Source organism: Arthrobacter sp. S2(2024) (assembly GCF_036662515.1).
Classification (GTDB): Bacteria; Actinomycetota; Actinomycetes; order Actinomycetales; family Micrococcaceae; genus Arthrobacter.
Window position 1 is genome coordinate 344402 of record NZ_JAYKZI010000002.1, and the last position, 56121, is coordinate 400522.

At 64.1% G+C, this 56121-nt stretch carries 58 protein-coding genes and 1 riboswitch (2 of these 59 only partly in view); of the genes, 27 read left to right on the top strand and 31 right to left on the bottom strand.

What is annotated here, in order from left to right:
* Positions 1 to 30, top strand: the end of a protein-coding gene (locus VLA65_RS05210; protein ID WP_059387509.1) for an amino acid ABC transporter permease. 744 nt of this gene lie to the left of the window's left edge; the window shows 30 of its 774 coding nt (coding positions 745-774); the start codon falls outside the window, past its left edge; the stop codon is at positions 28 to 30.
* Positions 27 to 764, top strand: coding sequence for an amino acid ABC transporter ATP-binding protein (locus VLA65_RS05215; protein WP_306964309.1), 738 nt, complete (start codon positions 27 to 29; stop codon positions 762 to 764). Before VLA65_RS05210 ends, VLA65_RS05215 begins: the two co-directional genes overlap by 4 nt.
* A gap of 87 nt (positions 765 to 851) precedes the next feature.
* On the opposite strand, the gene VLA65_RS05220 is transcribed toward VLA65_RS05215, so the two are convergent.
* The 10 genes from VLA65_RS05220 to hemE all read right to left on the bottom strand — a co-directional run bounded on the left by VLA65_RS05220 (position 852) and on the right by hemE (position 12209).
* On the bottom strand, positions 852 to 2162 hold the full coding sequence (locus VLA65_RS05220) for a glycoside hydrolase family 3 N-terminal domain-containing protein (protein ID WP_332601957.1): 1311 nt from the start codon (positions 2160 to 2162) through the stop codon (positions 852 to 854).
* 66 nt (positions 2163 to 2228) lie between these two features.
* Complete coding sequence (hemL, locus tag VLA65_RS05225; protein ID WP_284991495.1) at positions 2229 to 3548, bottom strand: glutamate-1-semialdehyde 2,1-aminomutase; 1320 nt, start codon at positions 3546 to 3548, stop codon at positions 2229 to 2231.
* A gap of 52 nt (positions 3549 to 3600) precedes the next feature.
* Positions 3601 to 4677 (bottom strand): LLM class flavin-dependent oxidoreductase, encoded by a 1077-nt coding sequence (locus tag VLA65_RS05230; protein WP_059387508.1) that lies wholly within the window; start codon positions 4675 to 4677, stop codon positions 3601 to 3603.
* On the bottom strand, positions 4677 to 5657 hold the full coding sequence (gene hemB / locus VLA65_RS05235) for a porphobilinogen synthase (RefSeq protein WP_284751590.1): 981 nt from the start codon (positions 5655 to 5657) through the stop codon (positions 4677 to 4679). The genes VLA65_RS05230 and hemB overlap by 1 nt, the downstream gene beginning before the upstream one ends.
* Positions 5654 to 6544 carry a uroporphyrinogen-III synthase gene (locus tag VLA65_RS05240; RefSeq protein ID WP_284991491.1) on the bottom strand — a complete coding sequence of 297 codons (891 nt, stop codon included), beginning with the start codon at positions 6542 to 6544 and terminating at the stop codon, positions 5654 to 5656. The genes hemB and VLA65_RS05240 overlap by 4 nt, the downstream gene beginning before the upstream one ends.
* 19 nt (positions 6545 to 6563) lie before the next feature.
* Positions 6564 to 7550, bottom strand: a complete 987-nt coding sequence (hemC, locus tag VLA65_RS05245; RefSeq protein ID WP_332601958.1) for a hydroxymethylbilane synthase — start codon at positions 7548 to 7550, stop codon at positions 6564 to 6566.
* Positions 7547 to 8722 carry a ferrochelatase gene (locus tag VLA65_RS05250; protein ID WP_284991564.1) on the bottom strand — a complete coding sequence of 392 codons (1176 nt, stop codon included), beginning with the start codon at positions 8720 to 8722 and terminating at the stop codon, positions 7547 to 7549. Before VLA65_RS05250 ends, hemC begins: the two co-directional genes overlap by 4 nt.
* A 65-nt stretch (positions 8723 to 8787) precedes the next feature.
* On the bottom strand, positions 8788 to 9489 hold the full coding sequence (gene hemQ / locus VLA65_RS05255; protein WP_059387506.1) for a hydrogen peroxide-dependent heme synthase: 702 nt from the start codon (positions 9487 to 9489) through the stop codon (positions 8788 to 8790).
* 72 nt (positions 9490 to 9561) lie between these two features.
* Positions 9562 to 11076, bottom strand: coding sequence for a protoporphyrinogen oxidase (hemG, locus tag VLA65_RS05260; RefSeq protein WP_332601959.1), 1515 nt, complete (start codon positions 11074 to 11076; stop codon positions 9562 to 9564).
* A 5-nt stretch (positions 11077 to 11081) separates the two neighbouring features.
* Positions 11082 to 12209, bottom strand: a complete 1128-nt coding sequence (gene hemE / locus VLA65_RS05265) for a uroporphyrinogen decarboxylase (protein WP_332601960.1) — start codon at positions 12207 to 12209, stop codon at positions 11082 to 11084.
* Positions 12210 to 12357: 148 nt separating this feature from the next.
* Here hemE and VLA65_RS05270 point away from each other — a divergent pair, with 148 nt between their 5' ends.
* Positions 12358 to 13683, top strand: coding sequence for a glutamyl-tRNA reductase (locus tag VLA65_RS05270; RefSeq protein WP_332601961.1), 1326 nt, complete (start codon positions 12358 to 12360; stop codon positions 13681 to 13683).
* A 16-nt stretch (positions 13684 to 13699) separates the two neighbouring features.
* Here the strand turns inward: VLA65_RS05270 and VLA65_RS05275 are convergent, their stop codons facing one another.
* Positions 13700 to 14686, bottom strand: a complete 987-nt coding sequence (locus VLA65_RS05275) for an SDR family NAD(P)-dependent oxidoreductase (protein WP_332601962.1) — start codon at positions 14684 to 14686, stop codon at positions 13700 to 13702.
* A 34-nt stretch (positions 14687 to 14720) separates the two neighbouring features.
* Positions 14721 to 15920 (bottom strand): molybdopterin-synthase adenylyltransferase MoeB, encoded by a 1200-nt coding sequence (gene moeB, locus VLA65_RS05280; protein ID WP_284991478.1) that lies wholly within the window; start codon positions 15918 to 15920, stop codon positions 14721 to 14723.
* A 203-nt stretch (positions 15921 to 16123) separates the two neighbouring features.
* Between moeB and VLA65_RS05285 the strand changes: the two genes are divergently transcribed.
* Genes VLA65_RS05285 through VLA65_RS05295 form a run of 3 tightly spaced genes read left to right on the top strand, consistent with a single transcriptional unit; the run spans position 16124 to position 17277 of the window.
* Positions 16124 to 16663, top strand: a complete 540-nt coding sequence (locus tag VLA65_RS05285; protein ID WP_441432517.1) for a TetR/AcrR family transcriptional regulator — start codon at positions 16124 to 16126, stop codon at positions 16661 to 16663.
* Positions 16664 to 16713: 50 nt separating this feature from the next.
* Positions 16714 to 16938, top strand: coding sequence for a DUF3107 domain-containing protein (locus tag VLA65_RS05290; protein ID WP_059387503.1), 225 nt, complete (start codon positions 16714 to 16716; stop codon positions 16936 to 16938).
* Between the two features lie 36 nt (positions 16939 to 16974).
* A complete protein-coding gene (locus VLA65_RS05295) occupies positions 16975 to 17277 on the top strand; it encodes a hypothetical protein (protein WP_306964293.1) in 303 nt (100 codons plus the stop codon).
* A 31-nt stretch (positions 17278 to 17308) separates the two neighbouring features.
* On the opposite strand, the gene VLA65_RS05300 is transcribed toward VLA65_RS05295, so the two are convergent.
* The 4 genes from VLA65_RS05300 to thiO form a co-directional block, all read right to left on the bottom strand.
* On the bottom strand, positions 17309 to 17641 hold the full coding sequence (locus VLA65_RS05300) for a 4a-hydroxytetrahydrobiopterin dehydratase (RefSeq protein ID WP_332601963.1): 333 nt from the start codon (positions 17639 to 17641) through the stop codon (positions 17309 to 17311).
* A gap of 62 nt (positions 17642 to 17703) precedes the next feature.
* Positions 17704 to 18510 (bottom strand): thiazole synthase, encoded by an 807-nt coding sequence (locus VLA65_RS05305; RefSeq protein WP_284991470.1) that lies wholly within the window; start codon positions 18508 to 18510, stop codon positions 17704 to 17706.
* A gap of 3 nt (positions 18511 to 18513) precedes the next feature.
* Complete coding sequence (thiS, locus tag VLA65_RS05310) at positions 18514 to 18750, bottom strand: sulfur carrier protein ThiS (RefSeq protein WP_269992862.1); 237 nt, start codon at positions 18748 to 18750, stop codon at positions 18514 to 18516.
* Positions 18747 to 20054 (bottom strand): glycine oxidase ThiO, encoded by a 1308-nt coding sequence (gene thiO, locus VLA65_RS05315; RefSeq protein ID WP_332601964.1) that lies wholly within the window; start codon positions 20052 to 20054, stop codon positions 18747 to 18749. The genes thiS and thiO overlap by 4 nt, the downstream gene beginning before the upstream one ends.
* A riboswitch (TPP riboswitch) is annotated at positions 20046 to 20165 on the bottom strand. It overlaps the preceding gene by 9 nt.
* A gap of 26 nt (positions 20166 to 20191) precedes the next feature.
* Here thiO and thiE point away from each other — a divergent pair.
* The 4 genes from thiE (at position 20192) to VLA65_RS05335 (ending at position 25288) form a co-directional block, all read left to right on the top strand.
* Positions 20192 to 20881 (top strand): thiamine phosphate synthase, encoded by a 690-nt coding sequence (gene thiE / locus VLA65_RS05320; protein WP_332601965.1) that lies wholly within the window; start codon positions 20192 to 20194, stop codon positions 20879 to 20881.
* Positions 20882 to 20918: 37 nt separating this feature from the next.
* Positions 20919 to 22433, top strand: a complete 1515-nt coding sequence (locus VLA65_RS05325) for an RNB domain-containing ribonuclease (protein ID WP_332601966.1) — start codon at positions 20919 to 20921, stop codon at positions 22431 to 22433.
* 288 nt (positions 22434 to 22721) lie between these two features.
* Positions 22722 to 24416, top strand: coding sequence for a DEAD/DEAH box helicase (locus VLA65_RS05330; RefSeq protein ID WP_284991460.1), 1695 nt, complete (start codon positions 22722 to 22724; stop codon positions 24414 to 24416).
* An 8-nt stretch (positions 24417 to 24424) separates the two neighbouring features.
* On the top strand, positions 24425 to 25288 hold the full coding sequence (locus VLA65_RS05335) for a DNA-methyltransferase (RefSeq protein WP_284991457.1): 864 nt from the start codon (positions 24425 to 24427) through the stop codon (positions 25286 to 25288).
* On the opposite strand, the gene VLA65_RS05340 is transcribed toward VLA65_RS05335, so the two are convergent.
* The gene (locus VLA65_RS05340) at positions 25285 to 26130 is read right to left on the bottom strand and encodes a PHP domain-containing protein (RefSeq protein ID WP_306964279.1); all 846 of its coding nucleotides are present in this window, start codon (positions 26128 to 26130) and stop codon (positions 25285 to 25287) included. The two genes, VLA65_RS05335 and VLA65_RS05340, sit on opposite strands and share 4 nt — an antisense overlap.
* Positions 26131 to 26210: 80 nt before the next feature.
* Here VLA65_RS05340 and VLA65_RS05345 point away from each other — a divergent pair, with 80 nt between their 5' ends.
* The 5 genes from VLA65_RS05345 to VLA65_RS05365 all read left to right on the top strand — a co-directional run bounded on the left by VLA65_RS05345 (position 26211) and on the right by VLA65_RS05365 (position 33526).
* Positions 26211 to 27794, top strand: coding sequence for an aminopeptidase P family protein (locus VLA65_RS05345; RefSeq protein WP_332601967.1), 1584 nt, complete (start codon positions 26211 to 26213; stop codon positions 27792 to 27794).
* A 468-nt stretch (positions 27795 to 28262) separates the two neighbouring features.
* Positions 28263 to 29201, top strand: a complete 939-nt coding sequence (locus VLA65_RS05350) for a lysophospholipid acyltransferase family protein (protein ID WP_059387498.1) — start codon at positions 28263 to 28265, stop codon at positions 29199 to 29201.
* On the top strand, positions 29198 to 29980 hold the full coding sequence (locus VLA65_RS05355; RefSeq protein ID WP_332601968.1) for an ABC transporter ATP-binding protein: 783 nt from the start codon (positions 29198 to 29200) through the stop codon (positions 29978 to 29980). The genes VLA65_RS05350 and VLA65_RS05355 overlap by 4 nt, the downstream gene beginning before the upstream one ends.
* Positions 29981 to 30011: 31 nt before the next feature.
* Positions 30012 to 32420 (top strand): FtsX-like permease family protein, encoded by a 2409-nt coding sequence (locus VLA65_RS05360; protein ID WP_332601969.1) that lies wholly within the window; start codon positions 30012 to 30014, stop codon positions 32418 to 32420.
* Positions 32421 to 32521: 101 nt separating this feature from the next.
* Positions 32522 to 33526: a HesA/MoeB/ThiF family protein gene (locus VLA65_RS05365; protein ID WP_172465471.1), complete on the top strand. Its 1005-nt coding sequence runs from the start codon at positions 32522 to 32524 to the stop codon at positions 33524 to 33526.
* Here VLA65_RS05365 and VLA65_RS05370 read toward each other — a convergent pair whose 3' ends face one another.
* Entirely contained in the window at positions 33527 to 34354 is an 828-nt protein-coding gene (locus VLA65_RS05370) for a general stress protein (protein ID WP_332601970.1), read from the bottom strand.
* 76 nt (positions 34355 to 34430) lie between these two features.
* On the opposite strand from VLA65_RS05370, the gene VLA65_RS05375 reads away from it, so the two are divergent.
* The 3 genes from VLA65_RS05375 to VLA65_RS05385 are packed head-to-tail and all read left to right on the top strand — an operon-like array spanning position 34431 to position 37547.
* On the top strand, positions 34431 to 35714 hold the full coding sequence (locus VLA65_RS05375; RefSeq protein ID WP_236812034.1) for a magnesium transporter MgtE N-terminal domain-containing protein: 1284 nt from the start codon (positions 34431 to 34433) through the stop codon (positions 35712 to 35714).
* Between the two features lie 49 nt (positions 35715 to 35763).
* On the top strand, positions 35764 to 36408 hold the full coding sequence (locus VLA65_RS05380) for a DUF1003 domain-containing protein (protein WP_307055270.1): 645 nt from the start codon (positions 35764 to 35766) through the stop codon (positions 36406 to 36408).
* Positions 36409 to 36419: 11 nt separating this feature from the next.
* Complete coding sequence (locus VLA65_RS05385) at positions 36420 to 37547, top strand: Mrp/NBP35 family ATP-binding protein (RefSeq protein ID WP_284991441.1); 1128 nt, start codon at positions 36420 to 36422, stop codon at positions 37545 to 37547.
* 5 nt (positions 37548 to 37552) lie between these two features.
* Here the strand turns inward: VLA65_RS05385 and VLA65_RS05390 are convergent, their stop codons facing one another.
* Genes VLA65_RS05390 through sigE form a run of 3 tightly spaced genes read right to left on the bottom strand, consistent with a single transcriptional unit; the run spans position 37553 to position 39530 of the window.
* Positions 37553 to 37936 (bottom strand): twin-arginine translocase TatA/TatE family subunit, encoded by a 384-nt coding sequence (locus VLA65_RS05390; RefSeq protein WP_059387493.1) that lies wholly within the window; start codon positions 37934 to 37936, stop codon positions 37553 to 37555.
* A 31-nt stretch (positions 37937 to 37967) separates the two neighbouring features.
* A complete protein-coding gene (locus tag VLA65_RS05395) occupies positions 37968 to 38849 on the bottom strand; it encodes a hypothetical protein (RefSeq protein ID WP_332601971.1) in 882 nt (293 codons plus the stop codon).
* Between the two features lie 36 nt (positions 38850 to 38885).
* Positions 38886 to 39530 carry an RNA polymerase sigma factor SigE gene (gene sigE / locus VLA65_RS05400; protein ID WP_059387491.1) on the bottom strand — a complete coding sequence of 215 codons (645 nt, stop codon included), beginning with the start codon at positions 39528 to 39530 and terminating at the stop codon, positions 38886 to 38888.
* A gap of 258 nt (positions 39531 to 39788) precedes the next feature.
* Between sigE and VLA65_RS05405 the strand changes: the two genes are divergently transcribed.
* Entirely contained in the window at positions 39789 to 40421 is a 633-nt protein-coding gene (locus tag VLA65_RS05405) for an O-methyltransferase (protein ID WP_059387489.1), read from the top strand.
* Between the two features lie 76 nt (positions 40422 to 40497).
* On the opposite strand, the gene VLA65_RS05410 is transcribed toward VLA65_RS05405, so the two are convergent.
* The 4 genes from VLA65_RS05410 to VLA65_RS05425 all read right to left on the bottom strand — a co-directional run bounded on the left by VLA65_RS05410 (position 40498) and on the right by VLA65_RS05425 (position 43504).
* Complete coding sequence (locus VLA65_RS05410; RefSeq protein ID WP_009357720.1) at positions 40498 to 40665, bottom strand: DUF3117 domain-containing protein; 168 nt, start codon at positions 40663 to 40665, stop codon at positions 40498 to 40500.
* A gap of 373 nt (positions 40666 to 41038) precedes the next feature.
* The gene (locus VLA65_RS05415; protein ID WP_442880186.1) at positions 41039 to 42334 is read right to left on the bottom strand and encodes a hypothetical protein; all 1296 of its coding nucleotides are present in this window, start codon (positions 42332 to 42334) and stop codon (positions 41039 to 41041) included.
* A complete protein-coding gene (locus tag VLA65_RS05420; protein ID WP_332601972.1) occupies positions 42331 to 42666 on the bottom strand; it encodes a DivIVA domain-containing protein in 336 nt (111 codons plus the stop codon). Before VLA65_RS05420 ends, VLA65_RS05415 begins: the two co-directional genes overlap by 4 nt.
* Before the next feature lie 37 nt (positions 42667 to 42703).
* The gene (locus VLA65_RS05425) at positions 42704 to 43504 is read right to left on the bottom strand and encodes a TIGR00730 family Rossman fold protein (RefSeq protein ID WP_059387487.1); all 801 of its coding nucleotides are present in this window, start codon (positions 43502 to 43504) and stop codon (positions 42704 to 42706) included.
* Between the two features lie 234 nt (positions 43505 to 43738).
* On the opposite strand from VLA65_RS05425, the gene VLA65_RS05430 reads away from it, so the two are divergent.
* The 4 genes from VLA65_RS05430 to VLA65_RS05445 all read left to right on the top strand — a co-directional run bounded on the left by VLA65_RS05430 (position 43739) and on the right by VLA65_RS05445 (position 47005).
* The gene (locus VLA65_RS05430) at positions 43739 to 44494 is read left to right on the top strand and encodes an amino acid ABC transporter ATP-binding protein (protein WP_059387486.1); all 756 of its coding nucleotides are present in this window, start codon (positions 43739 to 43741) and stop codon (positions 44492 to 44494) included.
* Positions 44495 to 44544: 50 nt separating this feature from the next.
* Positions 44545 to 45444 (top strand): glutamate ABC transporter substrate-binding protein, encoded by a 900-nt coding sequence (locus VLA65_RS05435; RefSeq protein ID WP_059387485.1) that lies wholly within the window; start codon positions 44545 to 44547, stop codon positions 45442 to 45444.
* A 62-nt stretch (positions 45445 to 45506) separates the two neighbouring features.
* Complete coding sequence (locus tag VLA65_RS05440; RefSeq protein WP_059387484.1) at positions 45507 to 46154, top strand: amino acid ABC transporter permease; 648 nt, start codon at positions 45507 to 45509, stop codon at positions 46152 to 46154.
* Positions 46151 to 47005 carry an amino acid ABC transporter permease gene (locus VLA65_RS05445; RefSeq protein ID WP_332601973.1) on the top strand — a complete coding sequence of 285 codons (855 nt, stop codon included), beginning with the start codon at positions 46151 to 46153 and terminating at the stop codon, positions 47003 to 47005. Before VLA65_RS05440 ends, VLA65_RS05445 begins: the two co-directional genes overlap by 4 nt.
* Before the next feature lie 150 nt (positions 47006 to 47155).
* Here VLA65_RS05445 and dapE read toward each other — a convergent pair whose 3' ends face one another.
* Positions 47156 to 48280 carry a succinyl-diaminopimelate desuccinylase gene (gene dapE / locus VLA65_RS05450; protein ID WP_332601974.1) on the bottom strand — a complete coding sequence of 375 codons (1125 nt, stop codon included), beginning with the start codon at positions 48278 to 48280 and terminating at the stop codon, positions 47156 to 47158.
* Between the two features lie 85 nt (positions 48281 to 48365).
* Here dapE and dapD point away from each other — a divergent pair, with 85 nt between their 5' ends.
* Positions 48366 to 49391 (top strand): 2,3,4,5-tetrahydropyridine-2,6-dicarboxylate N-succinyltransferase, encoded by a 1026-nt coding sequence (gene dapD / locus VLA65_RS05455; protein WP_306958658.1) that lies wholly within the window; start codon positions 48366 to 48368, stop codon positions 49389 to 49391.
* Between the two features lie 11 nt (positions 49392 to 49402).
* The gene (locus VLA65_RS05460) at positions 49403 to 50245 is read left to right on the top strand and encodes a hypothetical protein (RefSeq protein ID WP_332601975.1); all 843 of its coding nucleotides are present in this window, start codon (positions 49403 to 49405) and stop codon (positions 50243 to 50245) included.
* Between the two features lie 43 nt (positions 50246 to 50288).
* Here the strand turns inward: VLA65_RS05460 and VLA65_RS05465 are convergent, their stop codons facing one another.
* Together VLA65_RS05465 and VLA65_RS05470 are read right to left on the bottom strand one after the other, a co-directional pair.
* On the bottom strand, positions 50289 to 50900 hold the full coding sequence (locus VLA65_RS05465; RefSeq protein ID WP_332601976.1) for a hypothetical protein: 612 nt from the start codon (positions 50898 to 50900) through the stop codon (positions 50289 to 50291).
* Positions 50901 to 50963: 63 nt separating this feature from the next.
* Positions 50964 to 51590: a TetR/AcrR family transcriptional regulator gene (locus VLA65_RS05470; RefSeq protein WP_307052564.1), complete on the bottom strand. Its 627-nt coding sequence runs from the start codon at positions 51588 to 51590 to the stop codon at positions 50964 to 50966.
* A 114-nt stretch (positions 51591 to 51704) separates the two neighbouring features.
* Between VLA65_RS05470 and galE the strand changes: the two genes are divergently transcribed.
* Positions 51705 to 52718, top strand: coding sequence for a UDP-glucose 4-epimerase GalE (gene galE, locus VLA65_RS05475; RefSeq protein ID WP_284991428.1), 1014 nt, complete (start codon positions 51705 to 51707; stop codon positions 52716 to 52718).
* An 87-nt stretch (positions 52719 to 52805) separates the two neighbouring features.
* On the opposite strand, the gene VLA65_RS05480 is transcribed toward galE, so the two are convergent.
* The 3 genes from VLA65_RS05480 to fdxA all read right to left on the bottom strand — a co-directional run bounded on the left by VLA65_RS05480 (position 52806) and on the right by fdxA (position 55810).
* Positions 52806 to 54089: a citrate synthase gene (locus VLA65_RS05480; RefSeq protein ID WP_059387479.1), complete on the bottom strand. Its 1284-nt coding sequence runs from the start codon at positions 54087 to 54089 to the stop codon at positions 52806 to 52808.
* Between the two features lie 230 nt (positions 54090 to 54319).
* Complete coding sequence (gene dapC / locus VLA65_RS05485) at positions 54320 to 55468, bottom strand: succinyldiaminopimelate transaminase (protein ID WP_332602061.1); 1149 nt, start codon at positions 55466 to 55468, stop codon at positions 54320 to 54322.
* Positions 55469 to 55483: 15 nt separating this feature from the next.
* Complete coding sequence (gene fdxA, locus VLA65_RS05490; RefSeq protein WP_018776555.1) at positions 55484 to 55810, bottom strand: ferredoxin; 327 nt, start codon at positions 55808 to 55810, stop codon at positions 55484 to 55486.
* Between the two features lie 134 nt (positions 55811 to 55944).
* On the opposite strand from fdxA, the gene VLA65_RS05495 reads away from it, so the two are divergent.
* On the top strand, positions 55945 to 56121 hold the 5' portion of the coding sequence (locus tag VLA65_RS05495; RefSeq protein WP_332601977.1) for a putative acetyltransferase. Its footprint extends 66 nt past the window's final position; the window shows 177 of its 243 coding nt (coding positions 1-177); its start codon is at positions 55945 to 55947; its stop codon lies off the right edge, out of view.

Below are 56121 nucleotides of genomic sequence, written 5' to 3' on the forward strand. Positions count from 1 at the left end.
GCCGTCGTCGGGAAGGGAGCCCAGGCATGAGCGAATTCGCTTCAGGAACACTGACGGCCAAGAACATCCACTTGTCCTTCGGGTCGAACCATGTCCTGCGGGGCATCGACCTGCACGTCGAGAAGGGCACCACGGCTTCCGTGATCGGCCCTTCCGGCTCAGGGAAATCCACGCTCCTGCGCGTTATGAACCGGCTCATCGAACCCGAGCAGGGCGACATTTTGCTCGATGGCCGTTCGGTACTCAAGGACAACCCGGATGAACTGCGCCGGCGGATCGGCATGGTCTTCCAGCAGTTCAACCTGTTCCCGCACAAAACGGTGGCGGAGAACGTCTCCTTGGCCTTGCGGAAGCTCCGTGGCATGTCCAAGGAGCAGGCACGGGAAGACGCCTTGGCCCAACTGGACCTCGTAGGGCTCAAGCACAAAGCCGACGTCCGGCCAGCCAACCTCTCCGGCGGACAACAGCAGCGAGTGGCCATTGCCCGCGCGCTTGCCATGAAGCCCGAGGTGATGTTCTTCGACGAGGCAACATCGGCCCTGGACCCTGAACTGGTCAAGGGCGTGCTCGCGCTCATGACCGATCTGGCCAAGGGCGGCATGACCATGGTGGTGGTAACCCATGAGATGGGCTTCTCAAGGAACGTCTCCGACACCGTGACGTTCATGGACGCAGGCGTCGTCGTAGAGACCGGTTCGCCGGAACAACTCTTCACCGAGCCGCGGACCGAGCGCCTGAAGGGCTTCCTTTCGGACGTGCTCTAGGCCTTAGCAACGGGGAATCCCCGGCTTTCAGACGAAACACCCCTCGTGGTGAGCCGTCCGGTAGCCGGGGATTTTTCGTGGCCGGAGCTACTTCCCGGCCTTCACCTGAAGGACAGTCAAGGCCGCGGCATCCACTGAGTCGCGGAATCCAGGATCGGTCTGCGCCCGTTGCAGCACCTGGGCATACATCGCCGGAACTGAAGCAGTGTCCGCGCACAGAACCATGGTGCCGCCCGCCCCGATGAAATTCGTTGCCCTGTCCCCCATGCTCCAGGGCGACAGCTGCACGGCATTGCACAGATCATCGGACACGATGACGCCGGTGAACGCTGCGTCCGTCCGCAACATGGTGCGCATGATCACCGATGAAAACGGCGCCACATGGTCGGGATCGATCTTGTCGTAGTAGGCGTTCGAAATCATGACCCACCGGAGTCCCCGGTCGATCGCTGCCTTGAACGGCATCAGGTAGGGATCCGTCCGGGTGGTTTCGGTGTCGTGGACGTTCGCGCTGACGTCGGTGTTCAGGCTGACGCGCCCCATTCCCGGAAAATGCTTGACCACCGGCGCCACCCCTGCGTCCCGCAATCCGTCCGCCATCGCGTTCCCATGCTCGGACACCGCCGCCGGATTGAAGCCGTATTCGCGCTTGAACGCCCCAATGGGCTTATTCGAGGGTGCAAATTCGGGGCTGGGCACCGTATCCAGTACGGGTGCCAAATCAACATTCACTCCGGCCTGCAAAAGTTGGGACCCCCAGTTCCGGGCGTCGGCGCGAAGTTGTTCCGGGCTCGAATTCGCTTGGTCCAAGGCTGCGGGAATAGGCAGGAACCCGGGTCCCCGGAGCACTTGAACGGAGCCGCCTTCCTGGTCCGTCGCGACGGACAGCGGCAACCCACGGCTTGCGGCCGGCGAAATGGCCGCCCTCAGCTTTGCCACAACTGATGCCGTCGCCGCGACGCCAGCCTGGCTTCGTCCGGCCAGATATATATTGCCCACGTGGTTGTTCAGGAGGTCGGTCACCGCGCTCGAATCGCTTCCGTCGGCCTTGGCCGCCACCATGAACAACTGCCCTACCCTTTGTTCCAGGGTCAGGCCCGCGAGCCGCTGTTCCGGCGTCGGGTGTGGAGGCGGCGGCAACTCAGTGGGCCCGGCAGGAGTAGCAGAAGCAGGCGGCGATCCCGCAGGCGGCGAGCTGGAAAAACCAGGCGTCGGGACGGCCCGTGGGGCAGTTGGCGTGGCGGGCGGGTCCCCGGCTGCCACCAAACCGCCGTCAGCGGTATCGGCATGCGCAATTCCGGCGAATGCCCCGGCCATCAGGGCGAAAAAGATGAACAGTGGAATTCTGGACGGCTTGAGCAGATGAATCATCGCCTTGTCGATTCGATCGTTGCCCACAGCCTGCTCCCCGGCCGGCAGTGGGCGCAAGGAACAGGCTGCAAAGCATCGGAAAAGCGCCGTAGGTCAGGCTGCGGCCTCCGCGGCCGCCTTGGCCGCAGCGGGAAGGGCGTCGAAAATCCGGTTCATCGCGGCATCGTCGTGGGCAGCGGAAAGGAACCACGCCTCGAAGACCGACGGCGGCAGGTAGACACCGGAGTCCAGCATGGAGTGGAAGAACGGTGCGTAGCGGAAGACGTCCTGGGCCTGGGCGTCGGCGTAGTTGTGGACTCCGTTGACCGACGTACCGAAGGCCACCGAGAAAAGGTTCCCTGCGCGCTGGATCGAGTGGTCCACGCCTGCGGTGTCCAGCGCCGATGAGAGTGCCGCCGAGAGTTCCAGCGAGCGGGCATCCACGAAGCTGTAGACCTCCGGCGTCGCGAGCGTCAGGGTGGCGACGCCGGCGGCCATTGCCACAGGGTTCCCGGACAAGGTTCCTGCCTGGTACACCGGGCCAAGGGGCGCAAGGTAATCCATGACGTCGGCACGTCCGCCGAGCGCCGCCGTCGGCATCCCGCCGCCGATGACTTTGCCGAAGGTCAGCAGGTCCGGCGTCCAGCCTTCCTGGCGGCCTGTGAGGCCCCAGTAGCCCGCGTAGCCGGTGCGGAAGCCGGTGAGCACTTCGTCCAGGATCAACAGCGCGCCGTGTTCGCGGGTGATGCGGGACAGGCCTGCGTTGAAGCCGTCGTTCGGCGTTACCACGCCCATGTTGGCGGGAGCGGCTTCGGTGATGACGGCAGCGATGTTGTTGCCGTGCGCAGCAAAAGCGGCTTCCACCGCACCGAGGTCGTTGTACGGCAGGACGAGGGTTTCAGCGGCGGCAGCTTCGGTGACACCGGCTGAACCGGGCAGAGCCATGGTCGCAAGGCCCGAGCCAGCCGCGGCGAGCAGCCCATCGAGGTGACCGTGGTAGCAGCCGGCGAACTTGACGATCAGGTTGCGGCCAGTGAACCCACGGGCCAAGCGAACGGCGGTCATGGTGGCCTCGGTGCCCGTGGACACCATGCGGATGCGTTCGACGGCGGAGACGCGTTCCTTGACGATCGCGGCGAGGTTTGCCTCATCGGGCGTCGAGGCACCAAAGGACAAACCGCGGTCGACGGCGGCATGGACGGCGTCGAGGACTGCCGGATGTGCGTGACCCAGGAGCGCCGGACCCCATGAGCAGACGAGATCGACGTATTCGCGGCCATCTGCGTCGGTGAGGTAGGGACCCTTCGCCGAAACCATGAACTTCGGGGTGCCGCCGACGGAGCCGAAGGCGCGCACCGGAGAGTTGACGCCGCCGGGCATCAGGGATCGGGCGCGGTCGAACAGCTGGTCGGAGACAGGGGTGTTTGAAGTCATGGTGTCCATTCTTTCAGGGATTCGGGACGGTTCAGGCACCGAAAAAGTGGGCTCAGGCGTCGGCAAGCTGCTCGGCCACCAGTGGGGCCACCACAGTGCCGAAGAGTTCGATGCAACGCATCATGGATTCGTGGGGCAGGGTTCCGTTGCTGTATTTGAGGTCGAAACGGTCAACGCCGAGGTTCCGCTTCAGCAGGACGATCTTCCGGGCGACCGTTTCCGGGGAACCGACATACAGGGCTCCTTCGGGTCCGCACATGGCGTCGAACTCGCCCCGGCTTGCCGGTCCCCAGCCGCGTTCCGCGCCGATGCGGTTTCGCTGGGCCAGCCAATGCGGGAAGAGTTCCTCCCGGGCTTGCTCGTCGGTTGGGGCAACATAGCCAGGCGAGTGCGTGGCAATTTGCTGCATGGGGTGCCCGTATTTTTCCATTGCCTCGCGGTAGAGCTCCACGAGCGGGGCAAAGCGGCGCGGTTCCCCGCCGATGATGGCGAAAATGATGGGGTAGCCGTATTGCGCGCAGCGCAACACTGATTCTGGAGTACCGCCCACACCGATCCACGTTGGCAGCAAGTGGTGTTCCAGCGGCGGAAAGACGCTCATTCCGTTCACGTTCGGCCGGGTGCGGCCTTCCCAATGCACCGGCTTCTGCGCCCGGACCTTGTCGAAGAGTTCCAGCTTCTCCTCGAACAGGACTTCGTAGTCGGCCAGATCCAGGCCGAACAGCGGGAACGATTCCACGAACGAGCCGCGGCCCAGCATCACCTCCGCACGACCATTGGAGAGCGCGTCAACGGTGGAGAAGCGCTGGAAGACCCTGATGGGGTCGTCGGAGCTGAGCACGGTGACGGCCGAACCGAGCTTGATCTGCGATGTCCGGGCTGCCGCGGCCGCGAGGAAAACTTCGGGCGCCGAGACGGCGAAGTCGCGCCGGTGGTGCTCCCCCACCCCAAAGGCGTGAAGCCCGACGGCGTCCGCCAGCTCCGCTTCCGCCAGCAGCTCCCGCAAGACCTGGGCATGCTGTTTCGGGTTGCCGTCGGCGTCCACCCCGGCGTCACCGAAAGTATTCAGCCCGAGGAGGATCTCCGCGGCTCCGACAGGGGCCGTGGGAGTGGAAGCGGTATCGGTCATCAGGACTCCTTAAGCCAGCCGGCAAGTTCGGAGGCCCAGTACGTCAGCACCATGTCGGCGCCGGCCCGCTTGATGCCGAGCACGGATTCTGTGATGGCGCCGCGGCGATCGATCCAGCCGTTCGCGGCGGCCGCTTCGATCATGGCGTATTCACCGGAGATTTGGTAGGCCGCCACGGGTACCGGGCTCATGGCTGCGACGTCGGCGAGGATGTCCAGGTAGCTCATGGCCGGCTTGACCATCACCATGTCAGCGCCTTCTTCGAGGTCGAGTTCCACCTCGATGATGGCTTCCCGGCGGTTGGCGGCATCCATCTGGTAGGTCCGGCGGTCACCCTTGAGCTGCGAGTCCACGGCTTCGCGGAAGGGGCCGTAGAAAGCGGAGGCGTACTTCGCCGCGTAGGCCAGGAGCGCGGTGTTCTGATGTCCGGCCTCTTCAAGGGCCTGGCGAATCACGGCGATCTGGCCATCCATCATCCCGGACGGCCCTAGGACGTGGGCACCGGCGTCGGCCTGCGCTACTGCCATTTGGGCGTAGATTTCGAGGGTGGCGTCGTTGTCCACGTAGCCGTTGGCGTCCAGGACACCGCAGTGGCCGTGATCGGTGAATTCGTCGAGGCATACATCGCCCATGACCACCAGGTCATCGCCGACTTCTGCGCGGACGTCGCGGATGGCCTTGTTCAGCACGCCGTCGGGATCCAGGGAAGCTGTGCCGCGGGCATCGCGGACTGCCGGAACACCGAACAGCATGATTCCGCTGACACCCAATTCCACGGCTTCGGCAGCGGCGCGTTTGAGCGAGTCCGTGGTGTGCTGCACGACGCCGGGCATGGAACTGATCGGAGCCGGTTCGCTGAGTCCTTCGCGAATGAAGGCGGGCAGGATGAGGTCGGCGGGAGCCAGCCGGTGTTCGGCAGTCATCCGGCGCATGGCGGGGGTGGTGCGGAGCCGGCGGGGCCGGTGGTTTGGAAAGCTCAACTTTCGTTCCCTTCGGTGTCGAATACGGTGCGTAGGGCGGCCACGATGCCGGCGGGTGTGGGTTCCTTGGCGGTTGCCGCGACCGGGATGCCGAGGGCGGCCGCCTCTGCCGCCGTCGAGCGCCCGATCGCAATGAAGCGGCAATCCCGCAGCGGCGCCAATGAGGCGTGGATGCGGCGGGCAGCGCTGGGTGAAGCGGCGACGACGGCGTGGAGCCGTCCGCCGGAAAGCTCGGCCTTCGCGGCTTCCGGGGTGAGCTCCGGCGCCCCGGCCCCGCCCGCGTGCCAGCCGTTCGCTGCTGCCAAGGCGGCAGTCAGCCGGCGTTCGGGGGCCGCAGGGTAGTCCACGGTGTGGTAGGCCGTCACTGCCTGGACCGAGGCCCCCTTGGCTTCGATACCGTCCAACAACATCGCGTCGGCAATGTCCGCTTGGGGCAACAGAACGTTGGCCGGGCCTGTCGGCCAGGCGGAGACGAGTCCTGCGGCCGACTGGACGTCCTCCGGCGCGAGGTCCACCGGAATGCCTTCCGCCTCGAGGACCCGCCTGCTCGACGGACCGATCGTCGCGATCCGGACGGACTCCGGAATCAGCTCCTTCAGCTCCAAGCGCCGCTCTGCTGCCTTTTCCTTCAGGGCACGCACCGTGGTGATGCTGCTGACCACCAGCCAGCTGTACGCTCCCGCACGGAGGGCGTCCAAGGCGACCTCAAGGGAATGCTGGTCGCGGGCACGCTCGAAGTCGATCAACGGCAACAGGAGCGGCTCCGCGCCGGCTTCGCGCAGGGCGCTGACCAGCGGGGCGGCACGATCCGGGCTGCGCGTCACAAGAATCCGGGCGCCTTCAAGGACCCGGGCCTCTCCCGACTTCACCGCGCTGTGCCGTCCCATGGTCTCCTGTTGGCTCCGGTTATCGGGAAGCTGCAAGATCTGTGATGTCCGCGGCACCCGCGGCAAGCAGGAGCTCGGCGACTTCGATTCCCAGCAACGTGGCGCCCACCTCAGTGAGCCCGTCCGTGGCTTTTTTCTCACGCACCGACTTACTCCCGTCCACAGCGCAGACGACCGCTTCCAGGTAGAGCATGCTGCCCTTGCGGTAAGCGTAGGCGCCCACGGGCGCAGCACAGCCGGCTTCGAGGCGGGCCAGGACGGCCCTCTCCGCGGTGACGGCAAGCCGGGTGTCTTCGTCGTTGAGCGCGGCCAGGGCCTGGGCGAGTGCCCCCAGGGAACCTTCAGCCGAGTCGGACTGTCTCGGTGCATCGGCCGTGCGGCACTCGATCGCGAGCGAGCCCTGTCCGGGGGCAGGAAGCATGACGTCGGTCTCAAAGAACTCCGTCACGACGTCGAGCCTGCTGATCCGTTCCAGTCCCGCGGCGGCGAGGACGACGGCGTCGAGGTCGCCGGGTGCGTCTTCTGCATTCCCGGCGAGCCCCGGAACGCGGCCCAGCCGGGTGTCCACGTTGCCGCGGATGTCCACGACGTCGAGATCCGGGCGGGCGGCGCGCAACTGGGCAGCGCGGCGCGGCGATCCGGTGCCGACCCTTGCGCCTGCTGGAAGATCCACCAGTTTGAGCCCGTCACGGGCGCACAAGGCGTCCCTGACGTCGACGCGCTTGGGCGTTGCGGCGATGGTGAGTCCGAGTGCCGCGCCCGTGGGGAGATCCTTCAAGGAGTGAACAGCAACGTCGCACGCGTTCTCCAACAGCGCGTCGCGAAGCGCGGCGACGAACACTCCGGTGCCGCCCATCTGGGACAGGGAACCCGTCCGGACATCGCCTTCGGTCTTGATGCGCACTAGTTCAACGGGAAAGCCACCGACGGCGGCCAGCTGGTCCGCGGCCTGCTGGCTCTGGGTGAGCGCGAGTTTGCTCGCGCGGGTACCGATCCGAACGGTCATTTCGCGCTTTCTCCTGCGGGGTAGGCATCGTGTCCGGTGCCGACTGTGGTGTCCGCACCCGCAATCGTGGGCTTCTCCCCGCGGAAGTTGGCGCAGCAGCCCGGACGGCAGATGTCGTACCACGGGCCCAGCCCGGTCATGGCGGGGCGATCGGCGATGTTGTTGGCCACCGTCCGCTCGCAAATGAGGTCCACCAGGCCGGAAACGAACTTGCGGTGGGTTCCAGGCGTGGGAACCCGTGTTGCGGCGAGTCCGAGGTTCTTGCACGTTTCCAGGGCCTCGGTGTCGAGGTCCCAGGCCACTTCCATGTGGTCGGAGACGAAGCCAAGGGGTACGATCACGACGCCCTTGATCCCTTGGCCAGCCAGTTCCTCGATGGCATCATTGATGTCCGGTTCAAGCCACGGAACGTGCGGGGCGCCCGAGCGGGACTGGTACACCAAGGACCACGGCGCGGTGAGCCCGGATTCGGATTCAACCCGCCGGACAACTTCGGCGCCGGCAGCCAGGTGCTGTGCCACGTAGGCCGAGTCCTGCTCGAAGTCGCGGGGCTCGCCGTCCGAACGTCCGGCGGCCTCGGCGTCACGGGTCGGAATGGAGTGCGTCGCGAACAGGATGTGCACCGGCGCGCCCTGGAGGCCGTCCGCTGCCAGTTTCTCCTGGACCTCAGCAAGTCCTGCAGCCGTTCCTTCCACGAAGGGCTCGACGAAACCTGGGTGGTCGAAGTACTGGCGTACCTTGTCCACTTCGAGTTTGCCGTCGAGGCCGGTCTCGGTCAGCGCGATGCCGATGTCCTCGCGGTACTGGCGGCAGCTGGAGTAACAGGAGTAGGCGCTCGTGGTGACCATCAGCAGCTTGCGGTGGCCGGCGTCGTAGGCTTCCTGGAGCGTTTGCGGGATGTAGGGGTCCCAGTTGCGGTTGCCCCACAGCACGGGCAGGCTGATGCCGCGCGATGCCAACTCCGCTTCGAGGGCGGCCTTGAGGTTCCTGTTTTGCTGGTTGATGGGGCTGATGCCACCAAAAGCGCGGTAGTGGTGGGACACCTCTTCGAGGCGCTCATCCGGGATGCCGCGGCCACGGGTCACATTGCGAAGGAAGGGAATGACGTCGTCCTGGCCTTCCGGCCCGCCGAAGGAGGCGAGGAGGACGGCGTCGTACTCTTTGGGAGCCATGCGTCCGGCCTCGGTGACGTCATTGACCTCGGTGAGGCTGGCCGGGCCCGCGGAGTGGCGGCCGCTCACGCGAGGACCTCGGCGATCTCCGCGGCGGTGATGCGGCGGCCGGTGTAGAACGGGATTTCCTCGCGAACGTGGTTGCGGGCGTCGGTGGCCCTCAGGTGGCGCATGAGGTCCACCAGGTCAACGAGTTCGGGTGCTTCCAGGCCGAGGATCCACTCCCAGTCGCCCAAGGCGAAGGAGGACACGGTGTTGGAGATGACCTGGGGGAAGTCGCGGCCCAGCATGCCGTGATCGCGCAGCATCTTTCCACGCTCTTCGGCCGGCAGGATGTACCACTCGTAGGAGCGGACGAAGGGGTAGACGCAGAGCCAGGTGCTGGGCTCGACGCCGCGGGCGTAGGCCGGAACGTGGTTCTTGGCGAATTCGGCTTCGCGGTGGACGCCCATGGCGGACCAGACGATCTCGGTGCCTGCGAAGAGCGCGCTGCGGCGGATGTCGCGGACGGCCTGCTGCAGGGCCTCAGGCTTGGCGCCGTGGAGCCACACCATGATGTCGGCGTCAGAGCGCATGGCGGAGACGTCGTAGCTTCCGCGGAGGACCACGCCGTCCTCGGCGAGCTTGGCAGCCAGCTGCTCGAAATCCTGCACAGCGTCGGCGCTGCGCAGGACATCGCCCGACCGCTTGAACACGGTCCACAGCGTAAAGAACTGCTCTTCGGATTCGGCAGTTTTAGTGACAGATTCGGCAGAAGTGTGGCTCATGGTACAAGTCTGCCCCGTCGATGCCGCTAAGTCGAAATGCATCACTTCTACAAGACGTAGAAGTGATGCATTTCACAAAACTGCGTCGATTTGCGCGGAGGTGTCCGCAACCACGGCGGCCAGGCCGTTTCCGGCGAGCCAGCCTCCCACCACGGTCAAGCCGTCGGCTCCGGAGCAGATGCGGCGCACCTCGGCAACGCGCTGTTTGTGACCGACGGCGGCGAACGGCAAGGCCCCCGCCCAACGGACGACGTCCCAATCGAGCACGTCTTCGCGGACAATCGGCACGGTCAGCAAGGTCGAGGCGTCGCGGAGCGCAGCGTCGAGCAGAGCATCGTCATTGAGTGAGGCGACGGATTGCGCGGCCGCCGATCCAGGGGCGTCCGCCCCTTCGGCGCGCCCATAGGACAGGCGCAGCACGTGCGTACCGGGTCCGGCTTCTTCCGCCAGCCAATCCCATTTTGCCGTGGCATGCGTGAGCGCCTTCGCCTCGATCCCGGCGGTCTGCGGGGCGACGAGAATGCCGGTGCCGCGGGGACGACGGTCCAGTTCAGGCACGTCCACCACCAAGGTCACCAGGCTCACCAAGGGACCCGCGGCGGGGCGCAGCGCGGACAGCTCCGGAAGCGCCCCCTCCAGCAACCCGACGGCGGCCGGACCGTCGAGCGCCACCACCAGCCGCACGGCGTCGTACGTTGTGCCCGCAGCGCTGGCCTGCCAACCGCTTTCAGTGCGGCTGATCGCATCCACGCGGGCGCCGGAAACGAGGGCGACGCCCTGCGAACGCAGCTCCGCCACGAGGGCGGAGACCAAGGTGTTCATTCCGCCTTTCAAGCCGCCGACGGCGGATCCGGCCTTCGCCGTTCCGGTCCCGTTTTGCTTTGAAGCAGTTTGTCCTGAACCGGCTGCGCGCTGGCTGGCCACGGCCGCGGCCAACGATCCGTGCTTCCGCAATGCCGCACGCAGGCCGGGGGCCACCATGTCGACATCGAGCAGTCCCGGATCGGCGGAGTGCACTCCCCCGACGACGGGTGCGACGAGCCGTTCGAGCACCCGCTTGCCCATCCGCGCCCGCACCAAGGTTGCGACGCTGGTGACGTCGGCAGAGCTGCCCACCGATGTGGGCAAGTAGCGGTCAAGCGAGGCCCGCAAGGAGCCTGCGAAGCCCAAGGAGCGGCGGACCTCGGGGTCCCACGGATTCGCGGGAATTCCGAGCACCCCGGTCTTGGGGAGCTCTTGCGGGCCATCCGGCAACTGCACCCAGGCACCCCCAGGATGCGGCGCCACGATGTTGCCACTGAGCCCAAGATCGCGGGCGAGATCGGCCACGGCCGTGGAGCGCGTGGCGAATGACTCGGCTCCGCTGTCCAGCCCAAGGCCGCCAACGGTGTGGCTTCCCACGCAACCGCCCCACGCGTCGCTCGCTTCGAGCACGGTGACACCGAATCCGGCCTTGGCCAGTCCCCGGGCAGCGAGCAGGCCGGAAATGCCGCCGCCCACCACGACGGCGGGGAGGCCGGCTGCCGAATGCCCGGGAAGTGCGTGTTCGGACCGTGTTTGCTCGGACTGCGCGTGCCCGCGGCTCATGCTCGCTATCCTGCCGGGATCGAGTGGATGAGTTCCACTACCCGGGTCAGGACCGCGGGGTCCGTCTCCGGGGGCACGCCATGGCCGAGGTTCAGGACGTGGCCCGGGGCCGCGGATCCGGCTGCGATCACCTCGCGGACATGGGCTTCCAGGACCTCCCAAGGCGCGGAGAGCAGCGCGGGGTCGATGTTGCCTTGCAAGGGCACGGTGCCGCCGAGCCGCCGGTTTGCCTCGTCAAGGGGCAGCCGGTAGTCCACGCCGACGACGTCCACGCCGACATCGCGCATCGCGACGAGCAACTCGGACGTTCCCGTACCGAAATGGACCAGCGGCGCGCCGAGGTGGCGGACGTGGTCAAGGGCGCGGGTCGAGGCGGGTGCAACGTACTTGGCGTAGTCGGCCAGGCCAAGGGAACCTGCCCAGGAGTCGAACAGTTGCCCTGCGGAGGCGCCGGCTTCCAGTTGCGCGCGCAGGAACATGCCGGAGGCGTCGGCTGCCCAATTGGCCAGGGCGGTCCAGGTTTCCGGATCGGCGTGCATCATGGTGCGCGGACCGAGGTGGTCGCGGGAAGGCTTGCCTTCCACCATGTATGCGGCGAGCGTGAACGGCGCGCCGGCGAAGCCGATCAGGGGCGTGGTGCCGAGCTCAGCGACCGTCAGGCGCACGGCCTCGCGGATCGGTTCGAGGGCTTCCCAGGTCAGCTGCGGCAGGGCTGCTACGTCGGCAGCGGTGCGGACGGGCTTGTCCAGGACAGGACCGATGCCGGGGACAATGTCCACGCCGACCCCCGCCAGCTTGAGGGGGATGACGATGTCGGAGAAGAAGATTGCCGCGTCGACGTCGTGGCGGCGAACCGGCTGCAAAGTGATCTCGGAGGCGAGTTCGGGACGCAGGCAGGAGTCCAGCATCGCCACGCCTTCACGGACTTTGAGGTATTCCGGCAACGAGCGGCCTGCCTGTCGCATGAACCACACCGGACGGCGGGACGGCTTGCCTCCGCGGTACGCCTGGATCAGCGGGGAGTCTGCGGTGCGGCCATCCATCAGCGGGTGGCTTGCATCAAGGCTTGAGGCGGCGGTGCCGGAAGTGCCGTTGGCCGGCACAGAATGAGGCAGTGCGGAGCTGGAAGTCATGCCTTCGATTGTGCCGAAGATCGGGGCCAAAAGATAACGACAGCCTGTCCCCCACCATCCGTGGTGACGGGCATCACTCCCGGCAGTGCGGAGAACCACTGACCCACGTTGTTCTACATGGCGCCGAAAAAGCTATGATTGCTTTGCTGTGGTTCTTTTCTCATTGGTGGCTACACACGCCGACATCGATCTTGAGACCGTCGCTCAGTTGAGCAACGGTTCATCCGAGGTTGCCTCGTCCGCCTTGGCCGATTCCCAACTTGTCTCCGGCGCCGTGGTCCTGGCCACCTGCAACCGCTACGAAATCTACGGCGAAACGCCGCACGCAGAGAATCTCGAAGCGGCCCGCTCGGCGCTCGTCTCGCAGATCAGTGGCCTGAGCGGACTCAACGAGCAACTCGTCTCGCGCGCCTTCAGCACCCGCACCGGCCCTGAGGTCAGCAGGCACCTCTTCGCCGTCAGCGCCGGACTGGACTCCGCCGTCGTCGGCGAACGCGAAATCGCCGGCCAGGTGCGTCGCGCCCTCATCACTGCCCAGCACGAAGGAACCGCGAGTTCCGGACTGGTCCGCTTGTTCCAGGCCGCTTCCAAGACGGCCAAGGACGTCGGAGCCCAGACCGCACTCGGTTCGCGGGGCCTGTCCATCGTTTCAGTTGCGCTGGACCTCGCCACCGACCTCTCCGAGAATGCCGACTGGAGCACCAAGAAGGTAGTTGTCTTCGGTACCGGGGCCTACGCCGGAGCCACGATGTCGCTGCTTCGCGATCGCGGCTGCACCGACGTCTCCGTCTACTCGTCTTCCGGCCGTGCCGAGGCCTTCGTGGCAACTCGCGGCGGAACCGCGCTCGACGCCGAAACCCTCCCTGCCGCCGTCGCTGCCGCCGATGTCATGATCGGTTGCAGCGGATCGGACACCCGCATTGAGGCCGAAGAGCTCGCCAAGGTCCGCGCTTTGTCCACCCAGACCCTCATCGCGATCGACCTCGCCCTCACCCACGACTTCGACCCCGCAGTGGGCGAGCTCGACGGCGTCGAGCTCCTGACGCTCGAATCCGTGCGGCTCGCGGCGCCCCAGGAACAAGCGGAGTCGCTGGCACAAGCGAGCACCATTGTTTCCGGCGCGGCAGAAGCCTTCGAGCAGGAGCGCGAAGCCCGGTCCGTCGATTCGGCCATTGTGGCGCTGCGCCGACACACCATGAACGTGCTCGACGCCGAGATGGAGAAAGTCCGGGCCCGGCACGGCTGCACCGCCGCGGCCGAAGAGGTCGAGTTCGCGCTCCGCCGCATGGTCAAGCAATTGCTCCACATCCCCACGGTCCGCGCACGCGAACTCGCCGCAAACGGCCAGCAAGACGAGTACGTGGCCGCGCTCGAGGCCTTGTATGGCATCCAGGTGGAGCAGCCGGCTGCGTCACCCGCAGCAGAGTGCCCCGTGGACCACCGCCAAGCACCTCAGCAGGCTGAAAGCGCCTAGCTTCCGCGACCCCGCCCTAGGCGAACGCGTTGACGCCCGTCATTTCGGCAGACACGGCCCACAGCTTCGTTGCGGCTTCCGGGTCCACTGCGTGCGCATCCACTCCCTGGTACCGGGCGAGCGGCGAAGCCGGGTCCGTGGGCTTGGCAATGTCGCAGTCTTCGCAATACACCCCGCCCATGCCTGCCAGGGCCGGGGACGTGGCTGCCCAGGTGGACGTGGCGGCTCCCTGCTCCGGAGTCTTGAAACCCTCCCTGACGTTGCCCGCGTCGTCCATCCAGCCCGCCGCGACCATCTCTTCGCGGGGCAGGTAGCGCTGGAGCTCGGTCATGATGCCGCCGGGGTGGACCGCGAAGGCCCGCACCCCGGAGGAGCGCCCCAGACGGTCAAGCTCGACGGCGAACAGTGCGTTGGCCGTCTTCGCCTGGCCGTAAGCCTTCCATTTGTCGTAGCCGTTCTCGAAGTTGAGGTCCTCGAAACGGATGGGCGAGAGTTTGTGCCCCGTGGAGGACAAGGACACGACGCGGGCCGAGCCGGCAGCTGCCAACGCGGGCCACAACGTGTTGAGAAGCGTGAAATGGCCCAAGTGGTTGGTGGTGAATTGCGATTCCCAGCCCGGACCCACACGTTGTTCCGGGCTGGCCATGATCGCCGCGTTGTTGATCAGGATGTCCAGCGTTGGGTTCGATTCCAGGAAGCGTGCCGCAAAATCCTTCACTGCTTGCTGATCGGAGAGATCCAGGCCCTCCACGGTCACTTTCGCCAGGCCGGCCGCGTCGAGGACCTCCTTGGCATGTTCGGGACGCCGGGCGGGAACCGTGACCCGGGCGCCAGCGGAGGACAACGCCCTCACCGTCTCCAGGCCGAGCCCGGAATAGCCGCCCGTGACAATTGCCGTCTTACCGTGAAGGTCCAACCCCGCCACAACGTCAGATGCCGTGGAGCCATGGCCGAAGCCCGATCCGATGGGATATTGCGGTGTGGTCATGGATTCCTCGCTCATATCGGGACCTTTCGTGTTCACGGGCGTTGTGGGGTCAGTAAACCGGCTTGTTTGGCTCGACGTCGTGCACCCACGCCAGGATCCCGCCGTCGAGGTGGCTCACGCGTGTGTAGCCGGCACGCTGTGCAGCCGCGAGCACAGCCGCGGAACGGGTACCTCCCTTGCAGTGGAAGACGATCTCTTTGTCCTGCGGGAGTTCCGTCCAGGCCTCTCCCGCCAGGATGCGTCCCTGCGGGATGAGCACCGAACCGTCGATGCTCACAATCTCGTGTTCACCGATCTCGCGGACATCCACCAGTTCGAAGTCGCGTTCCCCCGCTGCGCGGGCTTCGAGCATTCCGGAAAGTTCAGTGGCCGTGACGGTCGGAACCGAGTCGCTTGCGGGCGCAGGGGTGATGCCACAGAAAGCCTCATAATCGGTCAATTCGGTGATCGGCTCGGCCTCCGGGTCTTTCGAAACCTTGATTTCGCGCCAGCTGCCGCCGAGCGCGTCGAAGAGCGCCACGCGCCCCAGCATGGAGCGCCCGACGCCGGTGATCAGCTTGACTGCCTCGGTCACCATGAGCGAGCCGACAGCGGCGCACAGCATGCCGAATACGCCGCCTTCGCCGCAGGACGGGACCGAGCCGGCGGGAGGGGCCTCCGGGTAGAGATCGCGGTAGCTGGGTCCGTGCTTCTCCCAGAACACACTGACCTGGCCGTCGAAGCGGAAAATGGATCCCCAGACGTACGGTTTGCCGAGAATCGCGGCAGCATCGTTGACCAGGTACCGGGTGGCGAAGTTGTCCGCGCCGTCCAGGATGAGGTCGTAGCCCGAGAAAATCTCCAAAGCGTTGGAGGAGTCCAAGCGCACGTTGTGCAGCTGCACGCTGACGAGCGGGTTGAGTTCCTTGATGGCGTCACGCGCCGATTCGATTTTCGGCCGTCCCACATCGCCCACGCGGTGGATGATCTGGCGTTGCAGGTTGCTGAGGTCGACGTCGTCGTCGTCCACGATTCCGAGCGTCCCCACCCCGGCGGCGGCGAGGTACAGCAACGCCGGAGAGCCCAGTCCGCCGGCTCCGATCACGAGGACTTTGGCATTCTTGAGCCGACGCTGACCGGCCGCTCCAATTTCGGGAATAATGAGGTGGCGCGAGTAGCGTTCCACCTCTTCGGTGGTCAGTCCCGCGGCCGGTTCCACGAGTGGCGGCAGCGAAGACGGCAACGTTTGGGCAGCAAAAGTAGTGGCCATACTTCAAAGTATCCCCGCAGGTGCCGCCCGGTCATATTACTGCGCAGTATTGTGGTCATAACTGCAAGGGGAAAGGCGGCAGACAAGTGGCCGAGAGTGCACGTATTAAACAAGAGGCGCAGGTCAGGCAAGATCGGACCGGTTCGCCGCGTTCGGCCAGGTTGCCACGCGATGAGCGCCGGGCCCAGCTCTTGAATGCCGCCTTGGAAGTTTTCGTTGCCAACGGCTTCCACGGTGCGGCGATGGACGAAATCGCCGAGACCGCCCATGTCAGCAAGCCGGTGCTGTACCAACACTTCCCGTCGAAACGGGAGCTCTACATGGCCCTCCTCGACAGCCACCTGGCCACGCTCACGGACCAGATGCTCACGGCGCTGAATTCGACGTCGGACAACAAGGAGCGCGTCCAGGCCGTCATGCGCGCCTACTACCGTTTCATCGCGGGCGATGACCAAGCCCACCGGCTCGTCTTCGAATCCGATCTCATCAATGACCCGGACGTCAGCTCCCGGCTGGAGACTTTCAACCGCACCTTCGCCGACGCCGTCGCCAAGGTCATCGCCGAAGACACTAAGCTGCCCCCGCTGGAGGCCCAGCTGCTGGGCCGGGGCTTGGCGGGAATGGCGCAGGTCAGCGCGCGGTATTGGCTCGAAACCGACGGCGATTTGGACCTCGATGTCGCCAGCGACCTGATCTACCGTTTAGCTTGGCGCGGAATCAGTCGCTTCCCGAAAGAGTCCTAGACTACAAATAGAGGACTGAGTATTTTTTTGATTGGCTGGGAGGCCCCGCTGTGGAAGTAAAGATCGGCATTCAGAATGTTGGCCGTGAGATCGCGCTTGAGTCCGCTCTCGACGCCGAGGCTGTTGCCAAGATCGTGAGCGAGGCCATTGCCAACGGCACGGACCTGCGCCTGACCGACGAAAAGGGCCGACAGGTCATCGTTCCCGGCAATGTCCTCGGATACGTGGAGATCGGCGCCGAAGAAGTACGCCGGGTCGGCTTCGGCGCCCTCTAAGCAACAGGCAAGAACACCAGCGAGCCAGGAGTCCGCATGCTCTCACTTGTCATCGTGGCGCTAGCCACCATCGCTTCAGGCTTCATTGTCTGGGGAACTGACAAACACCGTGGAACGTACGGAATCACCCTGCCCGCCGGCGTTTCGGTCGCCGTCGCCATGCTGAGTTGGATGATCTTCATCCAACTTGGCTTTGGCTACCAGCCTGGCGTGACGTGGATCCCGTGGGTCCTGCCCATCATTCTGGGGACCGTGGCGGCCGCCGTGGCGTCCCACTTCCTGGGCCGCCATCGGAAGCGGCACGACACCGCCCAGCTGACCGCGGCGCTGAGGCTCTAACCAGCGCTGCGGCTCTAGCTACGGATCCGGCTCATGGCGTGGCTTCCGGTTTGGCAACTGCCCCGGCTTCCGCGGCCGCTTCGCTGACGCTCTTAGCCGCCCCGACGTCGCGCTGCGTTACCTCGCTCCCGGCATCGTGGGACGTGTAGCGGATGAACACCCGGTTGTAGCGCCAGTCCAGGTCCGGGTGGTGGTTCTGCTGTTCGGCAATGCGCCCGACGGCGGCAATCAACTCGAGTGCGGCAGCCGACGTCGGGCACTTGTAGGCGGTGACGAGGGCGCCCTGGCGATACCGCCAGTCCGGCAGCTCCGCCAGGGCGTCGTCAATAGCGGACCTGGAAAGAATGTCGTCCTTGCCGGCCATTCGGGGCTCCTTCACAGACGCGGAATCTTCGCAGGAATCCCCGGAGCGGCCAGCGTCGGCCGCTAGAGGAACTCGGCCCGGCCTTCCATGGCCGAGGAGGCCAGGGCGTGTTCCCTGCGCGGGATGCGGCCCGCCTGCTTCGCCAGCCTACCGGCGATGACCGCGTGTTTGAAGGCCTCGCCCATCTGCACCGGATTCTGCGCGCGGGTCACCGCGGTGGCCAGCAGCACGGCGTCGCAGCCGAGCTCCATGGCCAGTGCGGCGTCGGACGCGGTGCCGATGCCGGCGTCGAGCACTACCGGCACCGAAGCGCGGGACACAATCAGCTCGATGTTGTGGGGATTCAGGATGCCCAGGCCGGTGCCGATAGGCGCGCCCAACGGCATCACCGCAGTTGCCCCGAGGTTCTCCAGGCGAAGCGCAAGTACGGGGTCGTCGTTGGTGTAGGCGAAGACCTTGAAGCCGCGGTCCACCAGCTTCTCCGTCGCATCCACCAACTCCACGGCGTCAGGCAGCAGCGTCTGTTCGTCGGCGATGACCTCGAGCTTCACCCAATCCGTTTCCAATGCCTCCCGGGCTAGCTCGGCTGTCATGACGGCATCCTTGGCGGTAAAACAGCCGGCGGTGTTGGGCAGGACACGGATGCCGTGGTCTACGAGCAATTGGAACAGCGAACCGGTTTCCGTCGGTGAGTAGCGCCGCATGGCGACGGTAGTGAGTTCGGTGCCGGAAGCCAGCAAGGCTGCCCCGAGGCCGTCGAGGCTCGGAGCTCCGCCGGTTCCCATGATAAGGCGCGAGCCGAACTCAACACCGTCGATCACCAGGGCATCGGTTCGGGTGCCTGCTTCGTGAGTGCTTGCTGTGGTCATGGTTCAGCCTCCCTGTACTGCGGTAACGATTTCGAGTTCATCGCCCTCTGCGAGCGCGGTAGCAGCCCACTGGCTGCGCGGCACCACTTCGGAATTGCGTGCGACGGCGACGCCGATCTTGCGTCCGTCGGCCGCTTGGCCGCTGGAATCCACAACGCGTCCGGTGATGTGGCTGACGAGGGTGGTGACGGAAGCGTCGTCGCTCAGCGTGTGGTCTGCGCCGTTCAATTTGATGTTCATGCGTGGTCCTTCAGAAGGGGATTTAAGGTATCGGCGGATGGGCCGTCTGCGGAAGCCCTTGCTGCTGAGTGCGGGCGGGAGAAGCGGTCCGGGCGGAATTTGTTCCACCGGGGATCGGCGGTGCCATCCATGAGTCCAACGCAGATTTTCGCCGCTGCCGGAGTGAGGAGCACGCCATGGCGGAAGAAGCCGCTGGCCACGATGAGGCCGGGCACGGTTCCTTCCCGACCTTCGACGCGGCCCAGCAGCGGTGCGTTGTCCGGGGTGCCCGGACGGGCCCGGGCAGTTGCTTCGAGGAGTTCCAGCTCGGCAACGGCCGGAACCAATACCTGGGCGTCGCGGAGCAATTGGTAGACGCCGCCGGCTGACACCGGGTTGGCCGATCCCCCGGACGACGACAATCCGTCCTCACGTTGCGTCGCGCCGATCACGACGGTCCCGTCATCGCGGGGAACGATGTAGACGGGCACTCCGCGCACCATTCCCCGGACCGTGGCGGTGACCAGCGGTTGCAGGTGGTCCGGGACGCGCAGCCGCAGTATGTCGCCGTAGACGGGACGCAACGGGAGCGACAATCCATCCGGCAGTCCTTTCACGCGGGCGGCATCGAGTCCGTTGGCTACCACCGTTTCCGTGGCAAGCACATTGATGCCTGAGCCGAGCACGGCCCCGACGGCGCGCCCGTCCTCCTCCCACAGGAGGCCCGCCGCAGTGTCCCGGACCGCGAAACCGCCTTCGGCCCCCGGAATCCAACTGGAGCTACCGGGCTCGTGGTCTGCCAAAGCGCCTAGAATCGCGGCCGAAAGCCGGCGAGGATCCACTTGGTGGTCGCCCGGGATGTCGAAGGCACAGGAAATCTGCGGGCTCAAGAGCGGCTCACGCTCCCGTGCTTCGCGCAACGGCACGGATTCCACCACCAGGCCATGGGCCAGCTGGACGTCCCGAAGATCGGCGAGCGCCCGGCGGTCCGCTGCGTCCGCACCCACGGCGAGGGTCGGCGTCGTCCGGTAACCCGTGCTGCGTCCGGTTCGTGAGCCGGTCACATTGTGTTCGAAGTCCGGCCACAACGCCGACGATTCGAGCATGAGCTCCAGGAGGTCCTCTTCCTGGTAGTGCAGTTCACTGACTGGTGCCAACATCCCCGCCGCCGCGAAAGTAGCGCCGCTGGCCGGCGCGGGATCGATCAGGGCAACCGAGCGGCCCGACCTTCGGGCTTCCCACGCGATGCCCAGGCCAATGACGCCGCCCCCGATCACCGCCACGTCTGCACGCAGGGGCCCGTGCTGGGTGTTTACTTCGTCCATGGAGTCCTTCCCTACGCCGGTACTAGCCGGATCAGGTCAAGCGGTCGGCGCTGAAGCCCTCTCAGCCGCGCGGCGATTGTGACTGCCGCCGCGGCTCCCGCGGTACCAGCCCAGTTTAGAGGAACTACTCTGTTTCCATGACCCCGCACGATGTCCACACCACCGCCCGCCTGTACCTCTGCACCGACGCCCGCAAGCAACAGGGTGATTTTGAGCAGTTTGTCGATGCCGCATTCGAAGGCGGCGTGGACATCATCCAGCTGCGCGACAAGACCATTGAAGCGGCCGAGGAACTGGAACTCCTGGAGATCCTGCAATCCGTGGCGCAGCGTCACGGGCGCCTCTGGGCAGTCAACGACCGCGCGGACGTAGCGTCCCTCGCCGGCGCACCGGTGTTCCATATCGGCCAAAAGGACATTTCGCTGCGCTCGGCCCGGAAGCTGCTCCACGACCCCACCATCATCGGCCTCTCCACGCACACGCCGGAGCAGATTGACGCAGCCATCGCCGCGTCGCCTGGCCGCAGCGGCTTGGACTACTTCTGCGTCGGGCCTGTGTGGGCCACGCCCACCAAGCCTGGACGCTCCGCCGTCGGGCTCGATCTGGTGAAGTACGCTGCCAATGCGGTGAAGCAGGCAGACGAAGAGACCGTCGGCGGCGTAGTGCTTCCTTGGTTTGCGATCGGCGGCATCGATCTCAGCAACGTGGAAGACGTAGTGAGGGCCGGCGCCAGCCGCATTGTTGTGGTCCGCGCCATCACCGAGGCCGGGGATCCGACGGCGGCAGCCCAGGCACTCCTGGCCGCACTGGACGCAGCGGCGGCCTAGCGAGACGCCGGGAGATTTTGGAGTTACCCTGACTTTCGTGTCACATCAGCGCATAGCCCCGAACGTCTCTGAAACGTCGAACCAGCTCGCGGAAGCACTGGCGGCGCTTCGGACCGAACTCGAGCTGCCCGCGGGTTATCCCGCTGAAGCACTGCGCGACGCGGAGGCCGCGGTTTCAAGACACAGGCTGCCGGCGCAGGACCTCACGGACGTTCCGTTCATCACGATCGACCCGGCCTCTTCCACGGATCTCGACCAGGCCCTCTTCATTGAGCGGTCCGGGAATGGTTACAGGGTTCTCTACGCCATCTCCGATGTGCCCTCCTTTGTGCCACCGGGAGGAGCGCTCGACGCCGAGACCCGCCACCGGGGACAGACGTACTATGCGCCGGACGGCCGCATACCGCTGCACCCCGAGATCATCAGCGAGCACGCCGGAAGCCTGCTGGCGGGCCAGGACTGCGGAGCGTTCGTGTGGGACTTCGAACTCGATGCCGAAGCAGAGTTCCGCACCGTCTCAGTTCGCCGGGCAAGCGTACGCAGCCGCGCCAAGCTCAACTACAAGGGCGTCCAGTCCGCGATCGATTCCGGGACAGCTGATCCCGTCCTGCAGTTGCTCAAGGAGGTCGGGCTCAAACGGGTGGAACTCGAACGCCGCCGCGGCGGAGCGAGCCTGAACATGCCTGAACAAGAAATCGTCCAACTGCCCGACGGCGGGGGGTACAGGATCGTCGCAGCTCCCTCGCTGCCCGTCGAGGACTGGAACGCCCAGATTTCGCTCATGACCGGGATGGCGGCGGCCCAGCTGATGCTAGACGGCAAGGTTGGAATCCTGCGCACCATGCCCGCTCCCGATGAGCGCTCGCTGCTCCATTTCAAACGGCAGGCCGGGGCGCTCGGCAAGCCTTGGACCGAGGGGACCAGCTACGGCGAGTACCTGCGGACCCTCGACGGCAAAGACCCCCGGCAATTGGCCATTCTCCATTCCGCGGGGCTGCTTTTCCGGGGCGCCGGCTACACGCCTTTCGACGGCGAAGTACCGGGCAGCGTCATGCAGTCAGCCATCGGCGCACCATATGCCCACACCACTGCGCCTTTGCGCCGGCTGGTCGATCGTTTTGTCCTGGTCATCTGCGAAGCACTGAGCAACGGAACGGAGATCCCTGCATGGGCCCGGGATGCTTTGCCGAGCCTGCCGGAGATCATGGCGTCATCCGACCAGCTTGCCGCCAAAATGGAGCGCCTCGCCTTGGACACGGTGGAGGCCGCACTCCTGGTGAACCACGTCGGACAGGAATTCGACGCCGTGGTGATTTCCGGATCGAAGCCTGCCAAGAACAACGGAAACGGGAACGGGAACAGCACCAACGGCCACAACGGGAATGGGAATGGGAACGGCAACTCCCACGGCCCCTCCGGCATCGTCCAGATCGCCGAGCCGGCGGTCACCGCTCGTTGCGATGGCGAAATGGAGTCCGGTACGAAGGTCCGCGTGAAACTGCTTGACGCGGACATTGCCACCCGCCAAATCACCTTCGAACTGCTCCAGTAGCGCAATCAGTTCACAGGACCGCGGCCGCGATCCGGGGTTTATTGCACCCAGACGCTAGACTGTGTGAGTAGTAATGGATGCCCGGTCGTTGATTCAGTTAATTTTTTGACATCAACAAGCCCGCCCCTACGCGATCTTGAGATACACCAGCTGGTCCCCAGTGCCAGTATTTAGATAGCCCGCGATCGGCTTCCACTGGATTTGCTTGCGCCCGTCCGTGCTCCGGAACGGCCCTGCCACAACCGTTGAGCACGCAGCGCAGCCCAAATGAATAAGGAAAACTCCACTGTGAGTGAATTGCACACCCATGAAGTTCTGACAGACGGAACCGAAACGATCGAACCCGAGGAAACCATTTCCTCGGACGAAACACCCCACGAGATCGCGGAAAAGTCCTTCGCCGACTACAACGTCCGCGCCGACATCGTCGAGTCCCTCGCCGACGCCGGAATCACCCATCCCTTCCCCATCCAGGCCATGACCCTCCCGGTGGCCCTGGGCGGTCACGACATCATCGGCCAGGCCAAGACCGGTACCGGAAAGACCCTCGGCTTCGGCATTCCTGCGCTGCAGCGCGTCGTCGGACCGGGCGACGCCGGTCACGACAAGCTCGCTGTCCCGGGTGCACCCCAGGCCCTCGTGATTGTTCCGACCCGCGAACTCGCGGTCCAGGTGGCCAACGACCTCCAGACGGCATCCCGGAAGCGCAACGCCCGTATCGCCACCATCTATGGCGGCCGCGCTTACGAGCCCCAGATCGAAGCCCTGCAGAAGGGCGTCGAGGTTGTTGTCGGCACGCCCGGCCGTTTGATCGACCTCTACAAGCAGAAGCACCTGAACCTCAAGAACGTTCGCATGGTCATCCTCGACGAAGCGGACGAGATGCTTGACCTCGGCTTCCTTCCGGACGTCGAGACTTTGATTGCCGGCACTCCCGCCGTCCGCCAGACGCTTCTCTTCTCGGCCACCATGCCCGGACCGGTCATTGCCATGGCCCGCCGCTACATGACGCAGCCCACCCACATCCGTGCCGCAGACCCGAATGACGAAGGCCTGACCAAGCGCGACATCCGCCAGCTCATCTACCGTGCCCACAGCATGGACAAGATCGAGGTTGTCGCCCGCATCCTGCAGTCCCGCGGCCGCGGCCGGACCATCATCTTCACCAAGACCAAGCGCACCGCCGCCAAGGTAGCCGAGGAACTCGTCGATCGCGGCTTCGCTGCCGCGGCCATCCACGGCGACCTCGGCCAGGGTGCCCGCGAGCAGGCCCTGCGCGCCTTCCGCAACAACAAGGTAGACGTCCTGGTGGCCACGGACGTCGCCGCCCGTGGCATCGACGTGGACGACGTCACGCACGTCATCAACTACCAGTGTGTCGAAGACGAAAAGATCTATTTGCACCGCGTTGGCCGCACCGGCCGTGCCGGCAACAAGGGCACCGCGGTCACATTCGTCGATTGGGACGACGTCCCCCGCTGGGCCCTCATCAACAAGGCCCTGGGCCTGAGCTCTCCCGAGCCCGTGGAGACGTATTCTTCGTCCCCGCACCTGTTCGCCGACCTGGATATTCCGGAAGGCACCAAGGGCCGCCTGCCCCGCAACCAGCGCACGCTTGCGGGCGTCGACGCCGAGGTCCTGGAGGACCTGGGCGAGACCGGCAAGAAGAACTCCCGTTCCGGCGGCGATTCCGGTCGTGGACGCTCCGGCCGTGACAGTGGCCGGGAGGGTGCACGCCGCGGTCCCAAGTCCGCTGAGACTCCGGCCCGCGACGGCGACGGTGAGGGCGGCCGCAACCGCACGCGCCGCCGTCGTACGTCTGAAGGCGAAGCAGCCCCCGCTGAGGCAACGGCCCAGTCTGCCGAGCCGCAGTCCGGCGAGGGCTCGGACAAGCCCGCCCGCGCACGCCGTTCCCGCACCCGCCGCCGCAACGGCGAAGTGGTCTCGGCTTCCGGTGCCTCCGGCGAGAGCACCGAGGCTTAACGGCCTCAATGACTGACACTGTTTGGGCGCCGGACGGCAGCAACTTGGTGGTTCACGCGGACAACGCGGATTTCCTCCCGACGCTGCCGGACGGCGCCTTCACACTGATTTACGTGGACCCGCCCTTCAATACGGGCCGGGTCCAGAGCCGCCAGGAAACGCGCATGGTCCGCAACGCCGACGGCGACGGCGACCGCGTCGGCTTCAAGGGACGCTCGTATGACACCATCAAGGGCGCCCTGCACCGCTACGACGACGCGTTCAGCGACTACTGGTCCTTCCTGGAACCCCGGCTTGTGGAGGCCTGGCGCCTCCTCGCCGACGACGGCACTTTGTACCTGCATCTGGACTACCGCGAAGTCCACTATGCCAAGGTCATGCTGGACTCGATCTTCGGCCGGGAGTGCTTCCTGAACGAGATCATCTGGGCCTACGACTACGGCGCACGCGCCAAGAACCGCTGGCCCACCAAGCACGACAACATCCTCGTGTACGTCAAGAACCCCGCGAAGTACCACTTCGACAACGCCGAGGTCGACCGCGAGCCGTACATGGCGCCGGGCCTCGTGACTCCGGCCAAACGCGAACTGGGGAAGCTTCCCACGGACGTTTGGTGGCACACCATCGTTTCCCCGACCGGCAAGGAAAAGACCGGCTACCCGACGCAAAAGCCGGAAGGCCTGGTCCGGCGGATCGTCACGGCATCGAGCCGGCCAGGAGACTGGTGCCTCGACTTCTTCGCGGGTTCCGGCACGCTTGGTTCAGTCGCGGCGAAACTCGACCGCAGGTTCGTGTGCGTGGACCAGAACGCCCCGGCCATCGATGTGATGCGCAAGCGCCTGGACGGCAAGGCCACCTTCTACCCCGTCTAGCGGACTACCGAACTACCCGTACCTAGCTCCTCGATGCGGGCCAGGACGTCGGGGGACGTCAGGTTCTCCCCGAGCAGGTTGGGTTTGCCGGTTCCGTGGTAGTCGGACGATCCGGTCATGAACAAACCGTGTTCGGCAGCCAGTCGCCGCAGGAACACGCGGCCTTCCTCAGGATTGTCGCGGTGCTCCACTTCCAGCCCCAAGAGGCCGGCGTCGATCATTTCCCGGTAGGTCCGTTCCCCGACCACCCGGCCGCGGGCCGAGGCCACCGGATGCGCGAAGACGGGGACACCGCCCGCCGCGCGGACGAGCTCGACGGCGAGCGCCGGGTCCGGTGCGTAGTGCTGCACGAAATAGCGCGAGTGCGAGGTCAGGATGGCAGTGAACGCTTCGGAGCGGCTCGCCACCGCACCGGCGGCGACGAGGGCGTCGGCAATGTGGGGCCGGCCCACGGTGGCGCCCGGAGCCACATGATGGATGACATCGTCCCAGCTCAGGGGGTAGTCCTCTGCCAGGAGCGTGACCATGCGTTTGGCACGGGTGAGCCTCGCGTCCTTCGCCTTGGTGATCTCCTCAAGCAAGCCGGGGTGCGCGGGATCGTGGAGGTAGCTGAGCAGATGGACGCTGATCCCCTCCCGGGTGCGGCACGAGATCTCTATCCCCGGCACAAAGGCCACCCCGAATTCCAGTGCCGCGACGGAGGCCTGCTCCCATCCGTCGGTGGAGTCGTGGTCGGTCAGGGCCACCACGTCCAGACCCGCCGCGGACGCTGAAGCGATCACTCCCGCGGGAGCCTCGGTCCCGTCGGAAACATTGGAGTGCGCGTGCAGGTCGATCTTCACTTTCCAAGCGTATTTGATTGGGGACGGCTTGGACCGTTTCGGCGTTGGCCTAGTGTCGGCCTTGATGGGACGATGGGACGGTGAACGATGCAGAAAACACCCAAAACGGTGAACCCACAGCCTCCCAGCCACTGGAGGAGCGCGTCAACAACCGCTCCCAGCGGCCCACATCCGATGCCTTCAAGGCGTTCATGGCCAGCAATTGGGCGCCCGCGCCGCAGGTGACCCCTGCACGTGACGCTGTCGCAGACCACGCCGCCAGACGTCGTCGGGCCATCTCCGACAAGTTCGCGGGCTTGCGCCTCGTCCTACCGGCCGGCCCGCTCAAGGTCCGCTCGAACGATTGCGACTACCGCTTCCGCCCCCACTCCGGCTTCGCCCACCTCACGGGCTTGGGCCTGGACCACGAGCCCGATGCCGTGCTGGTCCTGGAACCTGTCGAGGAAGGAACCGGCGACGACGGCGGCAACCACCTCGCGACGCTCTACTTCCGTCCGCTGGCCGGCCGGGACACGGAACAGTTCTACGCCGACTCGCGCTCCGGTGAGTTCTGGATCGGCGCGCGTCCGACGCTCGAAGAATTCGAAGCGCGCCTCGGACTCAGGACGGCGCACCTCGACGAACTCGAGATGGCCATCACCAAGAACGTGGGTGCCCCGGAAATCGGTGGCATCTCCATCCGCTTGGTCCGCAAAGTCGACGAGAACATTGATGCCCTCGTGGACACGGCCCGCTACAACACCGCCAAAGATCCGGAGAACCTGGACCTCGGCGAACTCGATGCACTGGACGAACTGCTCAGCGAGGCGCTCTCGGAGCTGCGCTTGCTCAAGGACGACTGGGAAATCGCGCAGATGAAGATCGCCGTGGCCGCGACCGTGGAGGGTTTCGCCGACGTCGTCCGCGCCCTCCCCCGCGCCATGACCCACCACCGCGGCGAACGCGTCATCGAAGGCGCTTTCTTCGCGCGTGCCCGTGAGGAAGGGAACGAGCTCGGCTACGACACCATCGCGGCCGCCGGAAACAACGCCACGGTGCTGCACTGGACCCGGAACACGGGCAAGGTCAACGCAGGGGAACTCGTGCTGCTCGACGCCGGTGTGGAGGCAGATTCGCTCTACACCGCCGACGTCACGCGTACCATTCCGGTCAACGGAAAGTTCTCGGACGTCCAGCGCAAGGTCTATGAAGCTGTCCTCGACGCCGCCGACGCCGGATTCGCCGCGGCCCAGCCGGGCGTGAAGTTCCGCGACATCCACACCGCCGCAACCACGGTCCTCGCCGAACGCCTTGCCGAGTGGGGCCTGCTGCCGGTCTCCGTGGAGGAAGCCATCAGTACCGAAGGCCAGCAGCACCGCCGCTGGATGCCGCACGGCACCAGCCACCACCTTGGCCTGGACGTCCACGACTGTGCCCAGGCCAAGCGTGATCTCTACTTGGACGGCGTACTCACCGAGGGCATGGTGTTCACCATCGAACCCGGGCTCTACTTCAAGGCAGAGGACCTCGCCATTCCCGAGGAATACCGTGGAATCGGCGTCCGGATCGAGGACGACATCCTGATGACGGCAGACGGTCCCGTCAATCTCAGCGCCGCCCTCCCCCGCAAGGCCGACGACGTCGAATCCTGGATGGCGGGCATCTACCAGGACGCCGAAGCTTAACCACCGAGGCAAAACGCACGAGGAGGGCTACCGGATTTTGATGATCCGGTAGCCCTCCTCTTTCGTTAAAACACGTAGACGCCGGCTTCCGTCCACTTAATTTCGGGTTTTTTACACTGAGATTTGCCGTTTTGACCACTGAGATTGACGAAATCCACACGGAGACGCCCCGAGGCACTTGTACCCTCCTCCTAGGCGCAGCACCGATAGACGATCCCCCCGTTTGGTGCCGTTGCCATACCACAAAGTGGTATTTCTCTATCTTCGAATCGGTCAAAAGGAGGAGGTGAACACAATGGAGATGGTCTCAGAAGATGTGCTGGAGGCGGGAGCCACCCTGGCCTGTAGCAGCGGGTGCATGTGCACCTGATTTAGCGCTCGGTTCGTTGGTGGCGACGCTTGTGCTTCGCCACCAACGAGCCAAGTGAGATAGCAAGGATACGAACAACACTGAATTTGGGGGGCAGCGTGCGCTTGCCACTGTTCAATATTTTCGACTTTCCAAAGCACAAGAATTTCTATGAGGCTATTCATGCTGCGGGGCCAGTTGGCGCGTGGAACCTTATGAAGGTGCTCGACGCCCTCGATCGACCCATCTACCGGGCAAACCAACCAGACGTAGATAATTTCGACGTCTTGAAGGCCCGGGCCCTGGATTTCATGAATGCAGTCCCTGGGCTTGATGGCTTCGACAAGGAATTGCACGCCAGGAGCTTTGCTGGGTACGGACCGAAGCTGCAGTTTGAATCGACCTTCATCAATCTGTGGATGAAGGACACTGAGACGCTGTTTCGGGACGTTGTGGCTGTCGATGGGCCCCGCCACCTTCACGAGGCGGCGTCCAGTGGCCGAGGGGTAATCGCTCTCCCGCTCCATCTCGGACCCTCATATGCTGCCATTCCCATGCTCGCTTATGAAATGCCGACGACGACGCTCTACAACCGGATGAATTTTGACGAGATCCGCGCAGCGTCCTTTCCTGATTTAGACTTCCGTGGGATCCGGCTCGGGAGCACATCGGCGATGCGCTCTGGCCTGACCGCCCTGCGTGAGGGCAGGATCTTCTCCATGTTCCCTGAACTGGACCCTCGTGGAGTGGATGAGCACCATGCCCGAATTCCCTTCTTAGGGACAACCATCATGGTTCCCACCGGTCCGGTTGTCCTGAGCCATGTTTCCGGCGCCCCTATGGTCCCACTCACGCTCAGGGCCGTCGGCGACGGCCGCTTTCGACTCAAATACCACCCTGCGATACCACCGCCGGTATCTCCCGGTGAACGCCGCCGCTCCCTGCTGGCCGTTTGGGATGTCATTGAGTCAGAGCTTCTCGCCGGCGACGTCGGAGAATGGGAAATGTGGTTCGAATTTGACCGGATGCTCCCCCAGGTCTGGGCTATCGAGTCATGACCGTCGCCCCTCTTCCCGCCATTTCCCTTAAAGGCGTTCGTCGCCACTATGACGACGGTGCCGGAAACGAGAAAGCTGCACTAGACATTGATGAACTCGAGATCCAGCCGGGTGAACTTGTTGCCGTCATTGGCCCATCTGGATCCGGTAAGTCAACCCTGCTCCAATTGGTCGGTGGAATCGATTCGCCGACTGCAGGGTGTATAGACGTAGCAGGACTCCGGGTCTCCGAGATGGATGAAAAACAGACGACAATCTTCCGGCGGGAGAATATTGGATTCATTTTCCAGGCATTTCATCTTGTTCCAAGCATGACGGTGGTGGAGAACGTCGGGTTGTCATCGATTGTTTCCGGTCAAAGAGGCTTTCGTTGGCGATCAGATGCTCTGGTGCTGCTCGATCAGCTCGGGTTGTTTGAATATGCCGAGAGGTTTCCCGATCAATTGTCAGGCGGGCAACGTCAGCGGGTCGCCGTAGCTCGAGCGGTATTCGGGGCTCCTAGCGTCGTCCTAGCCGATGAGCCGACAGGAAGCCTCGACTCCGGGAATAGGGATATTGTTCTCCGTCTGATTCGCGACGCGATCGGAGACGGTCGTCGCACGACCGGGCTGATGGTCACCCATGATCCATATGCTGCGAGTTACGCCGACCGGATCATCGCCCTGCGGGACGGGAAGATCGTTGATCAGCTTGACCTGACCCTCAATGAACCAGATCGGGAGGGGGATTCTCACCATGATGAGCGCGTTCGCTCGTGGTTTGCGGCAACTTCGCTTTGATTTTCCCCGATATGGAGTCGCAGCGGTTGCATTGGTCTTCGGCGTTGCGCTCATTTTCGGCACCCTGCTCACATCGAAGAGCATCAACGACCAGCTGTCGCAAGGAGCCGGCTCGCTGTCAGGCATAGGCGACGTCGCGGTCGTGCCTGCTATTCCCGGAACCACAGTCCCGGAGAGCGCAGTCAAGGCCGTGGCGGATCTCCCTGGCGTTGCGACGCCGATCCCGACTCTGGCACGGAATTCGAGCGTCCGGTCTGCGGGAACCGTTGGAACAGGCCGCCCGCTGACGGTTACGGGTTACCCCACGACGTTCAACACTGAGCTTCAACTCATGAGGCTTGAGCTTCGGGGCGGGCTCCCTACCGTAAACAACCCTGAGGCACTGGTTCCGTCTGATGTGGCTTCGCGCTTAGGGGTGGACATAGGCGATTCCCTGGTGGTCGCGTCGAGCGACGCTACCACGCAGCTGCGCGTCGTAGGGGTGTTCAATGGCAAGGTTCTTGGTCCGTTGGCGTACGACAACATTTTTGTCGATTTGTCCTACGCCCAGACGATATTCAACCAGCAGGGCCAAGTATCAAGGGTTGACATCCAGCTGTCGGCCGGGAACTCCGCTGAACGCTGGCAGAGCGAGTATTCGTCCAGCCTGCCTCCTCAGTTCAAAGTACAAGACACTTCTGCCTTCAATTCGACCCTCGGTCCCCTCATCGCGGTTGTTTCACTCATCTTGATGATCGCCTCCGGCACCGTACTGGGCATCTCGATCCTCCTATCGGCGACGGCCTTCCAGTCAGTCGTGAATGCCCGCCGGCTGACTTATGGTGTCATGCGCGCTGTCGGCGCGCGCGGTTCCTGGCTGGCGGCCACCGTCCTTTATGAGGCACTGATGCTCGCGTTCGCGTGCTCGATGGTCGGGCTTGGGCTCGGGTTTGGTGTCAGCTGGATCCTCAACCAAGGGCTATCGTCGATGGGGAACATACCTCCAGCCACCGTGGCGGTCGAACTTTGGCAAGTTCTGCTTGCCATCCTGAGCGGGGTCGCCGCGGGCTGCGCCGGGGCGGCCCGGGCCATCATGAAAGTGCTGCGCCAGGCCCCTCTTACGGCTATCTCGCCTGAAGGCGCAGAGCGCAGGTCTTCAAACAGATTCCGCGTCGCCCTCAGCATCATGCTCCTCATATTCGGAGCAGGCAGCTACTGGTTCGACTCGCTCGTCGTCAAGCTCGTTGGCTTCGTCCTATCGCTGGCCGCCGCGGGCTTCCTCGCTCCGTCAATTCTCATCGCATGCACCAGGCTACAGATCTTCGCAGGATGGACAGGGAAGGCTGCGGCTCAGCGCCTGCGCAGACACGCATCGCTCGACTCCACGACGGCCATCATGGGGATTGTCGTCTGCCTGGGTGCGGCCCTTGTCATCGGGGTCGGCTCCGTACGGAGCGCCTTGATGGACCAGATTGGCCGTCAATTCGGGGCCGACATTCAAATATCGTCCACGACGCCCATCGTTGAGAAATTAGACGAACGTCTGGCGTCAATTCAAATGATCAACCGGGTTTCGGACACAGTTTGGGATCACGCGGCATTGCAGTTCCAAGGCACCACGAGCCAGGTTGCAATCCTTGCTGTCGATCCAAAGAGCTACTTCGCCACTGCTCAGCTTCCATGGCGCCACGGAAGTGACGGATCTGCACCAGCCGCCCTGGAAAAGGGAGGCGCGGTCATCATTCCTGAAGCTCTCGCCGCCAGCCGCGATATTTCCTTGGGCGACTACGTCAGATTAAATCGGGCAGGCAAGACCCTCTCGCTTCGCATCGTCGGGACGTATGCGTCCTTGGCAACAGGGAATCAGGTGGTGATGAGTCGCGACGCGGCAGCCGAGCTCGGAATTACCGGATCCAACGGCTGGAATGTAGAAGCGAGGCCGGGTGTCGACGTCACAGCGCTCCGGGACACGATCGCTGATTCAGTTGCCGACATCCCTGGCGTCTCGGTGATCACGGCCGCAAAAATGAAAGAGCGCGCAGAATCAGAGCTCGGCTCCTACGCCGGAGCCGCCTTCGGCATCGTTGTGCTTGCGCTCAGTCTCGGCGCAGTCGGCGCGGCCGGCCTGTTCTCAGTCGGCGTCGCTCGTCGGGAGAAAGAGTTCGGGATGTTGCGCGCGATTGGTGCCACCCGGGGCGACATAACGAGGCTCGTTGCGGTTGACGCGATCTTGATCGGAATTGCGGCGCTTGCTTCGGGACTTCTCGTTGGTCAGTTGGCTGGGTGGGTACTAACCCGGCTTGTCGCCGGGGCACTCGGAGTGACGCTGAGCACGACTGTTTCCGTCCTGGCATTCAGTGGAATCGCAATTGTCACCTTGACTGCATTGTGCTTGGCGGCGATAGGACCGAGCCGCAGGGCGGCTCGAATAGAGCCCGCAGCGGCCCTGAGGGCCGAGTGATGGCCGATAGAGGAGGAGCGAAGATGGGCTGCCGCCCGTTGAGACTGCGGGACAGCGTGCTCGTATTCAACCGCGATTGTCGAATGCAGTTCATTTGCACCATGGAACTCAGGGTCCTTGAATTCGACGTATCCCCGTTTGTGATCGAGTTGATCCCCTTGCTTGACGGGTCGAATTCCATCGAAAGGATCGAATCGATCCTCGAGGGAAGTGCCGGGTTCAGTTGCAAATCGCTTGAAAACGTCCTGGCCATCATGGAAACTGAGCGCCTCTTTGATACGTACCCGCAGCCGGAGCACCCGAGCGCAAACAAGTTCGAACGTCAAGAGAGGCTGTTCCAGGAGTTCGCATCCACGTTTTCCCTTACTAACTCGCCAACTCAACTGCAGGAGAAACTCCGCACTTCAAAAGTGGTGGTCGTTGGAGTCGGCGGAACCGGGACCTGGCTACTGCAATCCCTCGTCGCGGCAGGCATCGGCAGAATTGAGATTTTCGATCCGGACATTGTAGAACTCACAAATTTGAACCGGCAGATCCTATTTCAGCCTGGCGACCTGGGCTTGGCTAAGGTGGACGTCGCCGCCGAACGGTTCACGTCGATCGACGAGAACCTTCAGGTCACGGCGAACCGTCGCCGAGTGGTTGCCGCAGCAGATCTCGAATCGGCGTTAAGGGATGCCAGCCTGGTGGTCGGATGCGCCGATGAGCCGGACGTCGTCGTCCTCTCAGATATCATCGCTGAAGCCGCGACGGAAGCGCGCGTTCCTCACATCGTTGGTGGGGCGTATGGCGGGAACCTGGGCGTGCCCGGCACCAGCATCATCCCCGGTCAGACAGTGTGCTGGCAGTGCATCCGTTCACAGACCATGAATGATCACAACCGCGCCGACTTCCTCCCGCTCAAAGGACGAACGAGGAGCGGGGGGAGCATCGCAGCTATTTCGGGCTTGGTGGCGAATCTGGCGGCGTGGGAGGCTATGAAGATCCTGCTCGGGTTGCCGCTTGCCTTGTCTGGGCAGGTACGGGAACTCGACCTATTCACCTTGGACTGGCGCGTCCGGAAGCTCGCACGCCTTCCAGATTGCAGCTGTGAGGCCCCGCAATAACTACTGCTTCGCCTGATCCTCACCGGTGGCAGCTTGCTCGCCGTTTCCTGGTTCGTTCACCCGCACGCCGTATTGCGGACGGCCGTCGGGAAGGTCCGGGTAGCGCACGCCGGCGGTCGGCCGCGCGGCCGCAGCCGGGGCCGCGGCGTCCGCAGCAGGCTGGGCGGGCTCGCCGGCGGTTGCCTGTCCGGCTTCCGGTCCACGCTGGCCATACGGATCCTGCCAAGACGCCGGGCGCTCCGGGGCCGGACCCTGCGGTGCACCGGGATGCGCCGGCGGGTTCCGGTAGTCCTGCGGCGTGTAGGCCTGCGGCGGCCGCCCGAAGGCTGCCTCGGAAGGATTCATCGGCAACTGGTGAAGGAGACGGCGGGCTTCGTGGGATGCCTCCAAGGCGACAATGACGTCATAGTTCGTCGCCACTACCTGGCTGGTGGAGGTGAAGTCCCGCTTCCCGCGCTGTGCTGCGTAGGTGACGATCCCAAAGAGCATGAAGAATGCAGCACCCATGAGGACCGACGTCACAATCGAGAAGGGGCCACCGGCCGGGGTGAAGAACGAAAGCATGACGCCCACGAACAGGCCGAACCACATACCGCTCAGGGCTCCGGACAAGGCGACCCTGGGGTAACTGAGCCGTCCCGTAACCCGCTCCACCATTTTGAGGTCGTTTCCGACAATGGAGACATGCTGGACGGGGAACTGCTGGTCGGCAAGATAATCCACCGCCTTCTGGGCATCGAGATAGGAAGTGTAAGAGCCCACGGTGTCGCCTTTAGGGACGCTGCGGGATTCCTCCGTGGCCTTAGGGGCACCGAAAATGTTCGCCATACCCCCATTCTGTCCCATACACATGTGAACCGGCTGAAATTCAGCTAAAAGAGAGCAGACTCGGTAGCCTGTAAGGGTGAGCACAAATCCTTCACGCATCTTTGTTGCGCGCTTGCTCGGCCTCGACGTTTTCGACCCCCTCGGCGATCGCCTGGGCCGGCTGCGCGACGTCGTGGTGCTCTCGCGCGGATTGCGCGGGGCCCCGCACGCAGTGGGTATCGTCGTCGAAGTTCCGGGCAAGAAGCGCGTCTTCGTTCCCATGACCAGGCTGACGTCCATGGACCAGAGCCAGATCATCTGTACCGGACTGGTCAATCTGCGGCGCTTCCAGCAACGCGGTGCCGAGCAACTGGTGGTCGGCGAGCTCTTTGACCGCAAGGTGACCCTCAAGGACGGCAGCGGCGACGCCATCATCGAAGACATCGCCATGGACCAGCAGCGCAACGGTGACTGGCTCGTCTCCAAGCTTTTCATTCGACGCGGCACGTCTACGTCCAGGCTCCGGGGGTTGCGCCGCGGTCATACCCTCCTGGTGGACTGGGCGGACACGCTGCAGGGCTCCGAGAACGATCCCCAAGGTGCAAGCCACTTCGTCGCCACGCACGAGGACCTCAAGCCGGCCGACTTCGCCGACGCACTCCAGGAGATGTCGGACAAACGACGGATCGAAGTGGCCAGCGAGCTGCAGGACGAACGCCTCGCCGATGTGCTCCAGGAGTTGCCGGAAGAAGACCAGGTCACGCTGTTGTCCGCTTTGGACAACGAACGCGCAGCCGACGTCCTGGAAGAAATGGACCCGGACGACGCCGCAGACCTGTTGGCTGACCTGCCTTCCGCCAAGGCCGAGGAACTACTGCTCCTGATGGAGCCCGACGAGGCTGACGATGTCCGCAGGCTCCTGCAGTACGACGAGGACACCGCCGGCGGCCTCATGACCCCGGTTCCCGTCATCCTTCCACCGGAAGCCACGGTGGCCGAGGCACTTGCCCATGTGCGCAGCGAGGAGCTCTCCCCCGCCCTGGCCTCGGCCATCTTCATTTGCCGCCCTCCGTTGGAGACACCCACGGGACGATTCCTCGGCGTCGTGCATATCCAGCAATTGCTCCGCAGCGCCCCGCCCGAACAGCTCGGCAGCATCGTGGACAAGAACCTGGAGCCGGTTTCCGATCACGCCAGCGTCAGCGAGGTCAGCCACACCATGGCCTCCTACAACCTGAACTCCCTCCCGGTCGTAAATAGCGCCGGCCGCCTCGTAGGGGCGGTGACTGTTGATGACCTCCTAGACCATTTGCTCCCGGACGACTGGCGAACCCACGAAGACGGAGCCCCGATCAGGAAACTAGGAGGCCGAATTGGCTGAGAAGCCCACCAGCGGAGGATTGGACACCCCGCTCGAGCTGCGTTCCCGCATGCTGCCGAATTTCGGCAGCGATCCCGATGCCTTCGGCCGGTTTGCCGAACGCTTCGCCCGTTACATGGGTACGGCGAATTTCCTGTTCTACATGACGATCTTCGTGATCGTCTGGATCGCGTTCAACGTTATTGGCTTGTTCGGCTTCCAGTGGGATCCCTACCCGTTCATCCTCCTCAATCTCTTCTTCTCCACACAGGCCTCCTACGCCGCGCCCCTGATCCTGTTGGCCCAGAACCGCCAGGACGACAGAGACCGCGTGACAATCGAACAGGACCGGGCCCGTGACGAGCGCAATCTGGCTGACACCGAATACTTGACCCGTGAGGTCGCGGCTCTCCGCATCGCCCTGCGCGAGGTCGCTACCAGGGATTACGTGCGCGCCGAACTCCGCTCGCTGCTGTCGGATCTGCTCGAAGCGCAGGAAGAGTTGGGGCCGAACAATTCCGGCGGCTCCAACAACGGCGAGAAAGCCAAGGACAAAATCAAGGACAAGCGCAACAAACAGCGCAATCCTCCCACCCAGCAGATCCCCAAGATCCATCCGGCGCATTCCAGCGCCAGCCAATCCGAACCCGACCTCTCGGCCGTCGGCACGTCGCCAACGCGGAACCCGGGTCCCCCCGCCCAGCCCGAAAGCTGAACACCCACCCCATGAGCACACCATCCGTCGAGGCCCTCAACGCTGCCTTGGCAACCGTCATCGATCCCGAACTCCGCCGGCCCATCACGGAATTGGGGATGCTGGATTCGGTAGAGGCCAGTCCGGACGGAACCGTCCGGGTTGCGGTGCTGCTGACCATCGCCGGCTGCCCGCTGCGGGAAACCATAACGGCCGACGCCACCGCGGCCCTGACGCGGGTTCCCGGCGTGACCGCCGTCGATGTCGAGCTCAAGGTCATGACACAAGCGCAACGCGATGCCCTCAAGGAACAGTTGCGAGGCGCAGGCGGGCAACGCGGAATACCTTTCAACGAGCCGGGCTCCCTGACGAAGGTCTTCGCCGTGGCCAGCGGCAAGGGCGGTGTAGGCAAGTCCTCCGTGACGGTCAACCTTGCGTGCGCCCTTGCAGCGCAGGGGCTGCGCGTGGGAATCGTCGATGCCGATGTCCACGGCTTCTCCGTTCCGGCGCTCATGGGAATCACGCAGCAGCCCACCCGGGTGGACGACATGATCCTCCCGCCCGTGGCCTTCGGCGTGAAGGTGATCTCCATTGGCATGTTCGTTTCCGGGAACAAAGCGGTGGCCTGGCGGGGGCCCATGCTGCACCGCGCCCTGGAGCAATTCCTCACGGATGTCTATTTCGGCGATCTGGATGCCTTGTTCCTGGACCTTCCACCGGGCACGGGCGACATCGCGATCTCGGTGGCACAGTTGCTTCCCAACGCCGAAATCCTCGTGGTGACCACCCCGCAGGCCGCGGCAGCCGACGTTGCCGAGCGGGCCGGAACCATCGCAACGCAGACGGGCCAGAAGCTTGCCGGCGTCGTGGAGAACATGTCCTTCCTGGAGATGCCCGACGGCGGCAGGATGGAATTGTTCGGAAGCGGCGGCGGGCGGGTGCTGGCTGAGCGGCTGAGCGCCGCCGTCGGGACCGACGTTCCGCTTTTGGGACAGATCCCCTTGGACATCCGTCTGCGCGAAGGCGGCGACGCTGGCCGCCCCGTGGTGCTGACGGCTCCGGAGACGGCCGCTGCACAGGCACTTCAGGCCATCGCGGGAAAGCTCAATGCCAAGCCCCGCGGCCTGGCCGGAATGTCCCTCGGGATCCAGCCGAAATAGCCTTCTTAGGTGGCTTCAGCGTCGAAGGGCGCTTTTTCACCGACGGAAAGCCGTTCGACAACCCGTTCGGGAGCTTTCGTCGGAGTGTCCACTGCTGCCACAGCGACAGGCGCACCGTCGCTGACGGGCTTCGTGTCGTCGTCGAGCAGCGCTTCCTTGATGATCCGGCGCGGATCGTACTGGCGCGGGTCATACTTCTTCCAGTCGACTTCATCTATGTCGATGCCGACTTCTTCCTTGATCTGCTCACGCGCGCCGGACGCCATGCGCCGCAGCTCCTTGACCAGATTCGTCAGCTTCCGCGTGTATTCAGGCAAACGGCTGGGGCCGATCACGATGACGCCGATGATCAGCAGGATGAGAAACTCCGAGCCATTGATTCCAAACACGTATCGAAGATTACCCTGTCCGTTGGTCCGCTCAGAAACCTGCGAGGCCCGCCAGGGTATGGAGTCCCCGTTCCAGCCGATCGTTCCAGGTCCCTGTGCTGTTTTCGGCGGGCCGGGAAACCACCAGCGAGTCGCCCGCTTTCACGAGCTCCGGAACGGCTCCGGCGGCCTGGCTGGCAGGCATGTCGGAGGAATAACGCAGCACTGCCACCGGCGAGGAGTAGACGGCCTGCCACGGGGCCCCCTGGGTAATGGACAATTGGGTCCCCGAAGCGCCGCTGCCCTCCAAGTGCTGCTCCACCAGCGTGGCGTGGTGGTCACCGTCACTGAGGTGCAGCTCAACGGCAGGGTGCCCGTCCTGCATCAGGGCCCGGGCGGAAACCACGTGGTAACCCATGCTTGCCATTTCGGGACATGCCCAGCCGTCCCTCCGCAGTTCGGACAATTGCTGCTCGCTCAGGTTCACCGTCCCGGCAACGCCGACGGGCAGGCTCAACTGCGAACCCGTCACGGGGAGTTGCTCTGCGGCGTTTCCGGGCACGGTGGAACTGACCAGGGTCCGGACTTCCTGCTCGCCACGGTCGGACGCCTGGGGCGCAACTTCGCCGCCAAGCGCGTAGGCCGCAACCGCCAGGATTCCTGCGCTGACGGCGAGCCCGCCGGCCGCGGCGCTGGCGAGCCGGATCCCGTGCCATACGCTTCGCTGGGGCGCCGGGCGCTCGTCGACATCGGATTGCGCCAACCGCTGGGTGTGCTCGATCAGCCTGTTGGTGAAGTCCTGGCTCGCCTCGGGAACGGCGGCACGGCGAAGCCGTTCGAGGTACTGGCGTTCCCGCAGGACAGCGGCGTGGCATTCAGAGCATTGCTGCAGGTGGCCGGGGGCTCGGCTGTGCCGGATATTTCCCCGAGTCAAACCACCGAGTCGTCCTTTCAGCAGACCCATCGGCGACTAAAGGAGGCCGGCGATGCGCGGCATCTTAAGGCGCGGCTTGCGGGCCTGGACCGGACGCGGATCCCGGTGCGCCAGTTTTTCGCGGAGCATTGTCCGGCCGCGGTGGATGCGGGACCTGACGGTTCCCAGCTTCACGCCGAGCGCCTCGGCAACTTCGTCGTAGGAGAGGCCTTCAAGATCGCAAAGCACGACGGCGGCGCGAAAGTCCGGGGGCAGTTCTTCCAGGGCGCGCTGGACGTCGAGATCGAGGTTGTTCAACTCGAAGCTCTGCTCGGGACCGGGTTCATGTCCAGGCAGCCGGGATTCGGCGTCTTCGGCCAGGGCATCGAATCGGATACGGCTTTTCCGACGGGCCTGGTCGAGGAAGAGATTGGTGGTGATCCGGTGCAGCCAGCCGTCGAGTGTGCCTGGCTTGAAGTTTTCGAGCGAACGGAAGACCCTGACGAAGACTTCCTGGGTGAGGTCCTCGGCGTCGAACTTGTTTCCGGTGAGCCGGTAGGCAAGGCGGAAGACCTTGGCGGAGTGGTTCTCCACCACTTCTTCCCAGCTTGGCCTGACCCATTCTTCGGCTGGCGGGGCCGTGTCGGTGGAACCCAGGACTGCTGCCGTTGCCTGGACTGGCGCAGCACTTGATGCCCGCATCGTCCGCTCCCCTCAAACTGTTTGTCATCCTGCCGGTCACTCAGGAGTTCGTTGCCGGCCCTCACTTGGATGGCTGGATATACATCATCCCAGTGTTGCCTGAGATTTTGCTGATCGCAGGCAGGCTTTTCCCGCAGAGCGAACATCATCCGGAGGAAGCCGGAGAGACACAGAATTGCGGGCCGCAGGCATCCGGGCTGGGCGGCCCGTAGCCAGTAGTCTGGAAGGAATACCCCTCTGCCTGGAAAGCGAACCCCCATGAGTGCCGACAAGTCAACCAGCTGGTCCTATGCAGAAGATCTGCCTGCCGAGGACGACGTGTTGCTTCGCGCCCGTGAACGCTCCTTCGAGCTGGGCGTTACTCCCGTCAGCCCCGGCGTTGGCGCCGTCCTGACAGTCCTGGCCGCGGCGTCGAAGGCACAGACGGTTGTGGAGGTCGGCTCCGGGGCAGGGGTCTCCGGCGTGTGCCTGCTGCGCGGCCTCAGCCCGCAGGCCGTCCTGACCACTATCGACGTCGACGTCGAGCACCTCAAGGCCGCCCGCGAGGCCTTCCTGGAATCCGGCAGTCCGGCGAACCGCACCCGGACGATCTCCGGCCGTGCGGCCGACGTTTTGCCGCGCCTCACCGACTCCGCATACGACCTCGTGTTCATCGACGCCGACAAACCGAACTTTCCCGGTTACGTTCAGCAAGCCATCCGATTGCTCAAGTCGGGCGGAACATTGGTCATCAATGACGCGCTGGACAAGGACAAAGTTTCCAACCCGGCCGCCAGGGACAGCACCACCGTGGTGTTGCGCCAGATCGGCAAGGCCATCCGCGACGACGAACGGCTCTCGTCAGCGATGCTTCCCACGGGAGACGGATTGCTGGTAGCGGTCAAGAAGTAGCTGGCCCTCGTTCGCCTTCAGGCTTAAACATGAAAGCAGGGCGCCGGCTCTTCTGCCGGGGCCCTGCCCAGTGAATCTATTCGGTAACGCCTACGAGGCATTCCTTGAGGTTCGCCGCCTCTGCTGCGTTGAGCTCGACCACCAGCCGTCCTCCGCCTTCGAGCGGCACACGCATGATCAGGCTGCGGCCCTCTTTGGTTACTTCCATAGGGCCGTCGCCAGTACGTGGTTTCATAGCCGCCATTAGGAAAATCCCCTCCAGTTGTCCCAAATCCCGCCAACCCGGCCGGGTTGGTTCCGTGTGGAATATACGGCGTCAACAGTCATGGCAGTTCAGGCGTCGTCGCCGGGCACCCGCGGGTGCCCGGCGACGCCGACTGAACTGCCATGATTGTCGACGCCGTATATCCCACGCGGAGCCAACCCGGCCGGGTTGGCTCCGCGTGGAATATACGGCGTCGACAGTCATGGCAGTTCAGTCGTCGTCGCCGGGCACCCGAGGGTGCCTTTGTCCTTGCTTGTGTCCATTATCTCGTAATTACCCGCCCGTAGCTAATTGATGGACTTTTCCCGCCGGGCCGTGATCGCGCTTGAACTGGCGAAACGACGGGGAGGCATCACGGAGGATAGTCGCCGCCGCCCGGCAACTGCGCCCACGCCCACAGCCAGACGATCCATACGATCTGGAGGAGGAAGAACATGACCACCACGGTGCCGCGGTAAGCCTTCGAGCGGGACAACCAGGCCGTGCTGAGCGCCAAGGGGAACAAGGGCAAGAGCATCCGGAACGTGCTCGTCTGGGGGTGCAGGAAGACCAGAAGATACCCCACGTAGCACGTGCACCAAAGCCTCAGTTCGGTGCCGAGGGCCCGGACAGGTTTGCTCAACATCAGCAGGGCAAAGAGCGCGACGAAGACGAACGGCGCGAGAATGCCGAGTACCGGCCCGAAGAGCATTTGGCCGGTCTCGAACCATGGCTTGAACGGAACAAGGTCGTCCCCTCGCCAAACAGTTTCGGTCTTGGTGTAGGCCAGCGGGTCCCCCGTGACCGCCCAGGCGATGGCCGGCCACGCGAGGGCCCCCGCCGCGCTGACCCCCACTAGCGCGGCCAGCGATCCAAGCTCCCGGAGCGTCGGGATCGACCCGGCGGCGGGCACGTCGGCGGGCACGTCGGCGGGCACGTCGCCTGGCACTGACGGGCGGCGCCCGAACCTCTTCCACAAGTGGTGGACCAGGAGTAGGCCCACCATGGCCGCGAAGGGCACTCCAGTGGGCCGCGACAGGCACATGAGCAGGACCACGGGCATCGCCGCGAGGTACTTGCGACGCACCAGCAGCAGGAGCGAACCCGCCAGGAGCAGGGTATTGAGGGATTCCGCGTAGGGGACCTGCAGGATGGCCGAGACGGGGAACATCGAGAAGAAGGTCAGTGCCCACAGCGCCGTGGTCCGCCCGGCGAATTCCCGGAACAGTTTGTAGGCCACCAGGGCCGCCCCAAGCCCGGCCACCATCGCGACGACCGTCAGGGCGGGCAGCGTCGCCAGTCCGGTGAGTGCACCGAGCGCCTTGGCAAGGTACGGAAAGAGTGGATAGAACGCCCAGGAATTTTCCGCGACGCCGCCGTTCGCATTGACCGGCAAAACAGAGGGGTACCCGTTGTTCACCGCTTCGGCGTACCAGCGCCCATCCCAGATGGTGATGAAGTTCCAGTAGTCAGGTGCCGGCGGAAACCACGGATTGACGCCTTGCTGCAACGCTGCGGCCATGAAGATGCAAGCGCTGACAAGCCTCGAGGCGATGTAGACGAGGGAGACCTGGACCCACCACGGCCAGCCCGCGGCGTGGGCTCCGGCGCGGCGCAATCTTCGGACCAGGAATCCCGTCGGGGACCGCGATTCGAGTGACGGGGTCACTCTCTTGGGTCTTCCTGGTTCCCGGCTGCCTCCAAGGCCAGTTTCAGCCGTTCGATTTCCCTCTCCTGCGAGGTCAGCTGATCCCGGAGCTCATCGAGGACCTCATCCACCTGGTCCATCCGGTAGCCCCGCAGCCCAAGGGCGAAGCGCACGCGGTCGACGTCGGATGCCTTGGCTCCTGCCGGCAACAGGACCGGCGGCAGGTTCGGGACGGGTTCGTCCAAACCGGCGCCGGAGTCGCGGGAGGATCTCGCCATTCCGGCGCCGAGGAACAACACGGCACCGATAATGACAATCGCGAGAAAGACCAGAAAAAAGCTCACAACAACCATCGTGCCAGACTCAGCTGAGAGCTCAGTGACGGCAAGGCTACTCCGGGCGCTGGTCCCCGTTGGTCGAGGGTGGCCGCGGGATTCCGTGCAGGACGCGGTGAACGGCGTCCGCAGGATCGTCCACAAGCTGGATGAGGTCCAGGTCCTTCGCGGAGACCATGCCTTCGGCCACCAGGGTCCCCTTGATCCATTCGATCATCGGGCTCCAGAAGTCGACCCCCAGGAGGACGATGGGGAACGATGTCACCTTGCGGGTCTGCACCAGGACCATGGCTTCGAACAGTTCGTCCAGGGTTCCCAGGCCGCCCGGCAGGACAATGAACCCTTGCGCGTACTTGACGAACATGGTCTTGCGGGCAAAGAAGTACCTGAAGTTGATGCCAAGGTCCACCCAGCGGTTGAGGCCTTGTTCGAACGGCAGCTCGATTCCCAGTCCCACGGAAACGCCGTTGCCTTCAACGGCGCCCCTGTTGGCGGCTTCCATGGATCCCGGGCCACCACCTGTGATGACGGCGACGCCGGCTTCCGCGAGGTGGCGGCCCACCTGCACGCCCATATCGTAATAGCCGGTGCCCGGCTTGGTGCGGGCGGAACCAAAGACACTGACGGCGGGGCCGAGCTCGGCGAGCGCACCGAATCCTTCAACGAATTCACTCTGGATCCGCAGGACCCGCCACGGGTCGGTGTGAATGAAGTGGTCGGCTCCCCTGGTGTCCAGGAGTCGCTGGTCCGACATCGGCATAGCGGCCTGTTTGCGCCGAAGCTCCAAGGGTCCTTTGTGCTTGGCTGGCGGCTCTGCGGCTACGGCCGGAGCTGACGCTGCCGATCCGTTGCTCATCGCCTTGCCATTGGCGTCTGGACTAGGAACTTGGGGCTGGCTGGTACTCATTGACCTAGGCTAGCGCGGATGGCGGCTGCAGCCGTTCCGGCGTGGCCTGTTGTTTGCGGTATTGGGTTTCCTACCCATCATTTGCTGTCAGATAGCTGCAAAGCAGGTATCTGTTGAATCACGATCCACGTAAGTTCGTGTGAGCTGGCTCAACTTGAATCATTTCTTCGCTAGATTCGTCACATGACTATTCAAGCCGCCAGCGATGCCCTCGTCTCCCTGAATGGCGTCAATAAGCACTTTGGTCAACTACATGTCCTGAAGGACATCAACCTCCAAGTGAAAAAGGGTGAGGTTGTGGTTGTCATCGGGCCTTCGGGCTCGGGCAAGTCCACGCTGTGCCGGGCCATCAACCGCTTGGAGACCATCGATACGGGCGAGATTTCGATCGATGGCAAGAAGCTGCCTGAGGAAGGCAAGGAACTTGCCCTTCTCAGGGCCGACGTCGGCATGGTCTTCCAATCGTTCAACCTGTTCGCCCACAAGACGATTCTCGAAAACGTCACGCTGGGACCGATCAAGGTGAAGAAACAGGACAAAGCAACCGCGGACAAGGACGCCATGGCGTTGTTGGAGCGGGTCGGCGTCGGGCAACAGGCACCCAAGATGCCTGCACAGCTCTCCGGTGGCCAACAGCAGCGTGTGGCAATTGCCCGGGCTCTCGCGATGAAGCCGAAGGTCATGCTTTTCGACGAGCCGACCTCGGCACTTGATCCGGAAATGATCAACGAGGTCCTGGATGTCATGGTCCAGTTGGCCAAGGAAGGCATGACCATGATCGTGGTCACCCACGAGATGGGCTTTGCGCGCAAAGCTGCCGACCGCGTTGTCTTCATGGCCGACGGCCAGATTGTTGAAGACGCCAAGCCGGAGGAATTCTTCACCAACCCCCAAAGCAACCGTGCCAAGGATTTCCTCTCCAAACTCCTGACTCACTGACACTCACCGCACCCAGGCCGCGGGGGTGGCCGCACAATGAAAGGAATATCATGAAGTCTTTTATCACCCGGAGGAAATCCCTCCTGGTCGCTGCAAGCGCGGCGCTCGCCCTTTCGCTGAGCGCATGCGGTGGCGGCGGCGGTTCCACCACCGCGCCAAGCAGCGAGTCCGCACCGTTCACGGTGGCCCAGAACGTGTCCATCACGGGCAGCCCCACGTTCGACAAGATCAAGTCGAACGGAAAGATCACGATCGGCGTCAAGCAGGATCAGCCTGGCCTGGGCTTCAAGGATGCCGCGACCGGCGAGTACAGCGGTTTTGACATCCAGGTTGCCCAGTGGATCGCCGCATCCCTCGGTTTCTCGAAGGACAAGATCGAGTACAAGCCCATTCCTTCGGCCAACCGCGAGTCCGCCATTACCAACGGCGACATTGACTACTACGTCGGGACCTACTCCATCACGGACAAGCGCAAGCAGTTGGTCGACTTCGCCGGACCCTACTTCGTGACGGGTCAAGGCCTGCTGGTCAAGAAGAGCAACACGACCATCAACAGCGAGAAGGACCTGAGCGGGAAGAACGTCTGTTCGGCCACGGGTTCAACCCCCATCCAGAACATCAAGGCAAACTTCCCCGGCACCAAGACCACTGAGTTCGACACGTATTCACAGTGTGTCGAGGCGCTCAAGAGCGGCCAGGTCGATGCTGTGACTACCGACCAGGCAATCCTGATCGGTTACGCCTCCCAGGACACCGACAACCTCAAGGTGGTAGGCCAGCCGTTCACCACTGAGAAGTACGGTGTTGGCTTGAAGAAGGGCGATACAGCCTTCCGCAAGTTCGTGAACAAGATGTTCACTGACGGCGGCTCTGTGTGGCAGAAGATCTACGACTCCACACTGGGCCAGTCCGGCACCAAGGTCACCCAACCCGCAGTGGACAACTACTAAACCCATGTTGAGGGGGCGGCCCTTGGCCGCCCCCTCGAATATCGGCTGAAAGCGACCATTCTGTGAATACGCTGCTGAATAATTCGGACCTGTTCATCACAGGGTTCCGGAACACCCTTGTACTTTTCGTCGTTGCCGGGATCTTCGCCCTGATCCTGGGCACCATCGTGGCGACCTTGAGGGTATCCCCCATCCCTGCGATGCGCGCCGCAGCCACTTTGTACATCAACGTTGTGCGCAACACCCCATTGACGTTGGTCCTGTTCTTTTTTGCCTTGGGCTATCCGAAGCTCGGTCTCGTGGAAATTGATTTCATGACCGCAGCAACCGTCGGCCTCAGCCTGTACACCGCTACTTATGTGGCGGAAGCCGTGCGCTCCGGCATCAACACCGTGCCTGTCGGCCAGGCCGAGGCTGCCCGTGCCATCGGCCTTCCGTTCACCCAAACCCTGACCCTGGTGATCCTCCCCCAGGCATTCCGTGCCGTCATCCCGCCCATGTTCAGCGTGTTCATCGCATTGCTCAAGAACACAACGGTGGCAGCCGGCTTCTCGGTCGCCGAAGCGGGAGCCATCAGATCGAATCTTTCCGAGCGCGGCGAGCCTGCCATGGCCGGGCTGCTCTGGGTCGCACTGATCTTCGTTCTGCTCGTTTTCATCCTTTCCTTCGTCCAGCGGAAGCTTGAAAAGAAATGGAAGGTGGCCCGATGAGCTCGGTCCTTTTTGACGCTCCGGGCCCGAAGGCCCGCGCACGCTACCGGATTCTCGGCGTCGTGACCGCCCTGGTCATTCTCGCCATCGTCGGATTCATCGTCCTTCGTTTCGCCCAAAGCGGCCAGTTCGACGAGAAGAAGTGGCATTTGTTCACCTTCCCGCTGGTCCAGCAGACCATCATCCAATCAGTGGGCGCCACGCTTTCAGCGTTTGCCACGGCAGCCGTGCTCAGCTTGGTGCTGGGTGTCTTCCTGGCCTTCGGGAGGCTCTCCGAGCGCAAGTGGATCAGCTTGCCTTGCTATGGGTTCACGGAGCTCTTCCGTGCCATTCCGTTGCTGATCCTCATGATGATCTTCTACTACGGGCTCCCTCCGCTCGGCGTCCAGGGGATCACGCCTTTCACGGCAGTCGTTGCGGGCCTGGTGCTCTACAACGGATCGGTGCTCGCGGAAGTCTTCCGGGCCGGCATCGAATCGCTCCCCCGTGGCCAGAGCGAGGCCGGCTATGCCATCGGCTTGCCGAAGAGCGCGGTCATGACAAACATCCTGCTGCCGCAGGCGGTCCGCTCGATGCTCCCGGTGATCATTTCCCAACTCGTGGTCATCCTCAAGGACACCGCGCTGGGCTTCATTGTGACCTACAACGAGATCCTCTTCCAGGCCAAGTACTTCGGAAGCCAGGCCCAGTACGGTTCGCCCATCATTCCTTCCGCGATCATTGCCGGTGTCCTGTACGTCGGGATGTGCCTGATCCTGGCCGGAATCGCCAAGTGGCTTGAAGGCCGGATGCGCCGCAACGTCAAAGTGGTGAAGGTGGCCAAGTCGGAGATTGTGGCAATCGAGGGCTAGTCGCAAGAACGTCGCAGACGTGGGTGTGGGGGGGGGGGGGGGAGGGGAGAAGGAAACAAAAAAACACGCCAGACACCGCCCCACCACCCCCCCCCCCCCCCCCCCCTCCCCCCACACCCTCATTCTCAAGCAAAAATAAGGTCACTCGACCTAGTCGGCCAGCCACGACCGCAACGCCCGGAGGCACTCACGGATGGCGTCGGAGTCGACGTGTTCGTTGTCTTTGTGCGCAAGAAGCGGATCGCCCGGTCCGAAGTTGACCGCGGGAACGCCTAGCTCGCTGAAGCGCGCGACGTCGGTCCAACCGTACTTGGGTTTGGGCTCGGCACCGACGGCGGCAACGAAGGACGCCGCAGCCGGGTGGTTGAGGCCCGGCCGCGCCCCGGCGGCAGCGTCGGTGCGGACGACGTCGAAGCCGTCCAAGAGTTCGCGGACATGGGCTTCGGCCTGGTCCGGGGTCTTGTCCGGCGCGAAGCGGTAGTTGATCTCCACGACGCAGCGGTCCGGGATGACGTTGCCCGCAGTGCCGCCGTTGATCTTCACGGCATTGAGGCTTTCCCGGTAGTCCAGCCCGTCCACGTTGACGGTGCGAGGTTCGTAGGAGGCCAAGCGGCTCAGGATGGGAGCGGCTGCGTGGATGGCGTTGCTGCCCATCCACGCCCGGGCGGAGTGCGCCGCTTCCCCGACCGTGGTGGCTTCGAAGCGGCTGGTGCCGTTGCAACCGCCTTCCACCGTGCCGTCGGTGGGTTCGAGCAGGATCGCGAAGTCCCCCTCCAGGAGATGGCCATGGTTCCGTACCAAGCGGCCGAGGCCGCTCTTGACCGCTTCAACTTCCTCATGGTCATAGAAGACGAAGGTGACGTCTTTGCCCGGCTCGGCGCCGCCGTCGAACATTGTCGCGGCGAGCGCAAGCTGCACCGCGACCCCGCCCTTCATGTCGGTGGCTCCGCGTCCATACAAGGTTCCCGTCCCGGGGACGCCGGACTCCCACGTGGCGGGCACGGTGCCGAGCGAACCCTCCACGGTGGGCAACGGCACGGTATCGAGGTGGCCGGCCAAGATCACGCGCTCCGGGCGTCCCAGCTCGGTCCGGGCAATGATGGCGTCGCCGTCCCGCACAAGCTGCAGGCCGGGGATCGTACGAAGCGCGGATTCAACGGCGTCTGCAAGCGCGGCTTCGTTGCCGGACACGCTGTTGATGTCCATCAGCGCCGCGGTCAGCAGCGCAACGTCTTGCCTGATGTCAAGAAGGATCGGGGTAGTTTCAACGGTCACCTGTCCACTGTATCCCGAGCGAATTGCGACCCCTCGGTCCACACACGGTTTCAAGGGAAGCAGTGGCTCTCGATAGACTTGCGCCATGACTGAAACCGCTGCCTCTGCCGCTCTCGATAGCGCTTCTGACAACGATCGCTCCGCCTATGGCTTTGGCCTGGCCACCATCGCCACCTCCGACGCCGGAGAAGCGACAGTGCTGGACGTCTGGTTTCCGGCACCGGCATTGGGCGAAGCTGCCGCATCCCTGCGCGCCGTGGAGCACGCCGACGAGTCGCTGACTGCTCTCGCAGCTGAAAGCCACGACGCCGACCGCCGGACCGAACAGAAGGTGGTCTTTGCCCAGATCAACCTGGACGAGGCACCCGCCGACACCGTTGACGCCTACCTGCGCCTGCACTTGCTTTCGCACCGGCTCGTCAAGCCCAACAGCATCAACCTGGACGGGATCTTCGGCAAGCTCCCCAACGTTGTGTGGACGAACTTCGGCCCCGCCGCAGTGGACGGCTTCGAATTGACCCGCGCCCGCTTGCGTAAGCGCGGCGCCGTCACGGTCTACGGAGTGGACAAGTTCCCGCGCATGGTGGACTACGTCGTTCCCACCGGGGTCAGGATCGCCGACGCCGACCGGGTCCGCCTGGGCGCCTACCTCTCCGAAGGCACCACGGTCATGCACGAGGGCTTCGTGAACTTCAACGCCGGCACGCTCGGCACGTCCATGGTGGAAGGGCGCATCTCGGCAGGTGTTGTTGCCGGTGACGGCACCGACGTCGGTGGCGGCGCCTCCATCATGGGGACCCTCTCCGGTGGCGGCAAGGAAAAGATCGCCCTGGGTGAGCGCGTGCTCCTGGGTGCCAACTCCGGCGTGGGCATCAGCATCGGCGACGACTCCGTGGTCGAAGCAGGTCTCTACGTCACGGCTGGAACCCGCGTGCGCATCCCCGGCCCGAAGGACGCCAACGGGGAAGACACCAGCAGCATCATCAAGGCTGTTGAGCTCTCCGGCGTGCCGAACCTGCTGTTCCGCCGCAATTCCACAACTGGCGAAGTCGAGGTCCTTCCCCGCAAGGGCCAGACGGTGGAACTCAACGAAGCCCTCCACGCCAACTAGCTGATACCTGGATGCGCCGTCTCCGACGCACCATCATCTTGTTGCTGGCGCTTGCCTTGGTGGCCGGTGCCATCTACGCCGTGGTGACTGTACTGCAGCGTTCCGAAACCTTGGTTACGGAACGCTGCGTCGCCGTCGTGGGCTCGGACTCGTACGAGCTGGCGACGGACCAGGCCGCGAATGCCGCCCTCATCACCGCCATTGCCGTGCAGCGGGGGCTGCCTCCGCGCGCGGCCACAATCGCCGTGGCCACAGCCATGCAGGAATCCAAGCTTCGCAACATCGGGCACGGTGACGAGGTTGGCCCCGATTCGCGGGGCCTGTTCCAGCAGCGCCCCTCCCAGGGCTGGGGCACCGAAGCCGAGGTCATGGATCCCGTCTACGCGACGAACGCTTTCTATGACCACCTTGTGAAAATACCCGGCTACGAAACAATGGCGATCACTGATGCGGCGCAAGCGGTCCAGCATTCCGCCTACCCCCAGGCCTACGCGCAGCAGGAACCCATGGGCCGGGCGTATGCGTCGGCGCTCACGGGACATTCCGAACGGGCCCTCGACTGCACGCTCCGGGCCGCGGACACCGCCGGCGACCCGAACGCCGTCGTGGCCGCCATGACCACGGAGTTCGGCGCCCTGCCGGCCGTGGCCCAGGGCCGCACGGTCCAGTTGAACATCAGCGGTGCGCAGGCGTGGGCTGTGGCCCAGTGGGCCGTGGCGAATGCCAAGGACCTTTCCGTGACGCAGGTCGACGTGGCTGGCGCCACCTGGAACCGGCAGGACCACAAGGGCTGGCAGGATTCAGCGGCACCGTCGGGGTCCGTAACCATCACGGTTTCGGCTCCGAAGACCTAGTTTTGGGTGGGGCCTCGGCGGTGCCTGGCGGCGTCGCCCGGCTTCAGACCAGTAGTTCAACCACCGGCTGGACGTAGCTGCGGAAGATATCCGGTTCGGACAAGAGCCGGTGGCTCATGATCATCTTGTCCGGCTCAAGATACCAGGCCCTTGGCTCGTTGAGGGGTAGCTCGATGATCGTCAGCTGGAAGTCCCGGGAACTCCGTCCGACTTCCAGCAGCCTGTCCTCCACCATGTCCCCCAGAAGCAACGTGGCGCCGCTCGCTTCGCGTTCAGCCTCCAGTTTTTCGTACTCTTCAAGGCGCTCACGGGCCCAGGTCAGGGCGGCCCCGAAGTGTGCCTGCAATACTCTGCGCAGGGCAGGCGAATTGCCGAAGGCGTTGAATCCCGGGGGTGAAAGCTCCGGCGCGGCATCCGGATACGCCCTCAACAGCTGCTCCCACCAGGCCTCCCACTCTGTCTTGAGGGCCGGCACCCCGCCTACCTCGGCAGTGAGGTGCGTGTGGTCCGCGTGCCTGACTTTGGGTGTGGCGTGGGACAACGTTGGCGTACCGGCTCCGTCCAATCCAGCAACGTCTCTCAGATACAAGGCAATGAGCATCGGTCCGGAGGTGTCCATTGTGATTCGCCACCCCTGACCGCCTGTGTCATGCATCCGATTGCCTCCCTTGGCAGGTGCCCACTCAGGGTTCCAGTCTATTCCCGTTGAGCCTCGACGTTAACGGTTGGATGGGACCGCAACCAGAGTCTGCAGATGCGCGGTCAGCACGTCGCGGCAGACCTCGGCCGTCATCCACTCAGGCTGCAGCAGGGCGTGCATGCACAGTCCGTCGAGGGTGGCCAGAAGGCGCTCGGCCTCGGTCACCAGGCGCTCCTGGCCGGATCCGCCGTCGGGCATCAGTCGCATCACCAAGCGGCCGACGACGGCGGCCACGGCCCGGTGGCTGCGTGCCGCTTCCTGTTCGAGTACTGGCCGGATTCGGGCCGCGTGCCGGAATGCCATCCAGACACAGGCGTCGACGGCCAGTTCCTCGTCGAGCGGAAGGAATTGGCCCACCAGGGTTAACACGGCGGCGCCGTGTTCCGCCGAATCCGGATCCAAGGATTCGACGACGGCGAACGCGTCCTCAAGCCGCGCGGCGATCCTGTCGATGACCACGGCAAAGGAGTGGACCAGCAGTTCATCGCTGCTGGCAAAGTAATGCCGGACCGAGCCGACGGCGAGCCCGGCTTCGTCGGCCACCTCCCGCAAGGAGGCACGTTCCAGGCCATCCGAGGCGATGATCCTGAAGACAGCTTCGACTACTTCCTGGCGCCGGGCTTCGGCATCAACAATCTTGGGCACAGATCTTTTTAGCACGAACGTGCTTGAACGGTACCGCCCGGCGCACCGGAACTGCGGGACTGTGGCGCACGCAACACTGAGCGAGCCTTGGCAAGTTCGGCTAGCGTTGCTTGCATGAGAATTCTTGTCACGGGTGGCACCGGCTACATCGGATCGCACACCGTCCTGTCCCTGCTGGAAACCGGACACGAAGTGGTCGTGCTGGACAACCTCGTGAACTCAAGCGAAGAGTCCCTGCGCCGCGTCGGTGAGCTGGCGGGAAAGACGGCGGCGTTCCATAAAGTGGATCTGGTGGACGAGGCCGCGGTTGAAGCCGTGTTCGATCAGCACAGCATCGACGCCGTCATCCACTTCGCCGGGCTCAAGGCAGTTGGCGAATCCGTGCAGGAACCCCTGAACTACTACTACAACAACATCGTCGGCACGCTGAACCTGCTCCGCGCCATGGACAAGCACGGGGTCCGGTCGATCGTTTTCAGTTCCTCCGCCACGGTATACGGCGAGCACAACCCCATCCCCTACATCGAGAAGATGGAGATCGGGGCGAACAACCCCTACGGCCGTACCAAGGAACAGATCGAGGACATCCTCACGGACCTCGGCGCCGCGGACGAACGCTGGCACATCGCCTTGTTGCGCTATTTCAACCCGGTGGGCGCACACCCCTCGGGCCGGATCGGCGAGGACCCCCAGGGTATCCCCAACAACTTGGTCCCCTACATCGCCCAGGTCGCCGTCGGCCGCCGCGAAAAGCTCATGGTCTTCGGCGGAGACTACGACACCCCGGACGGCACCTGCCTGCGGGACTACATCCACGTCGTCGACCTCGCCGGTGGCCACGTCGCCGCATTGGACTACGTTGCGGAGCGCCCCGGCGTTCACCGCTGGAACCTTGGCTCCGGGAAAGGCACGTCCGTACTGGAGATGCTCCACGCCTTCGAACAGGCCGTGGGCCACCCGCTGCCGTACGAGATCACGGGCCGCCGGGCGGGAGACCTGCCCGCGTTCTGGGCCGACGCCTCCTCCGCCCTGGCCGACCTGAGCTGGTCCACCACGAAGACCGTGGACCAGATGTGCGAAGACCACTGGCGCTGGCAGAAGAACAACCCACTCGGCTACAGCTCTTAAAGTGCAACGCGGGGTCACTTACGGCCCATGATGTCCCTTGGGACGGGCTGTAAGTGACCCCGCGTGCTGGGCCCACACCGGCGGGGATTAGACCGCCGGGTAGTCGCGTTCCGGCTCTCCTGTGTAGAGCTGCCGCGGACGGCCGATCTTCGTCTGGGGATCGTTGATCATTTCGCGCCACTGGGCGATCCAGCCGGGGAGTCGGCCGATCGCGAACAGCACGGTGAACATCTTCTCGGGGAAACCCATGGCCTTGTAGATCAGGCCGGTGTAGAAGTCGACGTTCGGGTAGAGCTTGCGCTGGATGAAGTAGTCGTCCGCAAGGGCCTTCTCTTCGAGGCGCATCGCGATGTCCAGGAGCTCATCGTTGCCGCCCAGCTTGCCCAGGATCTCGTGTGCCGTCGCCTTGATGATCTTGGCGCGGGGGTCGTAGTTCTTGTAGACCCGGTGTCCGAAGCCCATGAGGCGGACGCCGTCCTCCTTGTTCTTGACCTTCTCCATGTATTCCTCGGGCTTGATGCCGTCGGCCTGGATCTGGCGCAGCATCTTCAGCACGGCCTCGTTGGCGCCGCCGTGGGCGGGACCGAAGAGGGCGTTGATGCCTGCGGAAACAGAAGCAAACAGGTTCGCGTTCGAGGAGCCCACAAGGCGGACGGTCGACGTCGAGCAGTTCTGCTCGTGGTCGGCGTGCAGGATGAGCAGGAGGTCCAGCGCCTTGACGACGACGGGATCCAGCTCGTATTGCTCTGCCGGCAGGCCGAAGCTCAGGCGCAGGAAGTTCTCCACGAGGTTCATGGAGTTGTCCGGGTACAGCATGGGCTGGCCGATGGACTTCTTGTGGGCGTAGGCCGCGATGACCGGGAGCTTCGCCATGAGGCGGATAGTGGAAACTTCCACATGCTCCGGGTTGAACGGGTCCAAGGAGTCCTGGTAGAACGTGGACAGCGCGGAGACAGCCGAGGAAAGCACCGGCATCGGGTGCGCGTCACGCGGGAAACCGCCGAAGAAGCCCTTGAGCTCTTCGTGGAGCAGCGTGTGGTGGCGGATCCGCTGGTCGAACGCGTCCAGCTCGGTGGGAGTGGGAAGGTTGCCGTAGATCAGCAGGTAGGAAACTTCCAGGAAGCTTGAGTGCTGGGCAAGCTGCTCGATCGGGTAGCCGCGGTACCGCAGGATACCGGCGTCGCCATCGATGTAGGTGATTGCCGACGTGGTGGCGGCGGTGTTCATGAAGCCGGGGTCATAGGCGACGGCGCCCGTCTGCTTCAGCAGCTTGGAAACGTCGTATCCTTCGTTCCCTTCTACAACCTTGATCCGCGGGAGCTCGAGCTCTCCGCCGGCATGGCGCAGGGTAGCGCTGGTGGTCTCAGTCATGGAGTCCCCTTCATGAGGCTCTTGGCCTCGGTCGAAAGCTTGATCCAACCAACATCTGGTGACTCCAGCCAGGAGTCTGCAGGTGCAGACACCATCGGCCGAACTGCCTTCGTGGAGAAAGCCACCATTGATAGTCAGTTAAAAGCTACCGCCAGTAAGCGGGACAAACTAATTCACAAGCTACGGTTACTGGCGGAATGACGCGCCCTGTGCGGGAAGTCACAGCATTGTTACCGGGCAGTGTCCAAGCGTTCGACTGCCGCATCGATGCGTTCGTCCGTGCCGGTGAGCGCCACACGGATGAAACCATTGCCCGCGTCTCCATAGAACACCCCGGGCCCGACGACGATCCCCAGCTCAGCGAAACGGCGGACTGTGTCCCACGTCGCCTCCCCTGCGGTGGACCACAAGTACAGGCCAGCTTTGGACTCGTGGATCTCCAGGCCGAAGTTCTTCAGTGCCGGCAGGAGGCGTTCACGGCGCCCGCGGTAGAGATCCTTTTGGGCGAGCACGTGGCCGGCATCGCCGAGCGCGGTGCGCATGGCTTCCTGGACCGGATACGGCACGATCATGCCGGCGTGCTTGCGGCTGTTGACCAGATTCGCCACGATCGACGAGTCACCAGCTACGAAGGCGGCACGGTAGCCGGCGAGGTTCGATTGTTTGCTGAGGGAGTAGACGCACAAGAGTCCGTCCGTGGATCCTCCCGTGACGCGCGGGTCAAGGACGCTAGGCACTGCCTCGCCGCCACGCTGGGCATCCCATTCGCCCCAGCCGAGTTCGGCATAGCATTCATCCGACGCCACGACTGCGCCGATCTCGCGCGCCTGGGCGACGATCTGCCTGAGGGATTCGACGTCACGGACGCTGCCCGTGGGATTGCCGGGGGAATTGATCCAGATCAGCCGGACCCTCGCGCGGGTGGCTGAGTCCAGTTCGTCCAGGCTGTCTGCCGCGACGGCAGTGGCGCCTGCGAGCATGGCGCCGATGTCGTAGGTCGGGTACGCCACAGTGGGACGGACCACGACGTCGCCTGCGCTCAGTCCCAGCAGGAACGGCAACCAGGCCACCAATTCCTTGGAGCCGACGGTCGGCAGGACGTCCCTCGGATCGATTCCCGGGACCCCGCGGCGGCTGGCGAACCAGTTGGATACGGCCTCGCGAAGAGCTTCCGTGCCGTGGACCGTCGGGTAACCATGGGCGTCAGCTGCCCGGGCAAGCGCCTCGCGGACCAGTTGCGGCGTCGGATCCACGGGGGTTCCGATGGAGAGATTGACTGCCCCGCCCGGGTGTTCTGAAGCCTTGGCCACGTACGGCGCCATCGCTTCCCAAGGATAGTCAGGCAGGTTGAGGCCGAAAGCGGGGGCCGCAGAAATCAAAGGAAGCAACCGTTCTTAGTGGTCTTGGTTCTGTGGGGGCAGCGCGGCGATGAAGGGGTGGTCCTTACCGGTGTTGCCGATCTTGGCGGCTCCGCCCGGGGAACCAAGGTCATCGAAGAACTCGACGTTGGCCTTGTAGTAGTCGGCCCATTCCTCCGGGGTGTCGTCCTCGTAGTAGATCGCTTCCACCGGGCACACGGGTTCGCAAGCTCCGCAGTCCACGCACTCATCCGGGTGGATATAGAGGGAACGTTCGCCTTCGTAGATGCAGTCAACAGGGCATTCTTCAATACATGCCTTGTCCTTGACGTCCACACACGGCTGCGCGATTACGTAGGTCACGTCCCTTGCCTCTCCACAGTTGTCCCGGAAATTCCGGGTAGTACCACCGGCCCTGTGGCCGGTACATCGAATTCTGAGCCTATTATCCCCCAGCGGGAACTCAGCAACCTAGCCGGGCGTCTTACTATGAACTGGTGAATCTGCCCCGGCCCCAGGATTTCCTGCTCAATACCGTATCCGGAACACGGGTAGTTGTCCGATACCGCCTGGACAACGGCTTCACCGATGCCCTCGGCTACCTGCTCTCGGTCGCCGACGGTGCGTGCACCATCCGTACCCGACAGTCCGACGTCGAGATCCCGCTGGCCCTT

Coding starts and splice junctions, on each gene's coding strand:
- VLA65_RS05215 (WP_306964309.1), top strand. CDS start 27: ATGAGCGAATTCGCTTCAGGAACACTGACGGCCAAGAACATCCACTTG.
- hemL (WP_284991495.1), bottom strand. CDS start 3,548: ATGACTTCAAACACCCCTGTCTCCGACCAGCTGTTCGACCGCGCCCGA.
- VLA65_RS05230 (WP_059387508.1), bottom strand. CDS start 4,677: ATGACCGATACCGCTTCCACTCCCACGGCCCCTGTCGGAGCCGCGGAG.
- VLA65_RS05240 (WP_284991491.1), bottom strand. CDS start 6,544: ATGGGACGGCACAGCGCGGTGAAGTCGGGAGAGGCCCGGGTCCTTGAA.
- hemC (WP_332601958.1), bottom strand. CDS start 7,550: ATGACCGTTCGGATCGGTACCCGCGCGAGCAAACTCGCGCTCACCCAG.
- VLA65_RS05250 (WP_284991564.1), bottom strand. CDS start 8,722: ATGGCTCCCAAAGAGTACGACGCCGTCCTCCTCGCCTCCTTCGGCGGG.
- hemQ (WP_059387506.1), bottom strand. CDS start 9,489: ATGAGCCACACTTCTGCCGAATCTGTCACTAAAACTGCCGAATCCGAA.
- hemG (WP_332601959.1), bottom strand. CDS start 11,076: ATGAGCCGCGGGCACGCGCAGTCCGAGCAAACACGGTCCGAACACGCA.
- hemE (WP_332601960.1), bottom strand. CDS start 12,209: ATGACTTCCAGCTCCGCACTGCCTCATTCTGTGCCGGCCAACGGCACT.
- VLA65_RS05275 (WP_332601962.1), bottom strand. CDS start 14,686: ATGAGCGAGGAATCCATGACCACACCGCAATATCCCATCGGATCGGGC.
- moeB (WP_284991478.1), bottom strand. CDS start 15,920: ATGGCCACTACTTTTGCTGCCCAAACGTTGCCGTCTTCGCTGCCGCCA.
- VLA65_RS05295 (WP_306964293.1), top strand. CDS start 16,975: ATGCTCTCACTTGTCATCGTGGCGCTAGCCACCATCGCTTCAGGCTTC.
- VLA65_RS05300 (WP_332601963.1), bottom strand. CDS start 17,641: ATGGCCGGCAAGGACGACATTCTTTCCAGGTCCGCTATTGACGACGCC.
- VLA65_RS05305 (WP_284991470.1), bottom strand. CDS start 18,510: ATGACCACAGCAAGCACTCACGAAGCAGGCACCCGAACCGATGCCCTG.
- thiS (WP_269992862.1), bottom strand. CDS start 18,750: ATGAACATCAAATTGAACGGCGCAGACCACACGCTGAGCGACGACGCT.
- thiO (WP_332601964.1), bottom strand. CDS start 20,054: ATGGACGAAGTAAACACCCAGCACGGGCCCCTGCGTGCAGACGTGGCG.
- thiE (WP_332601965.1), top strand. CDS start 20,192: ATGACCCCGCACGATGTCCACACCACCGCCCGCCTGTACCTCTGCACC.
- VLA65_RS05335 (WP_284991457.1), top strand. CDS start 24,425: ATGACTGACACTGTTTGGGCGCCGGACGGCAGCAACTTGGTGGTTCAC.
- VLA65_RS05355 (WP_332601968.1), top strand. CDS start 29,198: ATGACCGTCGCCCCTCTTCCCGCCATTTCCCTTAAAGGCGTTCGTCGC.
- VLA65_RS05365 (WP_172465471.1), top strand. CDS start 32,522: ATGGAACTCAGGGTCCTTGAATTCGACGTATCCCCGTTTGTGATCGAG.
- VLA65_RS05370 (WP_332601970.1), bottom strand. CDS start 34,354: ATGGCGAACATTTTCGGTGCCCCTAAGGCCACGGAGGAATCCCGCAGC.
- VLA65_RS05380 (WP_307055270.1), top strand. CDS start 35,764: ATGCTGCCGAATTTCGGCAGCGATCCCGATGCCTTCGGCCGGTTTGCC.
- VLA65_RS05385 (WP_284991441.1), top strand. CDS start 36,420: ATGAGCACACCATCCGTCGAGGCCCTCAACGCTGCCTTGGCAACCGTC.
- sigE (WP_059387491.1), bottom strand. CDS start 39,530: ATGCGGGCATCAAGTGCTGCGCCAGTCCAGGCAACGGCAGCAGTCCTG.
- VLA65_RS05405 (WP_059387489.1), top strand. CDS start 39,789: ATGAGTGCCGACAAGTCAACCAGCTGGTCCTATGCAGAAGATCTGCCT.
- VLA65_RS05410 (WP_009357720.1), bottom strand. CDS start 40,665: ATGGCGGCTATGAAACCACGTACTGGCGACGGCCCTATGGAAGTAACC.
- VLA65_RS05420 (WP_332601972.1), bottom strand. CDS start 42,666: ATGGTTGTTGTGAGCTTTTTTCTGGTCTTTCTCGCGATTGTCATTATC.
- VLA65_RS05425 (WP_059387487.1), bottom strand. CDS start 43,504: ATGAGCAACGGATCGGCAGCGTCAGCTCCGGCCGTAGCCGCAGAGCCG.
- VLA65_RS05430 (WP_059387486.1), top strand. CDS start 43,739: ATGACTATTCAAGCCGCCAGCGATGCCCTCGTCTCCCTGAATGGCGTC.
- VLA65_RS05435 (WP_059387485.1), top strand. CDS start 44,545: ATGAAGTCTTTTATCACCCGGAGGAAATCCCTCCTGGTCGCTGCAAGC.
- VLA65_RS05445 (WP_332601973.1), top strand. CDS start 46,151: ATGAGCTCGGTCCTTTTTGACGCTCCGGGCCCGAAGGCCCGCGCACGC.
- dapD (WP_306958658.1), top strand. CDS start 48,366: ATGACTGAAACCGCTGCCTCTGCCGCTCTCGATAGCGCTTCTGACAAC.
- VLA65_RS05460 (WP_332601975.1), top strand. CDS start 49,403: ATGCGCCGTCTCCGACGCACCATCATCTTGTTGCTGGCGCTTGCCTTG.
- VLA65_RS05465 (WP_332601976.1), bottom strand. CDS start 50,900: ATGCATGACACAGGCGGTCAGGGGTGGCGAATCACAATGGACACCTCC.
- galE (WP_284991428.1), top strand. CDS start 51,705: ATGAGAATTCTTGTCACGGGTGGCACCGGCTACATCGGATCGCACACC.
- VLA65_RS05480 (WP_059387479.1), bottom strand. CDS start 54,089: ATGACTGAGACCACCAGCGCTACCCTGCGCCATGCCGGCGGAGAGCTC.